Below are 55,122 nucleotides of genomic sequence, written 5' to 3'. Positions count from 1 at the left end.
TCCTCGTCGCCGGTCGCCGCGAAGCCGGACAGGTCGACCGCCTTGCCGTTGGTGTCGACGACCTCGACCTTGCCCAGGACGATTGCGAGCGCCTTGTTGCGGGCGACGTCCCCGACCACGGCCTGCAGCTGGTTGCCCTGCTGGAGCGCCTCGATGAACTGCTGCGGAGCCATGCCGTACTGGCCGGACATCTGCACCAGGTACTGCGTGAACTCGTCCTGCGAGACCTGCACCTCGAGCTTCTCGGCGATGGCGTCGAGGAGCATCTGCGTGCGGAACTGCTTCTCGCTCGCCTCGGCCACCTCGGCGCGGTGCTCGTCGTCCTCGAGCCGGTTCTCCTGCTCGAGGTGGCTGTGCACCTCGTCCTCGATGAGCTGCGCCGGGACGTCGATCTCGACCTGCTCGAGCAGCGTCTCGATCAGCTTGTCGCGAGCGGCGGACCCCTGCGAGAACGCCCCGCGGGACTCGACCTGCTCGCGGAGGCTGTCGCGCAGCTCGGCGATCGTGTCGAACTCGCTCGCCATCTGCGCGAAGTCGTCGTCCGCCTCGGGCAGCTCGCGCTCCTTGACGGCCTTGACCGTGACGGCCACCTCGGCCTCCTCGCCGGCGTGGTCTCCGCCGACCAGCGTGGAACGGAACGTGGTGTCCTCGTCCGCGGTGAGCGACTCGATGGCCTCGTCGATGCCCTGGAGCAGCTCGCCCGAGCCGACCTCGTAGGAGACGCCCTCGGCGCGGTCGATCACGTCGCCGTCGATCGTGGCGATGAGGTCGAGCTCGACGAAGTCGCCCTTCGCGGCGGGGCGGTCGACGGGAACGAGCGTGCCGAAGCGGGCCCGCAGTCCGTCGAGCTCCTCGTCCAGGGCGGAGTCCTCGACCTCGGTCGCGTCGACCGTGATCGTCAGGTTCTCGTAGTCGGGAAGGTCGAACTCGGGGCGCACGTCGACCTCGACGTCGACGATCAGGTCGCCCGAGAAGTCCTTCTCGTTCGGCCACTCCACGATGTCCGCCGCCGGGCGGCCGAGCAGCTTCACGTCGTGCTCCGCGACAGCAGCGCGGAAGAAGCCGTCGAGGCCCTCGTTGACCGCGTGCTCGATGACCGCGCCGCGACCGATGCGCTGGTCGATGATGGGAGCCGGAACCTTGCCCTTGCGGAAGCCGGGGACCTGCACGTCCTGAGCGATGTGCTCGTAGGCGTGCTGGATGCTCGGCTTGAGCTCCTCCGGGCTGACCGTGATGTGCAGCTTCACCCGGGTCGGGCTGAGCTTCTCGACGGTGCTGTTGACCATAGGGGTTCGTTCTCCTCGTGACGGTTCCCGCCGCGCAGTCCGCACGACGGGATCTAGGTCTGGGTGGGCCGTTGTCGGGGCGACAGGATTTGAACCTGCGGCCTCCCGCTCCCAAAGCGGGCGCTCTACCAAGCTGAGCTACGCCCCGGGATGATCCGCGCGACAACGCGAAACGGCCCCGTGAAGTCTAGCCGACGATGTCGGAGGTGCCTCACGGGGCCGTTGGAGCGGAGGGGATGACGGGAATCGAACCCGCGTAATCAGTTTGGAAGACTGAGGCTCTACCATTGAGCTACATCCCCGTGATGACGGATCCTCGACGGAACCGGCAGCGCGATCGAGTCTAGCCGACTCCGCACCCCTTCCCCGACGCGGCTCCTCTCGCGGCCCCGGAGGCCCTCCGTCTGAGGCGTGCCCGTCGCAGGAAATAGGGCGATCTCCCGATGCCCAGGCACCGCCTCAGGGACGAGCGTGGACCCCGTCGCAGGAACGACGGAGGGAGCCGGCCATGTACATCGACCCGATGATCGGGATCGTCCGCTACGAGGAGCACGTCAGGGAAGCCGAGGAGCGCATCGCACGCCTCCGGGCGCTCGAGGAGCGCCGGAGATCCGATGCGGAGCCGCGCCCGGCGCGCCCCGCGCGCGGCCTGCGCCGCCTGCTGCCGCGTCACACATGGTGATCCGCGGCGCACGGCCAGGGCCGGCCGGGGATGTCGGCGCGCGGTGCCACGATGGAGACGTGACACCGCAGACGCCCGTGCTGATCGGCCGGGAGGCAGAGCTCGCGCAGCTGGCGGACGCCCTCGAGGACGCTGCAGCCGGCCGCCCCCGCACGATCGCCGTCGGCGGCGAGGCGGGCATCGGGAAGACACGACTGCTCACGGAGTTCGCCGAGCGCCACAGGGGCGAGGCCAGGGTGCTCGTCGGCCGCTGCATCGACCTCGGCGGCGCCGGAGCGGCCTACACGTCCATCGCATCGGCGCTGCGTCCTCTCGTCGCGGAGCTCGGCACCGACGAGGTGCGACGGGCGACGGGAGCGGGACACCGCGCTCTGCAGGCGCTGTTCCCGCAGCTCGACGACGCGTCGGACGGGCCCCAGGGCACGCCGGGCGGCCTCCATGAGGCGATCGCGCTGCTGCTCGAGCGCGCCGCAGAGGACGAGCCGATCGTCCTCGTGATCGAGGACCTCCACTGGGTCGACCCCGCGAGCCTCGCCGTGCTGCGCTTCCTCACCCGCGCCCTCACCGATGCGCGCATCCTGATCGTCGCCTCCTACCGTTCGGAGGACGTGGGGCGGGGACACATCGCGCGCCAGTTCCTGGCCGAGCTCACACGCGACCGCGGCTCGGTGCGCATCGACCTCCCGCGCCTCGACCGCGAGGGGACCCGCCGGCTGATGGGCGAGCTGCTGGGCGCGCCGCCGGAGGAGTCCTCCGTCGACGCCCTCCTCGTCCGCAGCGACGGCGTGCCGTTCTACATCGAGGAGCTGGTCGACCTCGACGGCTGCCGCGAGGACTCCGCACCCCTGCCCGACGGACTGCGCGGGCTGCTGCTGGTCCGCTACGAGCGGCTCTCCGACAGCGCGCAGCGCGCCGCCCGCCATCTCGCCGTCGGCGGCGTCGAGGTGGAGCACGATCTGCTCGCCACGACCCTCGGCGGCGGGACCGAGGAGCTCGACGCGGCGATCAGGGAGGCCGTCGGGTCGGGGGTCATCCTGACGACCGAGACCGGGTACTGCTTCCGTCACGCCCTGGTTCGCGAGGCGATCCTCGACGACGTCCTTCCGGGCGAGCGCGAGCGCCTGCACGAGCGCTATGCGAGCGAGTACGAGGCGCGCGCCGAGGCCGGCCGGCCGGTCGCCGCCTCGGTGGCACACCACTGGTCGCACGCTCGCAACGTCGAGCGCGCGTTCCCCGCCTGGCTGCGTGCGATGCGCGAGGCGCGCGCGGCCATGGGCTACGCCTCCGCCGCGCAGCACGCCGAGCGCGCTCTCGCGCTGTGGGACGTCGTCGCCGACGCGGAGGGCGTCGCCGGGATGCCCCGCCGCGAGCTGATGGGACGTACCGCCACCTATCTCCGTAACGCGGGTGACGTCGAGCGCAGTCTGGCCGTCCTCAGGTCGGCGCTCGCCGACTGCCCGCCCGGCACCCTCGAGCACGCGCTGCTGCTCAACAACCAGGCCCGGGGTCTCGCCATGCTGGCTCGACCGGGTGCGATCGAGTCGTACCGCGAGGCGCTCGCCACCCTCGACGCGCTCGGCGACGGCGCCGATCACGAACTGCTGCGCGCCGACGTGATGGTGTCGCTCGCGGGTCGACTGCTGCTCGGCGGCGAGGAGCGCGAGGCGCTCGAGCTCGCCAGGGCGGGGGCGGCGATCGCCCACGCCCAGGGCGCCGCCCGGCTCGAGTCGGTGGGGGTCAACATCGGTGCGCTGTCCGAGGGCCACCTCGGACGCGTCGCCCTCGCCGTCGAACGCCTGGAGGACGCGCGCCGGATCGCCGGCGACGACGGACCCGCGCTGCTGCGGTACTGGGTGAACGCATCGGACTTCGCCCAGCACACCGGCGACTTCGCCCGCGCCCTCGAGATCGCCCGCGAGGGCATGGCGGCCGCACCCGGCTTCGGGGCCGACCGCACCTCCGGCGTCATCCTGGCCTCCAACGCCGTGGATCCCCTGACGTCCCTGGGCCGGTGGAGCGAGGCGGAGGAGCTCATCGACCGGTCCCTCGTGCTGTCGCCGCCCGGCACGTACCGCTCGTACCTGATCCGCGGCCGGGCCTGGCTGCTGCTCTGGCGCGGTGACGCGGCCGGCGCGCAGGAGACGCTGGTCGGCGCTCGGGCGCAGTTCGCCTCGACGGCGCGATTCGAGGTGCAGTCGCGCCTGACCGTCGGCCACGTCGCGACGGAGGCGGCCCTGGCGCTCGGTGACCTGGAGACGGCCTGGCGCGAGGCGCAGACCCTGCTCGCTCCCGATCCCGAACGACTCCACCCGGGCCACGTGCAGCCGTTCGCGTGGACGGTGGCTCGCCTGATCTCGCGCCTCCGCGCGCTCGAAGAGGACGGCCCGGGTGCCGCGGCCGTCGAGGCGGCGGCGCTCACCCTGCGCGATGTGGCCGACCGTTACGCCTGGTGGCCCACCCACGCCGTCTGGCGCCCGATGATCGAGGCGGAGCTCTCTCCGACGCCCGAGTCGTGGGAGACGGCGCTCGAGGCGGCCTCGGGCGAACGCGCTCCGGTCCAGCTGCGGCCCGCGGCGCTGCTGCGGCTGGCCGAGGCGCTCGTCGCCGCGGGAGATCGCGGCGCGGCGCGCGAAAGGCTGGACGATGCGCTGCGGGAGTCCGACCAGCGCGGCGTGATCTCGATCCGTGCGGAGGCGGCGGCCTTCGGTCGCGCCTCGGGTCTTCTCCGCGGGCGCGACCGCCGGCCCGCCGAGGACCTGACCGATCGGGAGCGACAGGTCCTCGAGCTGATCTCGGCGGGCCTGAGCAACCGGCAGATCGGCGAACGTCTCTTCATCAGCGGGAAGACGGCCAGCGTGCACGTCTCGGCCATCCTGCGGAAGCTCGGAGCGGCCAACCGCGCGGAGGCCGCGCATCTGGCTCGCGATCTCGTCTCCGGCTGACCTCGGGATCAGGCGCCGCGCAGCGCCGCCGCGTGCCGCTCGGCGTTCGAGAGGTAGCGCTCTCCGTTGTCGCGCAGCCCGGCGACCTCGTCGTCGGTCAGTTCGCGCCGGACCTTCGCGGGAACTCCCGCGACGAGCGAGCGGGGCGGCACCTGCGTGCCCTCCAGCACGACCGCGCCGGCGGCGACCAGGCTCCCGGCGCCGATGACGGCCCCCGACAGCACCACGCTGCCCATGCCGATCAGTGCGCCGTCGCCGATCGTGCACCCGTGCACGACGGCGTTGTGCCCCACCGAGACGAGGGAGCCGATCTCCACGGGATGGCTCGCGTCCACGTGCACCGACACGTTGTCCTGGATGTTGCTGCCCGGACCGATCGAGATGGCCGCGACATCGGCTCGCACGACGGCGTTGTACCAGACGCTCGCGCGCTCCCCGAGCGAGACGGCGCCGACGATGCGGGCGCCGTCCGCGACGAACGCGTCGGGGTGCACGGCCGGCACGTCGTCGAGGAGGGGCAGGACCGAGGCGTGCGGCGAGACCGGCATGACGCCGAGCCTACGGGTTGTCAACCCCTGTCACCGTGGAAGGGGTATGGATAGCCTTTCTTTCCCCAGGTCGGAGGCGATTTAGCAGAGCCTTCACTTGCTTGCGGAATGCTGCGGGACGAGTAGCGTTATCTCCATAGACGGCAGAAGCGCCGTCAGACTTCGGAGGGAAATATGAGCAGCAACCAGACCATCGCCACCACTGCCGCCGACCCGACGGTCGCCGCCGGCGTCTCGCAGTTCCTCTCCCCCGTCGTGCTCGGCCTGCAGGCGCTGACCGTGAACGGCAAGCAGGCGCACTGGCACGTGCGCGGCGCGAACTTCATCGGCGTGCACGAGTTCCTCGACACGCTCGTCGAGCACGCGGGCGCCTCGGCCGACGAGGCCGCGGAGCGCATCGTCGCCCTGGGCCTGCCCATCGACGCCCGTCTCGAGGCCGTCGCCCAGAAGGCCGCCGGCACGCCGGTCTCCGCCGGCTTCTCGCAGTCGGCCGACACGATCCGCGCGATCGTCGCCGACATCGACAAGGTGATCGCCGACCTGGACGCCGCGATCGAGGGGCTCGACGAGATCGACCTGACCAGCCAGGACGTCGCGATCGGCATCAAGGCCGGCCTCGAGAAGGACCGCTGGTTCCTCGTGGCGCACATCGCCGAGTAAGCACTCCCGCGAGTCGCACCGGCTCGTCCGACGAAGGGCCCCGGATCTTTCCGGGGCCCTTCGTCGTGTGCGCTCCGTCTGCTCCGAGCGCGGCCTTCAGGCGAGGTGCGTCAGGCGGCCGGCGATCATCGTGGCGTGCACGGGCATGGTGCGCAGTCCCGGCTCGTCGGCAGCGAGCGGATCGTGGGAGACCAGCGCGAGGTCGGACGGTGCGCCCGGCTCGATGCGCGCGCCGTGCAGGGAGCCTCCCCAGGTGGACGCCGCCAGCGCGGTCGCGGCGTCGATGCTCTCCTCCGCGTGCCAGGGAGCCCGGTCATCCGCGGTGCGGAACACCGCCGCCGCCATGGACGCCCAGGGGTCGAGCGGGGCGACGGGGGCGTCGGACCCCAGGAGGATGTTCGCTCCCGCATCGCGCAGCGAGCGAAGCGGGTACGCCAGAGCGGTCTGCGCGGCCCACAGCTCGTCGGTGAGATCGCGGTCGTCGAGGGCGTGCCGAGGCTGCACGCTGGCCCCGACGCCGAGACGCGCGAACCGGGCGAGATCGGCGTGCCGCACCAGCTGGGCGTGCTCGATGCGCCCCACGGCGCCCGAGGCCGCGAACGCATCGAGTGCGTGCGCGTTCGCGACGTCGCCGATCGCGTGGATCGCGCAGCCGAGTCCTCCGGCCGTCGCCTCGGTCATGAGCGCCACGAGTTCGTCCGGCGCGACGGTCAGCAGACCGTGGTTGTGGGGATCGTCCGCGTAGCCGTGCGCGCACGCGGCGGTCCGCGTGCCGAGCGAGCCGTCGGTGATGACCTTGAGTGGCCCGACGCGCACGAGTCCGGCTCCCGCGGCCGACGCGTCCACTCCGGTCAGCGGGTCGCCGGACCGGAGGCCCAGCGCCACAGCGCGGGCCAGGTGTTGCGGGTACACGCCGAAGTCGACGCGGAGCGCGTCGAACCCGCCCGCGACGCGCCTCCGCCAGGACTCCTCGTTCCAGTCCATGTCGAGATCGACGTATCCGACGAGCCCGCGGGCCGCCGCGGCCTGTGCCGTACGCGCGACAGCGGCATCGGCGTCCGCGTCGGGCACGTCGTTCAGCACGCGCGTGATGTCGAAGGCGGCCTCCTCCCGCACGACGCCGCTCAGGTCGGCCTCCACTCCCTCTCGGCGCAGCGCGGCGGTGTTCAGCCAGAGCGCGTGAAGGTCGAGACTCAGCAGGTAGGTGGGCACGTCACCCGTCGCGGCATCGAGCTCGGCGACGCTCGCGGGCTCTGCCCACAGGGCGTCGCGCAGCTCCACCGCGATGCGGCGGCCGTCTGAACGGATCGGCGCGCGGGCCGCCAGCGCGGCGGCCTCGGCGGCCGAGCCCGCCGCGCGCACCGACGTACGGGTCGCACCGAGTGCCCACTGCAGCGCGTGGACGTGGTGGTCCCAGAGGCCGGGCACGAGCCAGGAGCCGGCTCCGTCGAGCACGGTGCCGCGCCGGGCAAGACCACGGGCGGGGGCGATGTCCGCGATCTCTCCGCCGGCGAGGTGCACGTCGTACAGCGCCGCGGGGTCGACGGCGGCCAGCGGCATGAGGTCTCTGCCCTCGCCCCCGATCCGCACGTCGGCGATGACGTCGACGTGCTCGCCCCGGCCGACGCTCATCGCGCGCCCCCCGCGCGTCCGCGCGCTGCGTCGCGCGCGTCCTGGGAGCGGCGCATCTCCGCGGCGAGCCCCGGGTTGCGGTGCGGGCCGTCGCCCGAGAGCTCGCCGATGATGGTCTCGATCACCTCGTCAGGCCGGTTCTGGCTGAGCTTGCGCTTGGCGGTCACCCGCGTCGGCGTGAGCCGGAAGCCGACGGTGCCGCGCTCGAGGCGCTCGATGAACTGGGCGTCGTTGGGGCGTTCCCACATCAGTCGCGGCGAGGGCATCGGACGCTCGAACCGGGCGACGAGCCTGTCCAGCACCGCGAGGTTCTCTTCGGCGGTGAGGATCTCGGGCACGCCGGCCAGATGAGCGGAGACGAAGTTCCACGTCGGGACGGCCGCGCCCTCGCCGTACCAGCCGGGTGAGACGTAGCCGTGCGGCCCCTGCACGACCACGAGCAGCTCCCCGTCGCCCAGACCGTGGACGGCGTCGTCGGGCCGACCGACGTGCCCGACGATGGTGAGGTCGTCCCGTCCTTCGTCGAGCAGCACCGCGTAGTGCGATGCGACGAGCCCCTCGGCCGCATGGCTGACCAGGGTGACCCACGGGTTCCGGTCGATCAGGCGTCGCAGCTCGGCGACGTCGGTGAACGCGAAGCTCGGGTTCTGGCGCATGGATCCGATCGTACGTGGGCGCGTCAGCGGCCCGTCGACCGACGACCGGCCCGGACCGACTCGAGAGTCTCGGTCCTCCGTGGCTGCCCTCGACTCAGCCCCGGAGCACCACGAGCTGCGCGGGCGTGACGTCGCGGTCCGTGTAGATCAGGCGCACCGCTCCGGGGTCGGGGTTGCCGTCGTCCGGCCCCCGCCAGACGAGCCGAAGTCCGAGGCGCTCGGCGACCGCCTTCGACGCGAGGTTGTGCTCGAGCAGGATGGCGGAGACGGGAAGCTCGGGCCGCACCGCTGCCGCGCGTTCCGCGCCCGCCCGAGCGATGCGCGTCGCGAAGCCGCGCCCCTGGAAGGCGGGGTCGAGCCGGTAGTAGACGTTCCAGGCGGCGTCCTCGCGCACACGGCAGCCACCGATGCCCACATAGGCGCCGGTGTCGCGCAGGCGGGCCGTCCAGTAGCCGAGTCCGTGATCCCAGTCGGCGATGTAGTGCTCGATCATCTCCCGGGTGCGTGCGAGAGACGTGTGCCGCCCCGACGGCAGATGGGTCCAGACAGCCGGGTCGGCATGCAGCCGATGCGTCTCGGGCAGATCGCCGACGTCCACGGGCGTCAGCACCAGGTCGCCGAGGACGACGGGATCGGTGGCGGCGTGCGCCCCCCTCATCGGATCACCGCTCTCACCGCTGGCAGGACGGGCACCAGTACAGCTTGCGGGCCTGCATCTCCTCCACGACGACCTCCGTGCCGCACACGCGACACGGCAGCCCCGCACGGTGATACACCCAGTGCCGGTCGTCCCTGCTCGCCATCGCGCGGCGCCAGTCGTCGGGGCTCAGGTCGTCCATCGTCATCATCTGACCGGTCTCGACCCCGACGCGCAGCAGGCCGACCCAGTCGTCCCAGAGAGCGCGCACCAGCTCCTCCGGGATCGCCTTGCCGGGGGTGTGCGGATCGAGCCTCGCCCGGAAGAGCATCTCGGCGCGGTACACGTTGCCGATGCCGCTGACCACCGCCTGGTCCATGAGGAGCTGCCCGATGGCGACGTTACGACGGCGGACCGCCGCCACGAACCGCTCCTCGTTCTCGACGGGGTCGCCGACGAGGGGGTCGGGGCCGAGACGCGCGATGACGGCGTCGACCTGCTCGGGCGTCTCGACCGCGCAGGCGGTCGGGCCCCGGAGGTCGGCGGCGGTCACGTCCGTCATCAGGCGCAGGCGCACCTGTCCGACCACGGGAGGCGGCCACTCGGCGGTGCCCGGCTCCTCCGTGTCCGCCGTCCCGTCGGCGCCCAGCGTGCGTGTCTGCTCGGACATCCGCACGTGCACGCGCGTGCGGCGCGGGGCGCCGATCGACGCCAGCGAGTTCTCCCCGTCCTCGTCGAAGACGGGCGCGTCGCCCGGCGCCGCGAGGTCGGTGCCACGCTGGTTGGTCTGCCCCATGCGGCCGTTCGCCGACGCGATCGTCGGATCGACGAGGATCTCCCCCGCGAAGTCCCACGCGCCGTAGAGGCCGAGGTGCACGCGCAGCCACACCTGTTCGTCGAACTCGAGGAACATCTGCTTGCCGACGGCCTGCGCCCTCGTCGGCGTGCGTCCGTCGAGCTCTGCGGCGCCCTGAGCGAAGCGTCCTTGCGGGCTCGACGCGCTGATCGGCCGGCCGACGAAGTTGCGGGCGAACTGTCGCGCGATCCGGTGGACGGAATGACCCTCGGGCATCAGTTCGCGCGGGGGTCGGGCTCGAGCGAGCCGTCGGCCTCGTAGGCGGCGATCTGCGCGATGCGTCGCACGTGACGCTCGTCGCCTGAGAACGGCGTCTGGACGAAGCGGTCGATGAAGCTCACCACGTCGCCGAAGGCGTGCTGCCGTGCGCCGATCGCGATGACGTTGGCGTCGTTGTGCTCGCGTGCCAGCTCGGCGGTCGCGATGCTCCAGACGAGGGCGGCGCGCACCCCGGCGACCTTGTTCGCGGCGATCTGCTCGCCGTTCCCCGACCCGCCGAACACCACGCCGAGTGCGTCGACGCCCCTCGCCCGGTCGTCCACGACCGCCTGCGCGGCGCGGATGCAGAACGACGGATAGTCGTCGACGGGGTCGTACTCGACCGGTCCGTGGTCGACCACCTCGTGGCCCTGCCCGGCGAGGTGGTGCTGCAGCTGCGTGGAGAACTCGAGGCCGGCGTGGTCGGTCGCGATGTGGATGCGCATGGCACTCATCCTAATTTCATCGCGCGCGGCGGCATCGCGCCCCTCAGGGCAGGATGCCCGCCGCCGCCGGGCGGAAGCCGAGGCGGGCGTTCTCGCTGTCGCCCGGACGCGAGACGTCGAACCACGGCCCGAGCGGGGTCAGCGCCGGACGCTCGGCCGCGGGCGTGCCGCGCAGGCGCTCCTCGACGAGGTCGATCAGGCCGGCGACGAACGCGGGATGAGAGCCGGGCGTCCGGGTGCGCACGGAGCTCATTCCGGCCTCGGCGGCGGAGGCCATGGCCTCGTTGTCGAGGTCCCAGAGCACCTCCATGTGGTCGCTGACGAAGCCGAGCGGCACGATGACGACGGCGCGCACGCCCTGCGCGGGCAGCTCGGCGATCTCGTCGTTGATGTCCGGTTCGAGCCACGGCTGCGACGCGGGGCCGGACCGGGACTGGTAGACGAGCTTCCAGCCGGAGGCGCCGGCCTGGGGAAGCTCCTCGGCGAGCCGCGACATGATGTGCTCGGCGACCGCGCGATGCTGCGCCACGTACGCGCCGCCCTCGGGCCACTCGACGTCGCGGGGACCGGAGCGGTCGGCGTCGGCGGTGGGGATGCTGTGGGTGGAGAACAGCACCCGGATCTCGGGAGCGGAGAGCCCGTCGGCGAGGTACGCCGCCACGGCGTCTCGGACGCCCTCGTAGAAGGGCTCGACGAATCCGGGGTGATCGAAGAACAGCCTCACCTTGTCGATGGTCACAGGGGCGTCGCCGCCGCCCTCCGAGGGGGCGCCGAGGCCGGTGTCCGTCAGGATGCGTGCGAAGTCCTCGCGGTACTGGCGGTCGCTCGAGTAGGAGCTGTACGCGCTCGTCGCGACGGCGAGGAGGGTGCGGTGACCGTCGTCGTACGCCTGGCGCACGGCGTCCTCGAGGAGGGGAGCCCAGTTGCGGTTGCCCCAGTAGATCGGAAGGTCCAGACCGCGTCGCGCGACCTCGTCCTCGAGCGCGGCCTTGAGCTCGCGGTTCTGCGCGTTGATCGGGCTGACGCCTTCGAAGTGGCGGTAATGGTGGGCGACCTCCTCCAGCCGCTCGTCGGGGATGCCGCGGCCGCGGGTGACGTTGCGCAGGAACGGGATGACGTCGTCCTGTCCTTCCGGGCCGCCGAAGCTCGCCAGCAGGATGGCGTCGTACGCGACCGGGGTCTCGACGAACGGCGCCCCGCTCGACGCGGCGGCGGAGGCGAACAGCGGTCCCCTCTGCTCGAGGGTCGAGGTGGCGGCCGGGGACGGTGTCTGATCGCGCTGCTCGTTCACCCCTCCATTTTCGCACCTCTGTAGAAGTCGCGCGTCATGGCCGTCGCGTGTCCCCGCGAGAGCCGATCGCAGCCCGCGTGGAACGATGCGTCTCACGATATGATGAATCCATCATGCCGATGATCGACAGCCATCGCCCCCTGTACGAGGTCAAGGCCAACCTCTTCAAGGGGCTCGCCCACCCTCTGCGGATCCGCATCCTCGAGCTTCTGAGCGCGTCCGACGAGGTCAGCGTCGCCGATCTGCAGTCCGAGACCGGCCTCGAGCCCTCGCACCTCTCGCAGCACCTCGCCGTGCTGCGCCGTCATCGTCTCGTCACCTCGGAAAGACGAGCGAGCCACGTCTTCTACCGCCTCGCCGACCCGCGCGCCGCCGACCTGCTGCGCGTCGCCCGCGCGCTTCTGCTCGGCATCCTCGAGGCCGACCGGGAGCGCCTCGACGAGGCGCGCGACCTGCCGGCCCTCGCCCGATGAGCGCGAACGCACGGCTCGCCCGCCTGCGGTCTCTTCTGCCCTCCGCCGCCGACTACCGGGGCGCGTCCCGCACCTGGCGACGAGACGTGCTCGCCGGCGTCACCGTCGGCGTCGTCGCCCTCCCCCTCGCCCTCGGCTTCGGGGTCAGCTCCGGTCTCACCGCAGAGCAGGGACTCGTGACCGCCATCGTCGCGGGCCTGCTGGCGGCCGTCTTCGGAGGGTCGTCGGTCCAGGTGTCCGGCCCCACCGGCGCCATGGTCGTCGTGCTCGTGCCGATCGTGGCGACGCACGGACCCAGCGCGGTCGCGGCCGTCACCCTCATGGCCGGCGCCCTCGTGCTGGTCGCCGGCGTCGCCCGCCTCGGCAGGGTGGTGTCGTTCATCCCCTGGCCCGTCATCGAGGGCTTCACGGTGGGCATAGCGGTGATCATCTTCCTCCAGCAGGTGCCGCTCATCACCTCGCCCCATCAATCCGCGGCGGGCGAGCACAGCTCCAACGCGCTCGTCGCCGCGGTGCAGGCGGTGGCCGCCGCGGACCCCGCCTATCTCGCGTGGGGAGCAGGCGCCGCCCTGCTGGTCGCCCTCGTGATGGTGGTCGCCCCGCGCATCCACCCCGCGCTTCCCGGCTCGCTCATCGGCATCGCGATCGTCACCGCGCTCTCGGTGCTGCTGCCGACGCCTCTCGCGGCGATCGGCGAGATCCCCTCGGCCCTGCCCGCGCCCGCGCTGCCCGCGCTCGATCCCGGGACGCTGCCGGGCCTGCTGCCCGCCGCGCTCACGGTGGCCGCGCTCGCCGCCATCGAGTCGCTGCTGTCGGCGCGCGTGGCGGCGTCGATGGCGGACACCGGGCCGTACGATCCCGACCGCGAGCTCGTAGGCCAGGGGCTGGCCTCCCTCGGCGCCGCCTTCTTCGGCGGGATGCCCGCCACCGGCGCGATCGCCCGCACGTCGGTCAACGTCCGCTCCGGCGCCCGCACGCGCATCGCCGCGGTGGTCCACGCGGCCGTGCTTCTGCTCATCGTCCTCGCCGCCTCCGGTCCCGTCGGGGCGATCCCGCTGGCGGCACTCGCCGGCGTGCTCTTCGTCACCGCGGTGCGGATGGTGCACGTCGCCACGGCACGCGCGATCCTCACGTCCACCCGCGCCGACGCCGCGGGGTTCGTCGTGACCGCGGCGGTGACGCTCGCGTTCGACCTCATCGTCGCGGTGGGCATCGGCGTGGCCCTCGCGGGGCTGGTGGCCCTGCGCAACCTCTCGCGCGCCACCGGCGTCGTCCGAGAGCCCGTACCGGGAGACCCCGAGCCGGGCGACGAACGGATCGCGATCGTGCGGCTCGACGGGCCGCTCTTCTTCGCCGCGGCCGACCGCGTGTTCGACGCCGCCACCGCCATCGAGGGCGTCGAGGTCGTGATCCTGCGCATGTCGCGCCTCGAGCTGGTCGACGCCACAGGCGCACGGATCCTCAGCGACGTGGTCCGCACCCTCGAACGGCGCGGCATCACCGTGCTCGTCAAGGGAGTGCGGCAGGCGCACGACGAGCTGTTCCGCTCCGTCGGCGTCCTGTCGGCCCTGCGCGATCACCGGCATCTGTTCACGGAGCTCGCGCCCGCGGTCGCCCATGCGCGCAGTCACGTGCTCCGCGCCGCCGGATCCTCTTCCTCGCCGGGATCCATCGGCCCGAGCGCCTGACGACGTAGTCTTGTCCAGTCGCCGCCCGCGTCCGCACACCAGTGACGCCCGGTCGGCACACCATCGCCCCTCACCCCCATGGGAGCTCAGCAGTGCCTGGAGAGAACCTCACCCGCATCGAAGCGCAGGAGCGCCGCGCCGTCGTCGACACCCGCTCGTACGAGGTCTCGCTCGACCTCACGAAGGGCGCCGAGATCTTCGGCTCGCGGAGCGTCGTGCGGTTCGCCGCCACGCCCGGCGCGGCCACCTTCATCGACCTGATCGCTCGCGAGGTCCGCGAGATCACGCTCAACGGGCGCGAGCTCGACCCCGCCCTCGTCTTCGCCGACTCCCGCATCCAGCTCGACGACCTCGAGGCCGAGAACGAGCTGGTCGTCGACGCCGACTGCCTGTACACGAACACCGGCGAGGGCCTGCACCGCTTCGTCGACCCCGTCGACGGCGAGGTCTACCTCTACTCGCAGTTCGAGGTGCCCGACTCGCGCCGGATGTTCGCGGTGTTCGAGCAGCCCGACCTGAAGGCGACGTTCCAGTTCACCGTCACCGCTCCCACGAGCTGGAAGGTCGTCTCCAACTCGCCGACGCCGGAACCGATCACGCACGACGACGCGCGGCAGGCGACCTGGGGCTTCGCTCCCACCCAGCGCATCTCCTCCTACATCACGGCCCTCATCGCCGGCCCCTATGAGGAGACCCGCTCGGAGCTCACGAGCTCGGACGGCCGGGTCATCCCGCTCGGCGTCTTCGCCCGCAGGAGCCTGTGGCAGGACGTCGACGCCGACTACATCTTCGAGAAGACCCGCCAGGGGTTCGCCTATTACGAGGACAAGTTCGGCTACCCCTACCCGTTCGAGAAGTACGACCAGCTCTTCGTCCCCGAGTTCAACGCGGGCGCCATGGAGAACGCCGGGGCCGTGACGTTCACGGAGACCTACGTCTTCCGCTCGAAGGTCACCGACGCGGTCAAGGAGCGCCGCGTCGTGACGATCCTGCACGAGCTCGCGCACATGTGGTTCGGCGACCTGGTCACGATGAAGTGGTGGAACGACCTCTGGCTGAACGAGTCGTTCGCCGAGTGGGCCTCCACCATCGCCACGGCCGAGGCCACCGAGTGGACCGAGGCGTGGACCACGTTCAACGCCATGGAGAAGACCTGGGCCTACCGTCAGGACCAGCTGCCCTCGACGCACCCCGTGGTCGCCGAGATCTCCGACCTCCAGGACGTGCAGGTCAACTTCGACGGCATCACCTACGCCAAGGGCGGCTCCGTCCTCAAGCAGCTGGCGGCCTGGGTGGGCATCGACGCCTTCTTCTCCGGCGTGGGCGCCTACTTCGCCAAGCACAGGTTCGCGAACACCGAGCTGAGCGACCTGCTCGTGGAGCTCGAGCGCACGAGCGGGCGCGACCTGTCGGGCTGGTCCAGGAAGTGGCTCGAGACGGCCGGGGTCAACACCCTCTCCCCCGTCATCGACGAGGCGGGCGACGGCACGATCTCGCGGTTCGCCATCACTCAGACCGCTCCCGCCGACTACCCGACGATCCGACCGCACCGCCTCGGCGTGGGCTTCTACGAGCTCGCCGCCGGCACGCTGCGGCGCACGCACCACATCGAGCTCGACGTGGACGGCGACCTCACCGAGGTGCCGCAGCTCAAGGGCGTGCGTCGCCCCGACCTCGTGCTGCTGAACGACGACGACCTCGCGTACGCGAAGATCCGGCTCGACGACCGCTCGCTCGCGACGGCGATCGACCATCTGGCGGACATCGCCGACCCGCTCGCGCGGTCGCTGGTCTGGGGCGCCGCCTGGGATCAGACCCGCGACGCCGAGTCGGCGGCGAGCGACTACGTCGACCTCGTGCTGCGGAACATCGGTCGCGAGACCGAGTCGACGACGATCCGCACGACGCTCGCGCAGCTGCAGCTCGCGGCGAACGCGTATGTGACGCCGGAGACCCGCGAGTCGACCCGCGCCCGGGTGGCGGACGGCCTGTGGCGACTCGCCCGGTCCGCCGACGCCGGCGGGGACGCGCAGCTGCAGTTCACGACCGCCTTCGCCTCCGCCGCGTCGACCCCGGAGCAGTGGGAGATCGTCCGGCAGCTGCGCGACGGCGAGGTCGTGCTGGACGGCCTGACGATCGACACCGACCTGTCGTGGCAGCTGCTGGTGTCGCTCGCCGCGGGCGGTGTCGCCGACGACGCGCAGATCGACGCCGCCCTGGAGGCCGACAACACCGCCAAGGGCGGGGAGTTCGCGGCCCAGGCGCGAGCGGCGCTGCCGACCGCGGAGGCCAAGGCGGCGGCGTGGTCGTCGCTGATCGACCGGGACACGCTGCCGAACACCGTCGTGCGGGCGGCCTCCGCCGGCTTCGTCCACCCCGCCTCGCGCCCCCTGCTGGACGCGTACGTCGAGAAGTACTTCGAGATGCTGCTGCCCATCTGGGAGGCACGCTCGTTCACGATCGCCGAGTACCTGTGCCAGCTGCTGTACCCGGCCCCGCTGGCCGACGCGCGGCTGCTGGAGGCGACGCGCTCCTGGCTCGGCGCGAACCCGGAGGCCCCTGCGGCCCTCCGGCGCATCGTGCTCGAGAGCCTCGCAGGCGTCGAGCGGGCGCTGGCCGCGCAGGCCCGCGACGCGGAGTGAGCCGCCCGCCGCACGTCGTGTGATTCCCAGCGAGCCCCGGCGCCGCGCACAGCGCGCGCCGGGGCTCGCGGCATACCCTGGACGGGATGACTCCCACGAACACGGATAACGCCGTCGACCAGGCGCTCACCTTCGGAGAGCAGATCCTGAAGTGGCTCGGATCGGCCGGCCTGATCGCCCTCAACGTCGCGATCATCATCGTCGTCTGCGCGCTGATCGCATGGATCCTGCGGTTCGTCGTGCGGCGCGTGGTCGATCGCATCGTGCGCGGCGCGAAGAGCAAGGCGAAGGTCGACGACACGCGGGCGCTCGAACGCTCGCCCCTGGCTTCGGTGCGACTCGTCCAGCGCACCCGGACGCTGGGCTCGATCCTGACCAACATCATCAACACGTCGATCGTCGTGGTGGCGATCATCCTGATCATCGGCGCCATCAACGAGGGCATCCTCGGCTCGTTCGCGCTGATCAGCGCGGCGATCGGCGCCGGCCTCGGCTTCGGTGCGCAGAACATCGTCAAGGACGTGCTGAACGGCATCCTCATCGTCGCGGAGGACCAGGTCGGCATCGGCGACGTCGTGGACCTCGGGCTCGCCACGGGCGTGGTGGAGTTCGTGAGCGTCCGCATCACCCACGTCCGGGATGTCAACGGCACGCTCTGGTATGTCCGCAACGGCGAGATCCTGCGCATCGGCAACATGTCGCAGGGGTGGTCGCGCGTGGTGGTCGATCTCGGCCTGCCGGCCGACGTGGACGTCGATCAGGTCGAGCGCGCTCTGCTGGAGGCCGCCGAGGCCTTCACCAAGGAGCCCCGCTGGCGCTCCCGCATCTTCGACTCGCCCGAGGTCTGGGGACTCGAGTCGGTCGACGGCGACACGCTGAGCATCCGCCTGGTGCTGCGTGCCAAGCCGAGCGCGAAGGACGATGTCGCCCGCGAGCTGCGGATGCGTCTGCGCGACGCCGTCCACGCGCTCGGTCTGGAGCTGCCGTCGCTCGCCTCGGTCACGCTCGAGGGAGCGGACGGGGCGCTGCGGGTGCGCGGCGCGAACCCGCCCCGCACCGAGCCTCAGCCCTTGCCGGAGCGCCCCTCGTGGCGTCCGCGCGGCAAGAGGACGACACCGCAGACCGACGCCCCGATCACGACGCCTCCCGCTCCCGCGACGCAGGACGACGAGCCCGTAGCGGACGGCGCGGTCGACGGTTCGGCTCCCTCCGCGGACGCGCCCGACCTCGCACCCGGTGACGAGCCGCCCCACGGAAAGGGCACCGCGCTGTGACGCTCGGCATCCGGCCCGAGGGGCACGGCCCCTCCCCCGAGGGCACGGGCTCGGACGGCGCCTCCCCGACCCAGGCCCCGCCGTCGATCACGTTCTACGAGGCCGTGGGCGGCCACGACACGTTCGTGCGGCTCGTGGACGCGTTCTACCGCGGCGTCGCCGCCGACCCGGTGCTGAAGCCGATGTACCCGGAAGAGGACCTAGGCCCCGCCAAGGACCGCCTGACGCTCTTCCTCGAGCAGTACTGGGGCGGTCCGACGACGTACAGCGAGAGGCGCGGGCACCCGCGCCTGCGGATGCGCCACATGCCCTTCCACGTCAACCCCGACGCCCGGGACCGCTGGCTGGCGCACATGCGGGCGGCGGTCGACGAGCTCGGCCTGGCTCCTCTGCACGAGGAGACGCTGTGGGACTACCTGCAGCGGGCCGCCCACGCCATGGTCAACACGTTCGAGCCCACGCCCGGCGTCGCCGAGGGCCCCCGAGCGGAGGCCTGACGCGTCAGGCGGGCGCGCCCGTCTCCCGCACCGGCGTCAGCCCCGTCGCCGCGGGGCCCCGGGAGAGGACGTGCCCGCGCTGCAGGCTCACCCGCATCCAGCGGCCCGAGGCCGTCACCCGCGCGGCCTCCTCCCCGCCGATGAAGCCGAGCGAGAACGCCGCGAACGCCACGCCCAGCGGCAGACCGAGCAGCGCGTCGTCCGGCGCGCCCCACACATCGCCGCGGATCGCCCGGACGACGTCCTCGCCGGCGTCGGTCGGCACCCGCTCGGCCACCGCGGCGATCCCCCACTGCGCTCTCGAGGCGAGCGTCGCGGCCGGGATCTCGCCGCGCGCCTGCCAGCCACCCCGTGGCGGGGCCATGCCGGCCCAGGCGGGCGCGAGGGCGGAGTCCGGCAGCGTGAGCGCGGTGTCGTCGTCGCTCTCCGAGAGCTCGCCGACGACCAGGTCGCACTGCAGCTCGGGGTCGGCGGCGACCACGCGCATCGCCAGCACCGTCGGCGTGCGATCCAGCAGCCCGCGCGGCGCGAGGGCGGCCGTGGTCATCGCCAGCACTCCCCCCGCCGCCTGCAGCCTGACGCCCTCGTCGCCGATCCGGGCGGCTCGACGCGCGAAGGTCAACGCGTCCTGGGCGGTCGGGGCATCGGCGAGCACGAGTCGGGCGGTCACCGATCAAGCGTACGCGTCCGGTTCCCTAGACTGGGCGCGTGACTGACCCGACGCCCTCCGCAGACCCGGTCGACGTGCTGCTGGACGTGCTCGCGCTGGGCGAGACCGGCGCCCGCACCAGCGAGGACATCTTCACGGCCTCGTCGCACCCCATGCCCGGCGGCCGGATCTTCGGCGGCCAGGTGCTCGGGCAGGCCGTCGTCGCGTCGGCACGCACCCTCCCGCCCGATCGCTCCCCGCATTCGCTCCACGGCTACTTCCTCCGCCCCGGCGACGTGCACAAGCCCCTCACCTTCGCGGTCGACCGGATCCACGACGGCCGTTCCTTCTCGCGTCGCCGCATCCAGGCGTTCCAGGAAGGCGAACCGATCTTCTCGGGCATCGCCTCCTTTCAGGACGACGACCCCGGCCTCGAGCATCAGCTGACGATGCCGGAGGTGCCGGGCCCCGAGGGGCTGCCCGGCCCGTCCGACCGCGTGCACGGGCGCCCCGAGGCGTCGCTGCTGCTGCGCGCCAACCCGATCGAGGTCCGGCACGTCGACTCGGACATCTATCTGTCGGTCGACAGGCCGCAGCCGCGCCAGGCCGTGTGGACCCGCCTTCGCCGCCCGATCGGCGACGACCCCATGCTCCACCGCGCCGCGATCGCGTACATCACCGACTTCACGATCCAGGAGTCGGTGATGCGCGCGCACGGCGTGCCGTGGGCGACGCCCGGCATCAGGACGGCGAGCCTCGACCACGCGATCTGGTGGCACCGTCCCGGCCGCGCCGACGAGTGGATGCTCTACGTGCAGGAGTCGCCGAGCTCGCGTGGCGGGCGCGGCCTGGCACAGGGCCAGCTCTACTCGAGGGACGGCGCGCTGCTCGCCACGGTCGCTCAGGAGATCATGCTGCGCGTCCCGGAGACCGGCGCGTCCCGGACGCCCTGAACCCGGTCAGAACGCCGCGAGGTTCGCGCGCAGTCCCCCCGGGACGTACTCGGTGCGCAGGATGCCGCGACGCCGAAGGATCGGCACCAGCTCGTCGAGCGTGCGGTGCAGCGTGACCGGGTGCAGATCGCCCCAGAGCAGCACTCCGTCGTTGCCCCATTCGCCGAGCTCCTCGATGTAGTCGGCGAACTCGTCCGCGGTGCCCACGAAGCCCGTGCGATCCGTCAGCCTCCCCAGCCGTGCCAGATCGCTCAAGAGCACACGCAACGGCGTCGTCTCGATGTCCCGATCTCCCACGAGGCGCCGGATGCTGCCCTGCGAGACGTGCGCTCCGAAGACCGAGCTCCCGAGCGGCTTGTCGAGGTCGAACGACGTGAGGTCGGTCTCGAGGTCGCTGGACTGCTTGTCGGCGATCCGTCGCAGCGCGTCGTCGTCGGGGTCCCTCGAGCCCGCCACGATCCGCTCTGCCTCCTCGGCGCTGGCGACGATCACGGGCTCCAACGCGAACAGGATCCGCACGTCGTCCGGGCGCCGTCCGCCCTCGATCGCGGCCGTGTGGACGCGCTCGCGGTAGGCGCGCACGCTGCGCTCGTCCATCGGCGACAGCGCGAGCTGCACATCCGAGTTCGCGCCCGCGAAGGCCAATCCCCTGCCCGATCCACCGGGGGACGCGATCACCGGCTCTCCGCCCGTGCCGAAGGGCAGCGCGTTGAGGGGGCCGTCGAAGGCGAAGTGCTCTCCCCGGTGACGCGTCGGGCGCAGCCGTGACCCGTCCGCGTACCGGCCACGCGCAGGGTCAGCGATCAAAGCGCCGTCGTCCCAGCTGCCCCACAGCTGTCGCAGACCGGCCAGCCACTCCTCTGCCCGGTCGTAGGCGGCGTCGTGCCCCAGCTGCGGAGCGTCACCGAAATGGCGCGCGCTTCCGGTGTCGGTGACGACGTTGAGACCGAGTCGGTGCCCGCTGAGATGCTGCAGCGTGGCGAACTGCCTCGCGGCGGTGTACGGCAGCGAGGCGGCCGGGTTCACGGTGGGGACCACGCCCAGGTGGCGGGTGACCTCGAACAGATAGGGCGCGAGCAGCAACGGGTCGTGCTTCGGGCCGCCGAACGCCTGCCGAACCCGCAGGTCGATCGTGTCGGGCGAACCGAGCGAAGGCGCGTCCTCGATCAGCAGGAGGTCGAATCCGGCCTGCTCGAGCACACGAGCGGACTCCTGGTAGAGCCGTGGCTCCGTCCAGCGATAGTTCCAATCGAGCGCCGGCGTCCCCCAGCCGTGCGGGCCGAAGCCCCGCGCGAGGAACCAGCCGAAGTGCTGTGCTCTGGTCATGCGCCCGCCTCCCGCGCCGCCGCGAGGCCGCGGGCCAGGTCCTCCCGCAGGTCGGCGGCGTCCTCGATGCCGACCGACAGGCGCAGCGTGCCCGGCCTGACGCCCACCTCGAGGCGCTCGGCCGGCGTGCGATTGACGTGGCTGGTGCTCGCCGGGTGCAGGACGAGCGACCGCACGTCGCCGATGTGCGTCATGTGGGTGAGCAGCTGCAACGCCTCGACGAACGCCCTGGCGGCGGCCGCCCCTCCCCGCAGCGTGAAGGTGAACACGGCACCATGCCCGTCCGGCAGATAGCGCTCCGCGAGGTCGGGGCGCGGGTGCGAGGCGAGGCCCGCATAGTCCACCGACTCGACCTCGTCCCGCCCCTCGAGCCAACGGGCGATGAGAAGCGCGCTGTCGGACTGGCGCCCGACGCGCAGGCTCAACGTCTCGATGCCCTGTCCGATCAGGAACGCGTTGAAGGGCGACAACGTCGATCCGAAACGCGGCGCGACGGTCTCCCGTGCGTAAGCGATGCGCGCCCGCCCTGCCGCGCGCTCCGCCACGCTCGGCCCGCCGAGACGATGCCGCTCGACCAGGTGCGGGAAGAGCGAGCCCGAACGATCGATGTCGAAACGCCCGTCGTCGACGATCACGCCGCCGATGACGGCGCCCTGACCGGCGAGGAACTTGCTCGCCGAGTGGATCACGATGTCCGCCCCGTGCTCCAACGGACGCAGCAAGTACGGCGTCGCCATCGTGTTGTCCACCACCAACGGTATGCCGTGCTCGTGAGCGACCTCGGCGATGGCGGCGATGTCGAGCACGTCGTTGCGCGCGTTGGAGAGCGACTCCGCGACGAGCGCCCGGGTCTGTGGACGGATGGCGGCGCGCCACGCGTCGGGATCGCCGATGTCCGTCACGAAGTCGCTGGACACGCCGAACCGGCCGAGGTTGTCGGCGAGAAGACCACGCGTGCCCTCGTAGATGTGCGTCGACGCCACGACGTGGCCGCCGGCGGAGACGAGACTCAGCAAGGCCACCGCCAGCGCGGCCTGACCGCTCGCGACGAGCAGCGCCTCCGCACCGCCCTCCAGCTCCGCGATCCGCGACTCGACGGTGTCGATGGTGGGATTCGCGATGCGCGTGTACGCGTAGCCCGCGCCATCGCGGAAGTGCGCCTCGGCCGCGTCGTACTCGTCGAAGCTGAACCCCGCCGTGAGATAGATCGGCGTCGTGCGCGGCGTCGCCGCGGCGGCGCGCACGCCCGCGTGGACCTGTCGGGTGCTGAACCCCTGGCGCGGCGCCGTGTCGTGCGCCCGTTCGCCGACGGACGTGCTGTCAAGGATCACGGTCATGGGCCCCTCCTTCGGGGCGACCGTCAGAGTGCGCCCCGGCGAGCCATGTTGGCATTCCCGGAGCGCGAGCGGCGCATCAGGAGACGCCTTGTTACGCCGCTCCCGCCTGGTTCAGGCACGCCTCCAGGGCGACCCAGCCCAGCATCGCGCACTTGACGCGCATCACGTACTTCGCGACCCCCTGGAACGCGGCCGCGTCCTCGAGGCTCTCCGGCGGCTCCGTGGTCCCTCGCGAGCGCAGCATGGCCCGGAACTCCTCGACGCGCGCCAGCGCGTCGAGCCTCGAGGCGCCCGTCAGCATGTCCGACATCACCGAGGCCGACGCCATCGAGATGCTGCAGCCCTGGCCCTCCCAGACGAGCCGCGAGATGCTGCCGTCGTCGTCGACCGTGACGCCCATCGTGATCTCGTCGCCGCACGACGGGTTCAGCTCGTGATGGGTGTGCTCCGCGGTGGCCGGGTCGCCCTTCCCCACCGGATGGCGCGAGTGATCCAGGATCAGCTCGCGGTAGAGCTCCTCCAGCTCGGCGCTCATCGGTCGGCTCCGAAGAAGGCGCGCACCTCGGCCAGCGCGGCGCCGAGGCGCGCGACGTCGTCGGCGTTCGTGTAGACGTAGGCGCTCGCGCGGGTGGTGGCGGCGACGCCGAGCGCACGGTGGAGCGGCTGCGCGCAGTGATGCCCCGTGCGCACGGTGATGCCGCGGTCGTCGAGGAACTGGCCCACGTCGTGCGCGTGCACGCCGTCCACGACGAAGCTGACGAGCCCCGCGCGTTCCGCTCCGGCGCCCGGGCCGAAGAGCCGCACGCTGGGGACGGACAGCACCGCGTCGACCAGCAGGCCCGCCAGCTCCGCCTCGTGCGCCCGGACGCGGTCCATGCCGATGCCCGACAGGTAGTCGGCGGCGGCGCCGAACCCCACGGCCTGGGTGACCGGCTGGGTCCCCGCCTCGAAGCGCTGGGGCGCCGGGAGGAACTCGGCGCCCTCGAGCGTGACGGTCGTGATCGTCGACCCTCCCGTGCGGGCCGGCGGCAGGCTGTCGAGCAGCTCGGCGCGGCCGAACAGGGCGCCGACGCCCGTCGGGCCTAGCATCTTGTGGGAGGAGAAAGCCGCGAAGTCGACGCCGAGCGCCCCGAGGTCGAGGGGCAGGTGCGGAGCCGACTGGCACGCGTCGAGCACCGTCAGGGCGCCCACCGACCTCGCCAGCTGCACGACCTCGGCGACCGGGGCGATGAGCCCGGTCACGTTGGACACGTGGGCGAACGCGATGAGCCGGGTGCGAGGACCCACGACCGCGGCGAGGTCGTCGATGGTCCACAGCCCCTGCGCGTCCACGTGGACGGCGCGCAACGCGGCTCCCGCGCGGCGTGCCAGCCTCTGCCACGGGATGAGGTTCGCGTGGTGCTCGGCGGCCGTCACGACGATCTCGTCGCCGGCTCCGATCGCGAGCTCGGGCGCGCCGAACAGCGCAGCGTCGGAGAGCCCGAGGGCGACGACGTTGAGCGAATCGGTGGCGTTCTCGGTGAAGACGATCTCGCGCTCACCCGCGCCGACGAACCGGGCGATGCTCTCCCGGGCGCCCTCGAAGGCCCACGTGGCCTCTCCGGTCGCCATGCTCGAGCCGCGGTGCACGGCGGCGTACTCTGTGCGCGCGAACGTGTCCTCCGCCTCCAGCACCGCGTCGGGGCGCTGAGACGTGGCGGCCGAGTCGAGGTACGCGCGGTCGGCGTGGGTGCGCAGGTACGGGTACGCGCCGCGAGCGAAGGCGGCGGCGGGCGAGGTCGTGGTCATGGGTCTCCCTGGTCGGCGAGAAGGCCGTCTTCCAGTGTCCCGCAAAACGCGGCGACTCGGGTCGGCCGAGAGCCTTCGATGGACGGACCGCGGGCGTCCGACGCCGTCGCGCCTGCGGGCTCCGTCAGGTCAGCGGCGCGCGAAGGCGATCGGCTCGCCGACGTACGGCGCCCACACCTCGCGCACGTCGGCGGGGAGCCGGGTGGGACGACCCGACGCCGTGTCGACCAGGACGACCACCGACGACGCACGCGCGTAGAGCGGCGGCGGCTCGTCCCCGGCCGGGGCGGCGGACGCGGGACCGAACACCTCGTAGCAGACCTCGACGCTCGAGCCGCCGAGGCGCCCGATCCACAGCTGGACGTCCAACGGCTTGTGGCCGTACGGCACCGGCCGCAGGTACTCGATCTCCTGCCGCGCGATCAGCGTCGCGACGGCCCCGTCACCCTCCAGCACGTCCGCGCCGAAGACGGCCGTGGGCGCCTGGTCCGCGGGATCCTCGGAGCGCCAGAAGGCGCGCAGGCGCGCCTCCTCGAGGAGCTTCAGCATCGAGGTGTTGTTGACGTGCCCGAGGGCGTCGAGATCGCCCCAGCGGCGGTGGATCGGGATGTGGACGCGCGTCATGAGGTCCATTCTGTCGTTCGGCGGCGCTGACGGCGGCCCTGGCGACCGCGACGTCACGATAAGGTAACGATGGCCGTCGCGCCGATGACGCCGCCGAATCGCTCCAGGGCCGCGAGATCATGCGGATCTCAGGGGTGGGAGTGGCCGACGGAGGGCGCGACCGGGCCGCACGGCCGGTTGTTAGCGTGGTGGAGGCCTCACCACTGCGCTCCTTCGCGCGCCGTGGGACCGCGGAGCCGGCCGACGCGTCCGACACGATCCGGCTCCATCCATCCAGGCCCGCGCGTGCCGGTTCCGACCGGCATTCGTATGGCCGACGATCACCGCCGCACCCTCGGCGGCCTGTGCGCGACGCCGCTGCGTCGCACTCATCGTCTGCCCGGACCGCTACCGATCACCGAGCGCGCGACGCGCGCCCGGCAGAGGAGAACGTGACCGACAACGAGAACGCCCCCGCCCTGCGCGCCCGCAATCTGTTCAAGATCTTCGGCAAGCGCACCCAGGACGCCGTCGAGAGACTCCGCTCGGGAACCCCGCGCGACGAGCTCGACCCCGGGACCACCGCCGCCGTGATCGACGCCTCCTTCGAGGTGCGACGCGGCGAGATCTTCGTGGTCATGGGGCTGTCCGGGTCGGGCAAGTCGACGCTGATCCGCATGCTCAACGGCCTGCTGGAGACGACCTCGGGCGAGATCGAGGTCGGCGGCGACGAGATCACGGGCGTCACGCCGTCGCGGCTGCGCGCGATCCGGCGCGATCGCGTCTCGATGGTGTTCCAGCACTTCGCGCTGCTGCCCCACCGCACGGTCGTCGCCAACGTGGCGTACCCCCTGGAGCTGAGGGGCACGAGCAGTGCCGAGCGCATGGCGAAGGCCGAAGAGGTGCTCGACATGGTCGGCCTCGCCGGCTGGGGTGACAAGCTCCCGTCCGAGCTTTCCGGAGGTATGCAGCAGCGCGTCGGGATCGCGCGCGCTCTCGCCGCAGACACCGACATCCTGCTGATGGACGAGGCGTTCAGCGCCCTTGATCCGCTCATCCGCCGTGAGATGCAGGAACAGCTGCTGGAGTTGCAGCGGAAGCTGAGGAAGACCATCGTCTTCATCACCCACGACCTCAACGAGGCCATGTTCCTCGGCGACCGGATCGCGGTCATGCGCGACGGCCGCATCGTGCAGATCGGCACGCCCGAGGACATCCTCACCGACCCCGCCAACGACTATGTCGAGCAGTTCGTTCAGGACGTCGACCGCGCCCGCGTGCTCACCGCCGGCAACGTCATGGAGCGGCCCCGCCCCGTCGTCACCGAGAGCGGCGGCCCACGACGCGCACTTCGCGAAATGCGTGACGCCTACTCGTCCGCTGCCTATGTGGTCGACCGCGATCGCCGTCTTCTCGGGATCGTCAACGATCGCGACGCCATGAAGCAGATCCGTAAGGGAGACAACACCCTCACCCCCATTCTCAAGCCCGTCCCGCAGAGCGTGAGCAGGGACGACGTGCTCATGGATCTCTTCGTACCGTCCGTCGAATCTCAGCTCCCCCTCGCCGTGACGGATGAGCAAGGTCACCTCGTCGGCATCATCCCGCGCATCACTCTGCTGGCGGCCCTCGGCCCCGGCCCCAGCGCCACCGAGGAGATGACCCTCCCGGTGCCGCCCCTGTCCTCGGCCGAGATCGACGAAGTGCTCGGTGAGACCGCCACCGCGGCGGGCGACGCGCACGCCGCGGTCTTGAACGATGCAACCGAAGGCGAGGTGCGCTGATGGATGGACTCCGCATCCCGGTCGGCCTGTGGGTCGAGACGGCCGTCGACTGGGTCAAGGACAATCTCGACGGCCTGCTGGATGTCATCAGGTTCGTCGTCAGGTTCCTCGTCGACGGTCTGACGGACGTCCTGCTGGGCACGCCGATCATCGGTGTCATTGTCGTAGCCGCTCTCCTCGCCTGGCTGGTGCGCTCCGTGTGGATGGCCGCGGGGACGGCTGTATCGTTCCTGCTGATCCTCAGCATGAACCTCTGGGTGGCTGCGATGCAGACCCTCGCACTCGTGCTCGTGTCGGCCCTCATCGCGGTCGTCGTCGCGATTCCGCTCGGAATCTGGTCGGCGCGCAGCGCCGCCGTGCGTGCGGTCGTCAAGCCAGTGCTCGACTTCATGCAGACGATGCCGGCGTTCGTGTACCTCATTCCCGCGATCGTGTTCTTCAGCATCGGCGTTGTACCCGGCCTGGTCGCTACCGTGATCTTCGCGCTGCCGCCCGGCGTGCGCATGACCGAGCTCGGCATCCGCGGGGTCGATTCCGAGACTGTCGAGGCAGGACGCGCGTTCGGTGCGACGCCGGGACAGATCCTGAGGGGCATTCAGCTGCCGCTCGCGATGCCGACCATCATGGCGGGGGTCAACCAGGTCATCATGCTCGCCCTGTCAATGGCGGTCATCGCAGGCATGGCGGGTGCAGACGGCCTCGGAAAGCTCGTCGTCGAGGCCATCTCAACGGTCAATATCGCCAAAGGCGTGGAAGCGGGCCTCGGCGTGGTGCTGATCGCGGTGTACCTCGACCGGGTCACCGCCGCTCTCGGCGCGCCAAGCGACTTCCGTTCGTCGCTCCTGGGCGTCGCCCTGCGCCACCGGGGCAAGGACGCTGCCGCGCCGACAGAGGACGCCACCGCCAAGCCAGATGAGCGCGTCGCCGCCGGTTCACGCAGGGACGCTCCCTGATTTCGTCTGAAGCCCTTCGCAACACAGCAGGAACAACGAAAGGAAAAGCACCATGAAGAAGTACCGCCACATCACGTCCGCCGTCGCCCTCGGGGCCGTGGCGTCCCTCGCACTCGCCGGCTGCGCCACCGGCAACGACACCGCGGGCGGCGGCAGCTCCGACAACGGCGACGGCGGCGACAAGGGCACCATCACGCTCGGCTTCCTTCCCTCCTGGTCCGACGGGCTGAGCATGTCCTACCTGCTTCAGGACCAGCTCGAGAAGCTCGGCTACACGGTCGAGCTGGAGACGCTGACGGAGGCCGGGCCGCTGTACACCGGTCTCGCCCAGGGCGACGTCGACATGTACCCGTCGGCGTGGCCGGAGGTGACGCACGTCGAGTACATGAACGAGTACGGCGACGACCTCGAGGACCTCGGCGCCTACTACGAGAACGCGAAACTGACGATCGCTGTACCCAGCTACATGGACATCGACTCGATCGAGGACCTCAAGGGCAACGCCGACCGCTTCGGCGGCAGAATCATCGGCATCGAGCCCGGCGCCGGCCTGACCCGTCAGACGCAAGAGGAGATGATGCCCGCGTACGAGCTCCAGGACGAGTACACCCTGGAGACCTCCTCCACCGCCGCGATGCTCACCGTGCTCGGCGAGGCCATCGAGAACGAGGAAGACGTGGTCGTCACGCTGTGGCGTCCGTTCTGGGCCAACAGCACATACGACGTGAAGGATCTCGAAGACCCGAAGGGCGCTATGGGCGAGGCTGAGACGCTGAACTTCATGGGCCACAGCGGCTTCACCGAGGAGTTCCCGGAGGCCGCCGAGCTCGTCGGCAAGATCAAGCTCGACGACGACCAGTACGGCTCGCTCGAGGACCTCGTGGTCAACGAGTTCGGCGAGGGTAGGGAAGCCGAAGCTGTCGACGCATGGCTCGACGAGAACGGCGACCAGTTCGACTGGGTCGTCGCCGAGTAAGACCCGCTCCGCACGAAGAGGCGGGGGGGGGGCGGGGGGGGGGGGGGGGGGCGGGGGGGGGGGGGGGGGGGGCGGGGGGGCGGGGGGGGGGGGGGGGTTCGGGGGGCCCCCCGGGCCGGGCGGGGGGCCCCCCCCCCCCCCCCCGCCGCTACGCGCGTCGGGAGGTCGAGTGCCTCCGCCGCAGCGCGAGCGCGCCGCCGGCCGCCAGCAGCAGGAGGGCCGCCCACACGGCGGTGACGCCTGTGCTCGCACCGGTCGCCGCGAGGGGCGCCGGAGCCGCTCGCACGACGAGCGGCAGCTCGACCGTCGTCCCGTCGTCGCGGACGACCACGAGGGTGTGGGCGCCTTCCTCCGTCTCCGCGGGGATCGTGAGCGTGGCCCGGAGTGCGCCGTCGCCGTCCGCCCGCGCCGAGCCGAGACGGACCGGCGTGGAGTGCAGGTCGAACGCCACCGCCTCCTCACCACGGAGCCCCGCGCCGTGCACGATGAGCTCGCCGCCGGCGGTGACCGTGTCCGTGCTCAGCGTCAGCCGGACGTCCGTCGACGCGTCGGGCGCGGCCGGGTCGCCCTCACCGGCCGGGACCTGAGGAGCGGCGGGGGTCGCCGGATCGACCGTCTCCTCGGCGGGCTCGCTCGGAGCCGTCGGGTCGGCGGGCTCCGTCGGCTCGGAGGGTTCCGTCGGGTCGGCGGGCTCCGTCGGGTCGCTTGGCTCGCCGGGTCGGGTCGGTTCCGTGGGATCTGACGGGGACGTGGGTTCCGCGAGGTCGCCGGGCTCTGTCGGCTCGCTCGGCTCGGAGGGCCCCGTCGGGTCGGCGGGCTCGCTCGGCTCCGTCGGCTCGCTCGGCTCCGTGGGCTCGCCAGGCTCGCTCGGCTCCGTCGGCTCGCCAGGCTCTGTGGGCTCCGCGGGCTCGCCAGGCTCGGTGGGTTCGGTCGGCTCGGTCGGCTCTGTCGGCTCGGTGGGCCGGGGGACATCCACGTGCTGCAGCTCGGTGCCGCCGGTGGCGGAGAACGAGTAGACCGTCACGCGCACGCGGTCCTCGTAGAGCTCGGCGCGCAGGCCCACCGGATCGGCGCCGCCGATCGCGGTCTCGTTCCAATCGCCGCTCGGACCGTACATGGTGGTCACGGCGCCGGTGTTGACGATCGTCGGGGCGTCCGCGAGCGTCGGATCGGTGCGCTGCTCCACCGACCAGTCGTTCAGGGTGGGCGACCAGTGCGTGTGTCCGTTGAACATGATGACGTTGGGGTTGGCGTCGAGCAGCGACTGGAAGCGCGCCTGCTCCTCGTCGTAGTCGTTCCGATAGAAGTTCGCGTAGGAGCCCGACACCGAGTGGGGCAGGAGATGGTGCGAGAAGAGCAGCACGGGCTGGTTCTGCTCTCGCCAGTGCGCCAGCCGCGACTGGAGCCACGTGAACTGCTCGTCCGAGAGGCTCACGAACGGACCGGAGCCGGTCTTGGCGCCGTAGTCGTAATGCTCGCTGCCGATCCAGAGCAGCGGCAGCTGGTCGTCGACGACGATCTCGCCCCACAGGCCGCCCTCGCCGCCGATCTCGCGCATGCCGGTGCGGTCGAGGAACCGGTCCTGGAACTCCTGGGAGGTGCTTCCGGTGCCGTAGTACTCGTGGTTGCCGATGGTGGAGACGACCGTGCCGTAGTCGTCGCCCCCGCCGGCCGCGAGCGCGGCCAGATAGCCGTCGTACTGCGCCGCATATCCCTGGCTGACGAGATCGCCGTTGGACACCAGGACGTCCGCGGCCGGCGTCATGCCCGCCAGACCGGGGAGCACCTGGTCCCGCAGCCGTGCGTTCGCTCCCTGGACGTCGCTGAAGATGTCCACGGCGCTCGCTGCGACCGCATCCTCCGCCAGGGCGGGAAGCGGCCGGACGAGCTTCACGTCGTCGAGCATCCACGAGCCCGCGGCCGCCTCCGCCTCGAAGGCGAAGCGGAGCGCGAGCCGCTGTGCGCCGGCGGGGACGCTGACCGGCATCCGCAGCTGGGCCGACTCCTGGTCCTCCGACAGGGTGTGCAGCACCGCCTCCTCGCCGTTGTCGAAGACGGCCGTCACGGTTGCCTCCTGCGCCGCACCGCGTTCGCGATGGTGGCTGTCGACGCGCAGCTCCAGGTCGTCGCCGCCGGTCACGGGGATCATCGCGGACGTCAGCGTGCCGGCGAACGCACCGTCCGCCTCGGCGGCCGCGATTGTGCCCGACGCGCGCGTGAACGCGTGACGACGATCGGTGCCTCGACCCTCCACGACCTCGTCCAGGGTGGTCAGCTCCCATCCGCCGTCCGCGGTCCACGCGGACGGATCCTCGAAGCCGTCGAACCACACGATGTCCTCGGATGTCGCAAGGGGGACGGGCGACTCGACCACGGTGAGCCCGAACACCGTCTCGGTGACGCCTTCCCCACGCACGCGGAGCGTGTGCACGCCGGGCGCCGTCTCGGCGGGCACGGCGACGACGAAGTCGCTCTTCCCCTCGGCGTCGGCGGCCGGCACGCCCGGCACCTCCGTGCCCTGCTCGCCGAGCAGCACGGAGATCCGCTGGCCTTCGCGCAGGCCGCCGACGGACAGCGCTGCGCTCGAGCCGGTTCGCACCACGGGCTTCGTGCCGGAGAGGAGGACGGGAACCGCGTCGGCCGGCTCCGCCTCGACGATCTCGACGTCGTCGATCATCCAGTACCAGTTGTTGCTGCTGTCGCGATAGGACCAGCCGACCTCGATCTGCTGTGCGGCCGCGGGGACGTCGAAGACGGCCTCGACCTCCTCGTCGAGGCGATCGGCGGAGAAGCGCTCGACGGTGAAGGGCTCACCGCCGTCGACGCGTGCGACGAGAGCGGCGGTCTGGGGGCTCTGGCCCTGTCGATAGTGACTGTCGAACGTCACCGAGACGGCGGCCGTGCCCTCGTCGATGGCGCGCGGCGGCGACCAGAGCACGGAGCTGAAGCGCCCCGAGGCGGGGCGGTTCTGGTCGGAGTGGACGACGGCCACGATGCCCTCGGAGCGGCTGAAGCCGCCGCGCTGGCCGCTCGAGCCCCAGGTGGAGACGACGTCGGATGCGGCGTGGAACGACCAGCCCCGCCAGCCGTCGCGCATTCCGTCGACGTTGGCGTTCTCGATCGTCCAGCCCGCGGGCGGCTCCGACGGCGAGGCATCCGAGAAGCCCTCACGCGCGGGCTCGGCGGCCTGCGCGGAGACGGCGCCGGTGAACAGGAGCGCGAGCGCCGCGGTGGTGGCGGTGACGGCTCGGGGGAGTCTGGGTCTCATCTGCTTTCCTTCGGGAGCAAGGGCCTCCGACGACGACTGCGGTCGCCGTCTCTGCGACGAGCCTCGTCGCCGACAAGTAGTCATGACAACTTGGGCTGACTTCATTTCACGCGACGTTCACCGTCCGGACGTGTGCGACGCTGGATGGCGGATTCGAGAGAGCAGGTGTCATGACAAGCGCGACGCAACAGACCAGGGGTCCGCTCCACGAGCAGGTGTACGAGGAACTGCGGCGACGGATCGACGACGGCCGATGGTCAGAGGGCGAGAAGGTCCCCAGCGAGCACGCCCTGATGGCCGAGTTCCGCGTGTCTCGCGCGCCCGTGCGTCAGGCCCTGACCCGGCTCAGGGCGGAGGGGTCTCTGGAGGGCGGACGGGGGACCCCGCCGCGCGTGCGCCGGGTGGTCCCGACACAGCCCTTCCACACGTTCATGTCCTTCACCGAGTGGGCGCACACCGTCGGCCGCGAGCCTGGGCAGCGCGTCGTCTCCGCGACGCGACGACCCGCCGACGCGCCGGCGGCGGCCGATCTGGGCATCGACGAGGGGGAGCACGTCGTCGAGATGCTCCGCCTGCGGCTGCTCGACGGCGCACCGGCGATGCTCGAGCGCTCCGTCTTCCCGCTCGACGTCGGCCTGTTGCTGCTCGGCGTCGACCTCGATGCGGGCAGCATCTACGGGGCGATGCGAGCGCACGGCCTCGCGCCGGCTCGCGCCCGGCACGTGATCGATGCGATCGGGGCGGACGGCCCCGATGTCGCCGAGCTGGGCGTGGTGCGGGGCGCGCCGCTGCTCCGCGTGCGGCGGGCGTCCTGGACGGCATCCGGGAAGATCCTCGAGGCGGCCGATGACCGCTACCTGCCGACGATGGCGAACTTCGTCATCGAGAACTCCTCCGCCGACGAGTCGCGTCTCCGGCGGTCGACCGCCGAGGCTCCCCGGGCGACGTCCCCCGGAGCGGGCGGCCGCTAGCGGCGCGACGGCGCGATGTCGAGGCCCTTGCCCGGCGGTCGGCGGTCGGGCTGCAATGGACTCTCATTCACTCACGACGAGAGGAGCCGTCATGGCCGTTTCCGGGAAGAGGGTCGCGTTCCTGCTGACCAAGGGCGTCGAGCAGGTGGAGCTCACGAGCCCGCGGGAAGCCCTGGAGGGCGCCGGGGCGACGACCGTGATCGTCTCGCCCTCGGAGGGCACGCTCCAGGCGATGCAGGGCGACTGGGACCACGGCGACGTCTTCGACGTCGACGTGCCGCTGGGCGAGGCCGGCGCGGGGGACTACGACCTGCTGGTGCTGCCGGGAGGCACCCTGAACGCTGACGCGCTGCGCCAGGACGACCGCGCCGTCGAGCTCGTCAAGGACTTCTTCGCCGCGGGCATCCCCGTCGCCGCGATCTGCCATGCGCCGTGGATCCTGGCGGACGCCGGGCTCGCGGAGGGGCGCACTCTCACGTCGTACGCGTCGCTCGAGACGGATCTGCGCAACGCGGGCGCCGACTGGCGAGACGAGGAGGTCGTCATCGACGGGAACCTCATCACCTCCCGCAACCCCGGCGACCTCGATGCGTTCAACGCGGCGATCGTCCAGGCGCTGCAGGACACGGAGGCCTGATCACGCTCCGGCGTCGATGAGGGCGTCTTCCTCCTCGGCGTCGCGGTCGCGACGCCCGGTGCGCCTCGGGCGCCCGGGTCGCGGCCGTCGAGCCGCCGCGGAGGGGGTGCGCTCGTGGTCCGGCTCGTCCTCGCCGGGGACCTCATCGTCCAGGTCGTCGTCGGGCTCGAGCTCCTCGCGGCGGGCCCGGATCTCGGTCCGGATCATGTAGGCGATGAAGGCGAAGCCCATGATGGCGAACAGGATCCATTGGATCGCGTACGACAGGTGCGGACCCGGGTCCTCCGTGGGCGGAGACAGCTCCTGCGGGCGCTCCGCCGGCGCCGGGTCCTCCGACACCATCAGCCCGTAGAACGCCGTCTCGGTGCTCGGGCCGGTGGCCGATGCGATGGTCGGCAGGTGGATCGTCGGCACCTGGCCGTCGGGAGCGGTCCGGCCGGAGGCGGGCAGCGACTCGCCGGGGCGCACCCGGGCGATCACCTCGACCTCGCCGTCCGGCGCCGCGGGCACCGCGTCCGGGGTCGTCTGCTCGCCGGGAGGCACCCAACCCCGGTCGATGACGACGATGCGACCGTCGACGAGCTGGAAGGGGACGAGCACCTCGAAGGCGCTCGTGCCGCCCTGGGCGCGGTTGCGCACCAGCAGCTGGTCGTCGTCGAGATACCGGCCCGTCAGGGTCACGGGATGCCACTCGTCCGAGGGCGCGTACCCACGGTCGAGGACGTCCTCCACGGGCGTGGGCGGCGCGTCGTAGTTGCGCTCGACGAGCGCGAGGGTCTCGGCGCGCGCCTCGTTCCGCTCGAACTGCCAGTGCGACAGGAAGCCGCAGGCGATCGCGAACAGCACGGCGACCAGCGCGTAGCCGGCCCAGCGTCTCGCCGCCTGGCGCACGAACGGCGAGGCGCTCATCGGCGTTCCTCCGCGCGACCGGCGTCGGCGACGACCCCGGGTGCGACCTCGAGAGGGAAGTCGCGGGCGGCGAGGAAGTCCCGGAGGTAGTCGACGTGGTCGTCGCAGGCGAGCCACACCTTGCGCCGTTCGGCGGAATGGATGCGGGGGTTGCGCCACCGGATCGACCATGCGGCGGCGGCGGGGCAGCCGGCGCGCGAGCAGGTCGGCGCGACGGGATCCAGACCGATCATGCCGCGTCCGGGCCGTCGACTCGTCGGCCCGCGTCTCCCGGCGTCGCGGGCGGCGCATCGGGCTTGCCATGCCCGTCCCCTCCCGCAGCCGGCGTGTCGGCCTGGGGAGAGCGGGTCGGGGTCGTGGCCGAGGTCTCGGCGATGCGGATCACGGAGTGCGGTTCTGCTCGATGCTGCTCCGGCTCCGCCGGGCGGTCCTCGATCGCGGTCTCGGGACTCTGGGCGACGGAGACCGTGCGGCCGCTCGCGGCGTTCGCGCCGACCACCGCGAAGTAGGGGAGGAAGACTGCGCCGACGGCGAAGACGATGCTGTACCAGCCGTACGGCTGGATGCAGACCATCAGGACCAGGCAGGCGATGCGGATGCCCATCGTGAGCAGGTAGTTGCGCACGCGGTCGCCCGCGTCGTCGGCCGGTGCGATCGGCAGCGACGTCGCCGACTGCGCGGCGGGTGCGTCTTTCCTGGGCGTCTTCACGGTGCCTCCAGCCTACGCCGCCGGGGTCGTCGCGGCTGCCCCGCCGGGTGTCCCCGGCGCGGGGCGCGGGCCGGCTTGGCAGTGCTCCACAGCGCGCGCGGGCGGTCGTTGTGCATGGCGCGACCAGGAGGGGCGTGGAGCGGCTCAGTAGGCTTGCGAGGATCGTCGGCCTAGGCAGGCCGGCCCTGGACAGGAGAGAGCAGCATCGTGAGCACCAGCACCGGAGTCAGCACGGCAGGACGCGTGGCCCTGGTCACCGGCGGCAACCGCGGCATCGGGCGCGCGATCGCCGAGCGCCTGGTGCGGGACGGATACCGCGTGGCCGTGACGGCGCGCAGCGGCGACGGGCCGGAGGGCACGCTGACGGTGCGCGCCGACGTCACCGATGCGGCGTCGCTCGACGCCGCCTTCACGGAGGTCGAGCAGAATCTCGGGGCCGTGGAGATCGTGGTCGCAAACGCCGGCATCACCAAGGACACCCTGCTCATGCGCATGAGCGAGGACGACTTCGACAGTGTCGTCGCCACGAACCTCGGAGGCGCCTTCCGGGTGGTCAAGCGTGCGTCGAAGGGCATGCTCAAGGCTCGCTTCGGCCGCGTCGTCCTCATCTCGAGCGTCGTCGGACTGTACGGGTCCGCGGGTCAGGTGAACTACGCCGCGTCGAAGAGCGCGCTCGTGGGCTTCGCACGGTCGCTGACGCGCGAGCTCGGCGCGCGGGGGATCACGGCGAACGTCGTCGCACCCGGCTTCATCGAGACCGACATGACGGCGGAGCTGCCCGAGGGCACCCAGGCGGAGTACCGCAAGGCGATCCCCGCCGGCCGATACGGCAGCGCGGCGGAGGTCGCCGGAGCCGTCGCGTGGCTCGCCTCGGACGACGCCGCGTACATCTCGGGTGCCGTCATCCCCGTCGACGGCGGGCTCGGCATGGGTCACTGACCCTCGACGACCCTCCGCAGGACCGCGGACAGCGACTCGGGGCTGCTGAACTGCGGCCAGTGGCCCGTGCCGAGCCGGACGACGTCGAAGGAGCGGATCCGCTCCACGTTCTCGTGCCACGTCGGCCACTGGGCGAGCATCGCCCTCACCCCTGCCTCGTCCTGGGCGCCGGAGAGCATCGTCGCCGGGATGTCGAAACGGCGCTCGTCGCGGAGCCGGAGGGGATCCGTGGGCACGCGCAGGGGGACGGTTTGCGCGCCCCGGGCGACGCGCTCGCGCGTGTCGGCGTCGATGTCGAAGACGTCCTCCTCGTCGAAGAAGTCCCAGCCGGGGAAAGGCACGACGCCGTCGACCGACGGGAACTCCGAGATGCCCCGCCCGTCCGGCGGCGGCACGGTGTCGACGTACACGAGCCGCGCGACGCGGTCGGGTCGCCTGTCGGCGGCGCCGAAGGCGACGTTCCCGCCGCCCGAGTGGCCGACGAGCACGACCGGTGCGTCGATGTCGTCGATGCGCTCGACCACGGCGTCGACCCAGTCGTCGATGCCGATGTCGGCCGATGCCGACGCGGGAGCGCCGACGCCGGGCATCGTCAGCGGATGGACGCGGTGCCCCGCCGCCGTGAGCGCGGGGGTCACCTCGTCCCAGGACCCGGCATCCAGCCAGAGTCCCGGGACGAGGACGATCTCGGATCCTGTGTCGACCATGTCGCTCCTGCTCCTTCGGCGGTGGAGGGCTCCGCGTTGTTCGCAGGCTACGGCGGACCGCCGACATCCGACATGGGCCGTGTTGCCGACCTACCTCTAGGTATGCCATGCTCGGCGGCATGACCACCGATACGAGCGTGCCGCCCGGCGCACGAGAGGCGGTGCTGCGCGCGGCGCAGGACCTGTACGCCGAGAACGGCGTGGCCGCCACCACACCCCGGCAGGTGCTGGCACGCAGCGGGATCGGGCAGGGCAGCCTGTACCACCACTTCCCCTCCAAGCGGGAGCTCGCGGTCGCGGCGGTCGCGCGCACGGTCGCGCAGACGCTGGCATCGGCGGCGGGCGATCTCGAGGCGGAGGGTGCGGCGGACGAGCGGCTCGAGGCGTATCTCTCGCGTCCTCGCGACGCGGTCGCGGGATGCCGTGTCGGCAGGCTGACGGCGGATCCCTTCGTGATGGCGGACGACGAGCTGCGGGGGCAGGTCGCCGGCTACTTCTCCTCGCTCATCGATCTGGTGGCCGCCGCGTTCCGCGAGCAGGGGTCTTCGGGCGAGCAGGCCCGGGACCGAGCGATCGCCGCCGTGGCCGTGCTGCAGGGCGGTTACGTGCTGTCGCGTGCCCTCGGCGACCCGTCGACGATGCAGTCCGCCGTGCGGGGCTTCCTCGCGCTCCTCGGGCCGCGGCGATGACCCGCCCGGGCGGGGAGAGGGCGGCCTGGCTGCGAGCCCTGCCGTCCTTGACGGGCACTGCTCCCGCCGGAGGCGCGGAGGCGCCGCCCCGTGAACCCGAGCCGCTGTTCGTGCGGTGGCTGGAGGCCGCGGTCGGCGCGGGTGTCGCGGAGCCGCACGCCGCGACCCTCGCGACGGTGGGCGAGGACGGGGTCCCCGACGCTCGCACGCTCATCCTGAAGGATGTCGGGCGCCGTGGCTGGGCCGTCGCCGGCCGCCGTTCGTCGCGGAAGGGCCTGCAGCTCGCCGCCGACCCGGTCGCCGCCCTGAACTTCTGGTGGCCGTCGCAGATGCGAGCCGTGCGGGTGCGCGGGGCGGTGACGGAAGCGACCGCGGAGGACAGCGCAGCCGACTTCGCCTCGCGCGCCTCTGGCGCCCGGGAGGGCGTGGCCGACGCGGACTGGGTGCTGTGGCGCATCGCGCCCAGCAGGGTGGAGTTCTGGCAGGGGGCGCGTGACCGCCGGCACGTCCGCATGGTCTACGAGCGGGGGAGCGGCGGCTGGAACCCGCCGGTGCTCGAGGAGGAGGCGCGCTGATGGGCGACTACGAGATCGTCCAGATCGGCGGCGCCGACGAGTGGCGCCGGCATCACGGCGGCTTCGACGCCGCGCGGGCGCGGGACGGACGTCGCATCGTCGATCACGAGCTCGCGATGCAGTACATCGGTCTGTCGGCGAACGCGTTGGAGCCAGGCGAGGAGGCCGGCTACTGGCACGCCCATTCGCGGATCGAGGAGCTCTACGTGTTCCTGGCGGGCGAGGGGCAGATGGGGCTCGACGGCGACGTGGTCGACGTCCGTGCCGGAAGCGTCGTGCGGGTCGGGCAGGGCGTGTGGCGCACGTGGCGGGCACTGCCGGAGAGCGACGGACAGCTGCGGTGGCTCTGCGTGCGCGCGGGCGGCGAGCCGCTTCCCCCCGCGCCGGACGACAGCCGGAGGGACCCGGCGCGCACGATGCCCTGGTGAGCGCGCCTCGGTCTTCGTCGGGGTCGCGGAGGACGCCCCTCAGCGGGGGAGCAGCGGGACGACCTGCGCGAGGTCGACCGGACCGACCACGAGCGGAGCCGACGCCCGCACGGCGGGCTTGGCGTTGAAGGCGAGGCCGAGGCCGGCGGCCCGGAGCATGAGCAGATCGTTGGCGCCGTCGCCGATCGCGATCGTGCGGGACATCGGCACCCCGCGCTCGGTCGCCCAACGGGTGAGCCAGTCACGCTTGGCCGCGGCGTCCACGATCGGTCCGTCGACCTCGCCCGTCAGCTCGCCGTCGACGGCGACGAGCCGGTTCGCGCGCCACAGGTCGACGCCGAGGGCCGGGGCGAGCTCGTCCAGGATCTCGTGGAAGCCGCCCGAGACCACGCCGACGACGCCGCCTCGAGAGTGGGCCGCATCGATCAGGTCGGTGACGCCGGGCGTCGGCTCGATGCGGGACCGGACGCGTTCGAACGAGGTGACGGGGACGCCCGCCAGCTCCCTGACGCGCGAGCGGAGGCTCTCGGCGAAGTCGACCTCGCCGCGCATGGCGGCCTCGGTCGCCGCGGCCACCTCGGCGCCGCGGCCCGCCTCGTCGGCGATCAGCTCGATCACCTCGTTGCGGATGAGGGTGGAATCGGCGTCGAGCACGATCAGGAAGCGCGCGGTCACGAGTCACGAGCGTAGCGCGCGGACTGCGCCGTCCCCGTCGCGGTCGGGCCGAGCGCGGGCTGGCACCGCCGATCGAGTGGGTAGGCTGGCGACATGCCCACAGTGCTCTCCTTCGAAGACGTCGTGGTCCGCCGAGATGGCCGGAACATCGTGGACGGACTCAGCTGGGCGGTGAACGACGACGAGCGCTGGGTGGTGCTCGGGCCGAACGGGGCGGGCAAGACCACGGTCCTGCAGCTCGCGGACACGCTGCTGCACCCGACGTCGGGCACGGTCGAGATCCTCGACGAGCGCCTGGGGCGCACCGACGTGTTCGAGCTGCGCCCGCGGATCGGCTTCGCGTCGCAGGCGCTCGCACGGCGGATCCCCGCCGACGAGACGGTGCTGAACGCCGTGCTGACCGCCGCCTACTCCGTGCTGGGCAGGTGGAACGAGCAGTACGAGAACGTCGACGAGCGGCGCGCCCTCCGTGTGCTGCGCGAGTGGCGACTGGAGCACCTCGCCGATCGCACGTTCGGCACGCTCAGCGATGGCGAGCAGAAGCGCGTGCAGGTGGCGCGGGCCATCATGACCGATCCCGAGCTGCTGCTGCTCGACGAGCCCACGGCCAGCCTCGACCTCGGCTCACGCGAGGTGCTGGTCGGGCTGCTGAGCGAGTACGCGCAGTCCCCGGTGACGCCAGCGCTGGTGATGGTCACGCACCATGTTGAGGAGATCCCGCCGGGCTTCACGCACGTGCTGCTGCTGCGGGACGGCAGGTCGGTCGCTCAGGGCACGCTCGCGGAGACTCTGACCGCGCAGAACCTCTCGGAGACGTTCGGCCTGGAGGTCGCGCTGAACGAGGAGGGCGGCCGCTACGCGGCACGCGCCCTCTGACCCGCCGGAAGATGGCGTCCACGGCGCGGCTCTGAAGCTGGTAGACTCTTTCGTTGGTGCCCAAGCACCGGAAGACTTTCGAAACCTCTTGGCAAGGACCCCATGAAGACTGACATCCACCCCGCGTACAACGCCGTCGTGTTCCGCGACCTCGGCTCGGGCGAGACCTTCCTCACCCGTTCGACCGTGACCAGCGACAAGACCATCGAGCTCGACGGCGTCGAGTACCCGGTCATCGATGTCGAGATCTCGTCGGCCTCGCACCCGTTCTACACGGGCAAGCAGCGCATCATGGACTCGGCCGGCCGCATCGAGAAGTTCAACGCGCGCTTCAAGAACTTCGGCTCGAAGTAGTCCCCGAGACGACGAAGGCCCCGCTCAGGCGGGGCCTTCGTCGTTCTCCCGTTCCTCGGCGACGCGGATCTCGATGCGACCCGCGTCGAAGTCGATGACCCCGGGCCCCTTGTCCGGGCTCGGCGCGGGGACCGGCACGATCTTCAGGGACTGCCACTCCAGGTCCGCGTCGTGCGCCGTCGGCCGGAACACCGCGTCGAAGGCGCTTCCGCCGCCCTGCAGCGGGTACTTCTTCTCGAGGTCCGTCGTGCGCATCATGCTCCACACCACGTAGCTCGCGCCTCCCACGGCGCCCAGCGCCAGCAGCGCGATCCACACGGCGATCACGATGCCCTCCCAATCGAGGTCCATGGCTCGATGGTAGGCAGCCCGCCGAGATCGGACCTCCTCCGCGCGGCGGAGATCAGCGCACGGGCCAGCTGCCGTCGAGGGCCTCGCTGGGCTCCAGTCGGCCGATCTTGACGAAGTACTCGGTGAGGCTCTCCGCCTGCTCGCGCGCCCAGCCGATCTGCCGGGTGTGCAGCTCGAGGACGTCCTCGGGAAGGCGGTCCGCGTAGCGCTCGGCCAGAGCGAGGGCCACGCGGCCCGCTGCGATCGCGTCGGCAGAGGCCTCGTGCGCCGCGTCGAGCGGCACCGAGTAGTGCGCGGCCACCACGTCGAGCGTGCGCTTGCCCTTGCGGTACTTGTCGAGGGTCTTGTCGATGACATACGGATCGACGACGGGCGCGGGCGAGGCCAGCGGCTCGACGCCGTGCCGCTCGCACTCGTGCTTCAGGAGCGACAGGTCGTAGGCCGCGTTGTAGGCCACGATCGGGATGCCGCCTGACATCAGCGTCCGCAGCGCCGCCGCGATCTCCGAGACGACGTCGGAGGCGGGTCGTCCCTCGGCGCGGGCCCGCTCGGTGGTGATGCCGTGCACGGCCGTCGCGCCCTCGGGGATCTCCACGCCGGGGTCCGCCAGCCAGTGCTCGTCGTGCACCACCGCGCCGGTGCCGTCGAGGAGCCCCACGTACGCGGTGACGATGCGGTCGGACGTCACGTCGATGCCCGTGGTCTCGAGGTCGAACACGGCGATCCGCTGCGTCCAGGGCTCCGGCTCCGGCGGTGCGGGTGCTGCGAGGGGAGCCGTCTCGACGAGGGCGCCGCGGGGAGTCCAGCTCGGCGTCTCTCCCGGGTGCTCGAGGTCGTCCAGGTCGAACAGCGGGGGAGGATCCGGCCACTTCCTCGTCATACCTCTAGAAAATAGGGCGACACGCCGACATTGCCGTCGCGCCACACCGGGCAGGGGCAGGACGGCCCTCCAGGGGCATCTCCGTAGACTCGTTCTGTGCCCGTCGCCTCGCCCTACGCCGCCCAGCTCGCCGAGATCCCCGTCGCCCGGCGTGAGGTGGAGGTGCTCGGGGGGCGCACGGCCTACTGGGTGTACGGCCCCGAGGACGCCGAGACCACGATCCTCGTGGTGCACGGGTTCCGCGGGGAGCATCACGGTCTGGAGCCCGTGGTGGCGTTCCTCGGCGGCTTCCGCATCGTGATGCCCGACCTGCCCGGTTTCGGGCAGACTCCGCCGCTGCCGGACCGTCGCCACGACATCGACGCGTACGCCGATTGGCTCGAGGCCTTCGCGGCCGCCGTGGCGCGCCCCGGTGAAGACGGCGCCCAGGTGGTGCTGGGGCACTCCTTCGGGTCGATCGTCGCCTCCTCCGCGGTCGCGCGAGGGCTGCGGACCCCGCGCCTGATCCTGGTGAACCCGATCGGCGCCCCGGCGCTCCAGGGCCCGCGCGGCATCCTCACCCGGCTCGCGATCCTGTACTACTGGGCCGGTGCGCGGCTGCCGCGCCGTCTCGGGACGTGGCTGCTGCGCACGCGGATCGTCGTGCGGGTCATGTCGCTCGCGATGGTGAAGACCCGCGATCCCGCCTTGCGGGCCTTCGTGCACGACCAGCACGACCGGTACTTCTCGTCGTTCGCCGATCGGGACGTGCTGCACGACGCGTTCGTGACCAGCGTGTCGCACGACGTGGGGGAGTACGCGTCGCGCCTGGCGGTGCCGACGCTGCTCGTGGCCGCGGACCGGGACGACATCACGTCGATCGAGGTCGAGCGGGTGCTGGCGAGCCGCATCCCGGATGCGACGCTCGTCGAGATCGCGGACGTCGGGCACCTGATCCACTACGAGAGGCCGGCGGAGGCGGCCGCCGCCATCCGCGACTGGCTGGCGTGAGGTCGGTCGGACGGCGGCACGACCCGACGCGGAGATGTGCCCGTGGCGGCATGTGCCCGGTGTCAGCATGGAGAGAACCGTCCCGGAGGAGAGCACGTGACATCGACCGGCACCTGGCCCGCGCGACCCTGGACGACGGCGTACGCGCCCGGCGTCCCGACGGACATCCCCGAGGTCACGGAGAGTCTCGTCGACATGGTGGACCTGAGCGTGCGTGCCCACCGTCGGAAGACGGCGCTGGTCTTCTTCGGCGCCCGCACGACCTACGGCGAGCTCGGCGACCGCATCGCGCGTGCGGCCGAGGGCCTGCGCCGGCTGGGGGTCTCCGCCGGCGACCGCGTGGCCCTCGTCCTGCCCAACTCCCCGCAGCACGTGGTCGCGTTCTACGCGATCCTCCGCCTCGGAGCCATCGTCGTCGAGCACAACCCGCTGTACACGCCGCGCGAGCTGCGGCACCAGTTCGAGGACCACGGTGCGCAGGTCGCGATCGTCTGGGACAAGACGGCCGACGTCGTCGCCGAGCTGCCGAGCGATGCGCGCCCGCACCACGTCGTCGCCGTCGATCTGACGGACGAGCTGCCGCTCGGCAAGCGCATCGCGCTGCGGCTTCCGCTGCGCGCTGCGCGCGAGTCGCGCTCGAAGCTGACGGCGCGCCCGCGCTCGCGTCGGATCCTTTCGTGGCGGAAGGTCGTCGACGGACGCCGTCTGGCGCGCCGGCACCCTCGGCCGAAGGTCTCCGACATCGCCCTGCTGCAGTACACGAGCGGCACGACCGGAGACCCGAAGGGCGCGATCCTGACCCACGGCAACCTGCGTGCGAACGCGCTGCAGGGGCGAGCGTGGGTGCCCGGCCTGCAGGAGGGCGAGGAGACCTTCTACGGCGTCCTGCCCCTCTTCCACGCCTACGGGCTCACGCTCTGCCTGACCTTCGCGATGAGCATCGGAGCGAAGCTCGTGCTGTTCCCGACCTTCGACGTGGATCTCGTCGTCGCCGCCGCGAGGTCCGATCCGCCGACGTTCCTGCCCGCCGTGCCGCCGGTCTACGACGCGCTGGCCCGCAGCGCGGCGCAGGGCGCCATCGACCTGTCCACGATCCGCTTCGCGATATCCGGTGCGATGAGCCTGCCGCTCTCGACCGTGCGCCGCTGGGAGGAGACGACGGGAGGACTTCTCGTCGAGGGGTACGGCATGACCGAGACGTCCCCCGTCGCGCTCGGCAACCCGATCGGCCCGGCACGCCGCCCCGGGACGGTGGGAGTGCCCTTCCCCGGCACGGACATCCGCGTCGTCCGCCTCGACGACCCGTCCGCCGAGGTCGAGCCGGGTGAGCGGGGAGAGCTCCTGATCCGTGGACCGCAGGTGTTCGCGGGCTACTGGCGGCGTCCTGAGGAGACCGCGGGCACGCTGCTGCCGGGCGGCTGGCTGCGCACCGGCGACGTCGTGACCGTCTCGGACGACGGCTTCGTCACGATCGTCGACCGCATCAAGGAGCTCATCATCACGGGCGGCTACAACGTCGCGCCCCACGAGGTCGAGGAGACGCTCGAGGCGCATCCCGACGTGCGAGCCGCGGCGGTCGTCGGCCTGCGACGGCCCGATGGCAGCGAGCAGGTGGCCGCGGCGATCGAGGTGGCGGAGGGGCGCGTCTTCGACGCCGCAGCGCTGCGGGACTTCTGCCGCGCTCACCTGGCCGACTACAAGATCCCCCGCCGCATCGTGCAGATGGACGAGCTGCCGCGGTCTCTCGTCGGGAAGATCCTGCGCCGGGAGGTGCGCGACCGGATGGCCGCCGCTCGGGGCGGCGCATCGAGCTGACGCAGGGCGTGGCGTCGGCCGCGGAGGCGACGCCGGAGGCGTCCTAGCGCTCCCGGCGGGCGAGCTGCATGAGGCCGCTCACGCGGTACGACACAGCCTCGCTCATCACCAGCGACGTCTCCGTGCGCTCGACGCCCTCGATGCCGAGGATGCGCGCGTCGACGTCGAACAGATGCCGCGCGTCGCGGCAGGCCACCAGGGCCAGCAGATCGGTCTGACCGGACATGCCGTGCACCTGAACGACCTCGGGCACCCCGGCGAGCTCGTTCGTGATGCGGGGCAGGTCGACCTGGCGGACGCCGATGGACAGGAAGGCCTCGAGCGGGAAGCCGAGCGCGGCCGTCGAGATGGAGCGCTCGAAGGAACGGAAGACTCCGGCCTTGTCGAGCCGGGACATGCGCGCCTGCACGGTGTTGCGGGACAGGCGCAGACGCTCGGCGAGGGCGACGACGGTGGCGCGCGGGTCCTCGCTGAGCGCAGCGAGCAGCTCGAGGTCGACGTGATCCAGGGAAGCCATAGAGCGAGACATTAGCAGGATCTACGAGGCGATCCTGCGCATCCTGCTCACTCGTTATCGTATCGAGTGCGCGTGCTGGCCGATTTGCTCAGTCATGGCGCTTGGCGATACCGTCATCGGTCGTCCGTCTCGCGCAGCAGCCGCCGTGTGGCGCGCTCCAGCCCGGCCTGGCGCTCCTCGTCCGAGGCGTACGAGCGGCGCACGGCCCGTGAGATGGTGCGCCCCTCCTCGTAGGCCGACACCACGCGCGGGTCGACGTACGACGTCCGTGCCATGGTCGGGGTGTTGCCCAGGAACGCCGCCACCTCGCGCATCGCGTCGGTCACGATGCGTCGACGCCGGGTCGTTCCCCCGCGGCCCTCGCGCTCGAGCTCGTCCGCGCCGGCGGCGATCTCGGCGGCGGCGAGCACGGTGGCGTGCCAGGTGCGGAAGTCCTTGGCGGTCGCGTCGACCCCGGTGATCTCCCGGACGTACTCGTTGACCGTGGCGGGCATGAGCGAGTGCCACCGGTCGTCGCGGAGCGCGAGGAGGGTCTCATCGTCGTCCCGCCGGCGTCGCAGCGTCTCGACGGCTCTCGTCACGGGCTCGTCGTCGATCTCGATGCGATGGTCGACGCCCGACTTCCCGGTGAAGGCGAAGACCAGCGTGTCGCCGGTGCGGGTCACGTGATCGCGACGCAGCGTGGTGAGCCCGAAGCTGCCGTTGGCGTCGGCGTACACGTCGTTCCCGATCCGGAAGCAGCCGAGGTCGAGCAGCCTCACCGCGAGCGCGCAGGCTCGTTCGCGCGGCATGCCGTCACGCGCGAGGTCCTCGGCCACCCGCGGGCGCGCGGCGCCGAGGGCGCGGCCGAAGTCCAGCACGCGGTCGAACTTCGCGGCGTCTCGGCGAACCCGCCACTGCGGGTGGTACAGGTACTGGCGGCGTCCGGCGGCGTCGGTGCCGACGGCCTGGAGGTGGCCGTTCTCGAACGGCGTGATCCAGACGTCCTTCCAGGCGGGCGGGATCGCGAGGGCCCGGATGCGCTCGGCGTCTAGAGCGGGCAACCGCGCGCCGTGCTCGTCGAGATACGCGAAGCCGCGACCGGCGCCGCGGCGCGTCCAGCCGGGCTGATCCGGCGATGTGCGCCGCAGGCGGACCATGTCCTAGGCCGATGCCGTCGTGTACTGGACGAGCTCGAGTCCCGAGTCCTCCAGCGCGAACAGCGTGACGGAGGCGTTCTCGAGGCGCTCACCGGGCGCCGGCAGCCGCCCGTCGGTCGCGAGGCCGATCAGCGACCGGATCAGGCCGCCGTGCGCGACGACGATCGTGGGCTCCGCCGGAGCGACCGCGGCGACCTCGGCGATCGCGTCGTGCGCTCGCGTCGCCAGCTCGTCCAGCGTCTCCGCTCCCGGCACGGGGCCGTCGCCCCAGCGCGCGAAGAAGTCGGCGACGAGCACGCCCTCGCCCTGACCGTAGTCGCGCTCTACCAGACCGGCGTGCGTGGAGGGGGCGTCCAGCTCCAGCACGGACGCGATGATCTCGGCGGTCTCCTCCGCGCGGCGCAGCGGACTGGCGACGATCCGGGTCCAGTCGCCGCCGCGCAGCGTGTCCGCCGCGACCAGCGCCTGCGCGCGGCCCGTGTCGTTGAGCGGGATGTCGGTGCGTCCCTGGACGCGTCGCTCGAAGTTCCAGTCGGTCTGTCCGTGGCGCAAGAGAGCAAGGAGGGTCACACCCGTGAGCCTACGGCGTCCGACCGGTGCCGAGGCTGGGTGCGCTCAGCGGCTCGCGGGGAGGGCGCGGGCGAGCTCGGCGAGGACCTCCGTCGTGCCGGCATCGATCTTCACGGTGACGCGGTCGTCGGCGCGGGTCTCGCCGCGGTTGACGATCACGACCGGCATGCGGCGGCGTCGGGCGCGCTCGACGAAGCGGATGCCCGAGTTCACCACGAGGGAGGACCCGGCGATGAGCAGCGCCTGGCTGCCGTGCAGCAGCTGCTCCGCCTCGCGGAACCTCTCGCCCGGGATGAACTCGCCGAAGAAGACGACGTCGGGCTTGAGCATGCCGCCGCACACCGTGCAGTCCGGCACGACGAAACCCTCCGCGGTCTCCGGCCGGACATCGCCGTCGGGTCCGAGCTCGACGTTCTCCGGGACCGTGATCCAGGGGTTCTCGCTCTCGAGCCGCTGCGCGATGTCGCGGCGGTCGAACACCTGGCCGCAGTGCGTGCAGAACACCCGCCGCATGGTGCCGTGCAGCTCCACCACGCGGTGGCTCCCGGCGCGCAGGTGGAGGCCGTCGACGTTCTGCGTGATGACGCCGCTGACGACGCCGTCGCGTTCGAGCTCGGCGAGCGCCGTGTGGCCGGGGTTCGGGGCAGCCGCCGAGAACGCGTGCCAGCCCAGGTGCGAGCCGATCCAGTACCGACGCCGCGCGTCCTCGTCGCCGAGGAACGTCTGGGCGGTCATGGGAGACCGGCGGGGCGCGCCCTTGCCGCGGTAGTCGGGTATGCCCGAGTCCGTGGACACTCCCGCGCCGGTCAGCACGGCGACGCGCAGCCCCGCGAGCACGGCTGTCGCGCGCGCGACACCGGCGGCGGTGGCGTCGTCGAGGTCGGAGGCGAGGGGCACGGAGCGATTCTATGGGCCGTTCGAGGGGCGGGATCGGCGTGAGGGATGCTGGAGGCATGGAGATCCTGAGCGTGGACGACCCGTCCGATCCGCGGCTGGCCGACTACCGAGACCTCACGGACGTGGCCCTGCGGCGAGTGCTCGAGCCGGCCGGCGGCCTCTACATGGCGGAGTCGTCGAAGGTGCTGGCGCGGGCTCTGGCGGCGGGCCACCGGCCACGATCCGTGCTCACGCAGGAGCGGTGGCTGCCGGAGCTCGAGGGCGTGCTCGCGGGCCACGACGCGACGGTCTACGTGGTGCCCGCCGACGTCGCCGAGGGGGTGACGGGCTATGCGGTGCACCGGGGCGTCCTCGCCGCGATGCACCGGCCCGCGCTCGCGCCCGTGTCGGACGTCCTGGCAGGCGCGCGACTCGCGGTGGTGCTGGAGGACATCGTCGACCACACGAACGTCGGCGCGGCCTTCCGTGCGGCCGCGGGTCTGGGCGCCGACGCCGTGCTGGTCACTCCGCGCTGCGCCGACCCGCTGTACCGGCGCAGCGTGCGCGTCAGCATGGGGACGGTGTTCCAGGTGCCGTGGACCCGCCTTCCCGAATGGGACGGCGAGAGCGGGGCCCGTGCGCAGCTGAGCGGCGCCGGCTTCCACGTCGCGGCGCTCGCCCTGGCCGAAGGCGCCGTCTCGTTGGACGACTTCGCGGCCGCGCCGCCGGAACGGGTCGCGCTGCTGATGGGCGCCGAGGGCGACGGTCTCTCGCGACACGCGCTGGCGGCGGCGGACTCCGTCGTCACGATCCCCATGTCGGGCGGCGTCGACTCGCTGAACGTCGCCTCCGCGAGCGCCGTCGCGCTGTGGGCCGTCGGCCGCGGTCAGCGGGCGTCGGATGCGTTCCGGGAGGCGTCTCCGCGCTGACGCCGCGCCGTCAGTCGCCGGACGGTGCGGCGTCGGCGTCGGGCTCCGCGCCGAAGCGAGTGGCCGCCGGCCGCTTCGCCGAGACGTTGTCGCCCGACGACTGATGCCGCACCCGCCGCAGCACCCAGGGCACGAGGTGCGTGCGCGCCCACACCAGGTCGCCGCGGCGCGCCTCGCGCCACGTCGTCTCCGGCAACGGGTCGGGCTGCATGGGCTGCAGGTCGTTGGGCACGTTCAGCGCGCGCAGCACCATCCGCGCCACCTCGTGGTGGCCGAGCGGGTTCATGTGCAGCCGGTCGTCGTCGAAGAACCGCGGGTCCTGGATGGTCTTCAGCGCCCACTGGTCGGCGACGATGCAGTCGTACTTGTCGGCGATCGCGCGGAGGTTCTCGTTGTAGATGGCGACGCGGCCGCGCAGCGCACGGAACACGGGCGTGAAGGCGGTGTCGACGCCCGTGAACACCACGACGGTCGCCCCCTCGGCGCTCAGGCGCGCGACGGCACCCTCGAACTGGATCGCCACGGCGTCGGGGTCTCCGCCCGGCCGGATCACGTCGTTGCCGCCCGCGCAGAACGTGACGAGGTCGGGCTGCAGGGCGAGGGCGGGCTCGATCTGCTCGTCGATGATCTGCCCGATCAGGCGGCCGCGGACGGCGAGGTTCGCATACGCGAAGTCGTCGACCTGCTGCGAGAGCACCTCGGCGACACGATCGGCCCAGCCGCGATGCCCGCCGGGCGAGTTGGGCTCGGGATCGCCGATGCCCTCGGTGAACGAGTCGCCGAGGGCCACCAGACGTCGCCAGGGGTGCGGGCCCTCGTTGGCGACGAGGGGGCTGCGGTCGTCGTTCGGCATGGTTCCTCCTGATGCGGGCGGGCGTCGGGCGACCAGAAGACTACGCCTCGTCGGCCGCCGCCGGATCCGCCGCGCGACGGAGTCGCGGCACTCCGGCGCCTCCCGGCCGAACGTCGGCGACGCCCATTACCCTGGAACCCCATGCTGTCACCGTCCTACCCGCAGAGAGCCCCGTGGGGCACCGCGGGAAAGCTCCGCGCCTGGCAGCAGGAGGCGCTGGAGGCGTACTTCGAAGCGGACCGCCGAGACTTCCTCGTCGCCGCGACGCCGGGCGCGGGCAAGACGACCTTCGCGCTCACGCTGGCGGGGGAGCTGCTGCGCACACGCGAGGTCGACCGGATCATCGTCGTCGCCCCGACGGAGCATCTGAAGACGCAGTGGGCGGACGCCGCCGCCCGGGCGCACATCCGCCTCGACCCCGCCTTCCGCAACAGCCACACGACGTTCTCACGTCAGTACCACGGCGTCGTCGTCACCTACGCCCAGGTGGCGGTCAAGGCCTCCGTCCACCGGGCGCTCACCGAGGGCGGGCGCACCCTGGTGATCCTCGACGAGGTGCACCACGGCGGAGAGGCGCTGAGCTGGGGCGACGCGCTGCGCGAGGCCTACGGCCCGGCAAGACGCCGGCTGCTCCTGAGCGGGACGCCCTTCCGCAGCGACGACTCGCCGATCCCGTTCGTCGAGTACGCGCCCGACGCGCAGGGGCTGCGAACCTCCATCACCGACTACTCCTACGGCTACGGCCGCGCCCTCGCCGACGGCGTCGTCCGCCCCGTGCTGTTCCACGTCTACTCCGGGCACATGAAGTGGCGAACGCGTGTCGGCGACGAGCTCGAGGCGCACCTCGGTCAGGACAACATCAAGGACGTCACGTCGCAGGCGTGGCGCACCGCGCTCGACCCTCAGGGCGAGTGGATGTCGGTCGTGCTCCGGTCTGCGGACCTGCGGCTCACCGAGATCCGTCATCACGTGCCGGACGCGGGCGGGCTGGTGCTGGCCACCGATCAGACGTCCGCGCGGGCGTACGCGAAGCTGCTGCACTCGATCACCGGGCAGCGGGCGACGATCGTCCTCTCCGACGACGCCGAGGCCTCGCAGCGCATCGAGCGGTTCTCCGTGAGCGGCGACCGCTGGATGGTCGCGGTGCGCATGGTCTCCGAGGGCGTGGACGTCCCGCGCCTGGCGGTCGGCGTCTACGCGACCTCGTCGTCCACGCCGCTGTTCTTCGCGCAGGCCATCGGGCGTTTCGTCCGCGCTCGACGGCGGGGCGAGGCGGCCAGCGTGTTCCTGCCGCACGTGCCGGTGCTGATGGGGCTCGCGAACGAGATGGAGCGCCAGCGCGATCACGTGCTCGATCGTCTCGAGAAGGACGAGGACGGGCTCGACGACAGCCTGCTCGAGGCCGCCGAGCGCGAGGACAAGGCGTCGGACGCGCTGACGGAGGAGGGCACGTTCGAGGCGCTCGGCTCGGTCGCGCACTTCGACCGGGTGGTGTTCGACGGACAGGAGTTCGGCCAGCTGGCGGTGCCCGGCACAGAGGAGGAGCAGGAGTTCATCGGCCTCCCGGGCCTGCTCGAGCCCGAGCACGTGCACGAGCTGCTGATGCAGCGCGTCGCGCGGCAGTCCCGTCACCGGCAGGTGCGCGAGGCACGCGAAGCCGACGGCGGCGGCGAAGCGGTGTCCACGCTGCCTGCGCCGTTGCACCGCACCCTGAAAGAGCAGCGGCAGCTGCTCAACAGCCTCGTCGGGGTCTACGCCCGCCAGACCGGCGAGCCCCACGGCGTCGTCCACGCCGAGCTGCGGCGCCGCTGCGGCGGACCGGAGGTCGCCAAGGCCACGGTGGCGCAGCTGCAGGCGCGAATCGACCTGCTGCGCAAGCGGGTGCGCTCCTGAGCGCGCGTCCGTAGTCTCGCCGCATGGCCGCCCCGTACTCGTTCCGCACCGTGTGGCGGGTGGACGCGCTGCCCGATCGGGTCTGGCGGGCGCTCACCGCGGCGGTGACGGGTCGGTCGGCGTCGTGGTGGCGTGCGATGCGTGTGGTGTCGCCCGCCCGCCGGATCGACCGGGGCGAGCAGATGAGAGCGGAGGTGCACGCGCCGCTCGGCTATCGCCTGCGTCTCGTTCTCACCCTCACACGTGTCCGCCCCGGGCACGCGATCTCGGCCGAGAGCTCCGGCGACCTCGAGGGGCGCGGCAGCGTCGAGGTGCGGCGCGAAGGGGCAGGAAGCGAGGTGCGCTTCGCCTGGGACGTCGAGGTGCGGCGGAGGTGGATGCGCCTGCTCGACCCCGTCCTGCGCCCCGTGTTCGCGGTCGCGCACCGGATGGTGATGCGCGCCGGCGAGCGGGGCCTGCGCGAGGCCCTCCACGGGGCGCCTCGTTCGGCGCGGCGAAAACCTGCCAATCCCGTTCCCCGGGGCGGCGGGCGGCGACACGCTGAGTAGCGTGGAGGGACATCCCGCCCACCCCTCTCAGGAGGTCCCTTGAGCACGCCCGCTCCCGAAGCATGGGCCGCCGACCGTCGCCGATGGGCCCAGTACCTCGCCGACGAGCGCGCCGAGGCCCACGTCTACCGCCGTCTCGCAGCGACGAAGGAGGGCGAGACGCGCGCGATCCTCGAGCAGCTGGCGATCGCGGAGGGGCGACATGAGGCGCACTGGCTCGCCCTCCTGGGCGGCGAGCCGACGCGCATGCCGCGCGCGAGCCTGCGCACGCGCATGCTCGGCTGGATGGCGGGGCGATTCGGCACGATCTTCGTGCTGGCTCTGGCGCAGAACGCCGAAGCGCGTTCGCCTTACGACGGCGAGCGCTTCGCGACCCCGGCGATGCGGGCGGACGAGAAGGTGCATCACGAGGTCGTGCGCGGTCTCGCGGCCCGCGGGCGCCGGCGTCTGTCCGGGACGTTCCGCGCCGCGGTGTTCGGCGCGAACGACGGCCTCGTCTCCAACCTCGCGCTCGTTCTCGGCATCGGCGCCACCGGCGTGGCCCCTCAGGTGGTGCTGTTCAGCGGCGTGGCGGGCCTGCTCGCGGGAGCGCTGTCGATGGGTGCGGGGGAGTTCGTCTCCGTGCGGTCGCAGCGCGAGATGCTGGACGCGACGGAGCCGGGGACGTACGGGGATCAGGCGCTCCCGGACCTGGACATCGACTCGAACGAGCTCGCACTGGTGTACCGGGCGCGGGGGATGGACGAGGCCACGGCGGACGCCCGCGCGCGCAAGGCGATCGCCGAGGCGCATGCCGGACGCGAGCCGGTGCACACGGGCGCCATCGACACGCACGAGGTCGTCGGCGGTGCGTGGCGTGCCGCGGGCTCGAGCTTCCTCTTCTTCGCCAGCGGCGCGGTCATCCCGGTCCTGCCGTGGCTGCTCGGCCTCACGGGGGTGGCGGCGGTGCTCGTCGCCCTCGTCCTGGTGGGGCTGGCGCTCCTCGGCACCGGCGCGACGGTGGGCCTGCTGTCCGGCGCCCCGCCGCTGAAGCGCGCGTTGCGGCAGCTGGCGATCGGCTTCGGCGCCGCCGCGGTGACGTACGTCCTCGGGCTGCTGTTCGGCGTCTCGGCGGGCTGACGTCAGGACGCGCCCGGCTCCCGGTGCGATTCGTCGCGGTCCAGGTGGCGTGGTAGTGTTTCTCCTCGGTCGCGAAAGCGGTCGAGGCTCCGGTCGAAAGGCCGGACACCCAGTTGCGCGGGTGGCGGAATAGGTAGACGCGCTAGCTTGAGGTGCTAGTGCCCGTATAGGGCGTGGGGGTTCAAGTCCCCCCTCGCGCACACAGAGATCGAAGGCCCCGGAGAGATCCGGGGCCTTCGTCGTCGTCTCGCTCGGCAGCGCCGCCATCCCCGCGGATCGGTGCGATCGCGCCTCTACGGCGCTGCATAAGGGCGCTTCGGCACCGATCCCCGTGATGCGGGCGAGTACCCGGGCCGTGCCCGTCGGTCGGACGCATGTCGATACGGTGGATCCATGTCGACGCCTGCCACCCCTCACGACGATCGGCGCCCCGGCGGCGCCGACACGCCGCTGCCCGAGGTCGTGCGGATGGCCCGCGAGCTGATCCGCATCGACACGACGAACTGGGGCGGGGGACGATCGCGCGGCGAGCGGGAGGCCGCGGAGTACGTCGCCGCTCACCTGGAGTCGCTCGGCCTGACGCCGGAGGTGTACGAGCCGGTGGAACGACGCGCCAACGTGGCCGCCCGGGTCCCGGGGCGCGATCCGAGGAAGCCGGCCCTGGTGCTGCACGGTCACCTCGACGTGGTGCCCGCGGTGGCCGACGACTGGTCGGTGGACCCGTTCGCCGGCGAGATCCGCGACGGCATGCTCTGGGGACGGGGCGCGGTCGACATGAAGAACATGGACGCGATGATCCTCGCGGCCGTCGGCGACCTGCTGCGCGCGGGGGAGCAGCCGGAACGCGACCTCGTGCTGGCCTTCTTCGCCGACGAGGAGAACGGCGGCGTCGAGGGCTCCCAGCTCGTCGTCCGCGACCGGCCGCACTGGTTCGCGGGCGCGACCGAGGCGATCAGCGAGGTCGGCGGGTACTCGATCCCCGTCGGCGACCGCAGCGCGTACCTGCTGCAGGTGGGCGAGAAGGCCCTGATGTGGGTCACCCTCGTCGCGCGGGGCCGTGCCGGGCACGGCAGCCGGGTGCACCCCGAGAACGCCGTCACGCGCCTGGCCTCCGCCGTCGCTCGGCTCGGCGCCGCCGAGTGGCCGGTCGAGATGACGGCGACGACCGAGCGTCTGCTTGCCGGCATCGCCGAGATCGCGGGGGTCGACCCCGCGGCCGACCCGGACTCGCTCGCCGCCTGCACCGGCCCGGCGGCGGCGTTCGTCGCGTCCACCTTCCGCACCATCACCAACCCGACCGGCCTGACCGCCGGCTACAAGCACAACGTCATCCCGGACGAGGCCTCCGCGACCGTCGACATCCGGGTGCTGCCGGGGGCGGAGGACGCCGTGCTCGCCGAGGTGCAGCGCATCGTCGGCGACGACATCGAGATCCGCATGTTCCATCGGGACATCGGACTCGAGATCCCCTTCGAGGGGGCGCTGGTGGACGCGATGGTGGGCGCGCTGGGGCGGCACGACCCCGGCGTGCCGGTGCTGCCCTACCTGCTGGGCGCCGGCACCGACAACAAGGCGCTGTCGACGATCGGCATCGACGGCTACGGCTTCGCGCCGCTCAAGCTGCCCGCCGACCTGGACTTCACCGGCATGTTCCACGGGGTCGACGAACGGGTGCCGCTCGACGCGCTGGTGTTCGGGCAGCGCGTCCTGGCCGACCTCCTCCGCACCTATTGAGCGGCGGCACGGCGAGCGGACGGCGGGGAGTCTGACGCGACGTCCCGCGCTCGTGACCTAGAGTCGACTCTCGTGCCGTTCATCGAAGCGATCATCCTCGGCCTCGTGCAGGGCCTCACCGAGTTCCTGCCGATCTCGTCGAGCGCCCACATCCGCATCCTCGGCGAGTTCCTGCCGTCGGCGACGGATCCCGGCGCGACGTTCACCGCCATCACGCAGATCGGCACCGAGGCGGCCGTGCTCGTGTACTTCTGGGGCAAGATCGTGCGCGTCATCTCGCGATGGGCGCAGTCGCTGGCGGGACGCGTGCCGCGCGACGACCCGGACGCGCGGA

General features: G+C 72.1%; 55 protein-coding genes and 3 tRNA genes (2 of these 58 cut by a window edge). 29 read left to right on the top strand and 29 right to left on the bottom strand.

Annotation, left to right across the window (positions count from 1 at the left end; all coding sequences use genetic code 11):
* The 3 genes from tig to K5S26_RS08275 form a co-directional block, all read right to left on the bottom strand.
* Positions 1-1,286, bottom strand: the 5' portion of a protein-coding gene (gene tig, locus K5S26_RS08285; protein WP_221857513.1) for a trigger factor. Its footprint begins 148 nt before the window's first position; the window shows 1,286 of its 1,434 coding nt (coding positions 1-1,286); its start codon is at positions 1,284-1,286; its stop codon lies beyond the left edge, outside the window.
* Positions 1,287-1,360: 74 nt separating this feature from the next.
* Positions 1,361-1,434 (bottom strand) — tRNA-Pro (locus K5S26_RS08280).
* Between the two features lie 83 nt (positions 1,435-1,517).
* Positions 1,518-1,588 (bottom strand) — tRNA-Gly (locus K5S26_RS08275).
* A gap of 206 nt (positions 1,589-1,794) precedes the next feature.
* Between K5S26_RS08275 and K5S26_RS08270 the strand changes: the two genes are divergently transcribed.
* Complete coding sequence (locus K5S26_RS08270) at positions 1,795-1,968, top strand: hypothetical protein (protein WP_221857512.1); 174 nt, start codon at positions 1,795-1,797, stop codon at positions 1,966-1,968.
* A 59-nt stretch (positions 1,969-2,027) separates the two neighbouring features.
* On the top strand, positions 2,028-4,910 hold the full coding sequence (locus tag K5S26_RS18965; RefSeq protein WP_221857511.1) for an ATP-binding protein: 2,883 nt from the start codon (positions 2,028-2,030) through the stop codon (positions 4,908-4,910).
* A gap of 8 nt (positions 4,911-4,918) precedes the next feature.
* On the opposite strand, the gene K5S26_RS08260 is transcribed toward K5S26_RS18965, so the two are convergent.
* Entirely contained in the window at positions 4,919-5,458 is a 540-nt protein-coding gene (locus K5S26_RS08260; RefSeq protein WP_221857510.1) for a gamma carbonic anhydrase family protein, read from the bottom strand.
* Between the two features lie 174 nt (positions 5,459-5,632).
* Here K5S26_RS08260 and K5S26_RS08255 point away from each other — a divergent pair, with 174 nt between their 5' ends.
* On the top strand, positions 5,633-6,118 hold the full coding sequence (locus K5S26_RS08255) for a Dps family protein (protein ID WP_221857509.1): 486 nt from the start codon (positions 5,633-5,635) through the stop codon (positions 6,116-6,118).
* Between the two features lie 96 nt (positions 6,119-6,214).
* Here the strand turns inward: K5S26_RS08255 and K5S26_RS08250 are convergent, their stop codons facing one another.
* The 6 genes from K5S26_RS08250 to K5S26_RS08225 form a co-directional block, all read right to left on the bottom strand.
* The gene (locus K5S26_RS08250; RefSeq protein WP_221857508.1) at positions 6,215-7,750 is read right to left on the bottom strand and encodes an amidohydrolase; all 1,536 of its coding nucleotides are present in this window, start codon (positions 7,748-7,750) and stop codon (positions 6,215-6,217) included.
* On the bottom strand, positions 7,747-8,406 hold the full coding sequence (locus K5S26_RS08245; protein WP_221857507.1) for an FMN-binding negative transcriptional regulator: 660 nt from the start codon (positions 8,404-8,406) through the stop codon (positions 7,747-7,749). The genes K5S26_RS08250 and K5S26_RS08245 overlap by 4 nt, the downstream gene beginning before the upstream one ends.
* A 94-nt stretch (positions 8,407-8,500) precedes the next feature.
* Entirely contained in the window at positions 8,501-9,064 is a 564-nt protein-coding gene (locus K5S26_RS08240; RefSeq protein ID WP_221857506.1) for a GNAT family N-acetyltransferase, read from the bottom strand.
* Between the two features lie 13 nt (positions 9,065-9,077).
* A complete protein-coding gene (locus K5S26_RS08235) occupies positions 9,078-10,115 on the bottom strand; it encodes an Fpg/Nei family DNA glycosylase (protein WP_221857505.1) in 1,038 nt (345 codons plus the stop codon).
* The gene (locus K5S26_RS08230; protein ID WP_221857504.1) at positions 10,115-10,603 is read right to left on the bottom strand and encodes a ribose-5-phosphate isomerase; all 489 of its coding nucleotides are present in this window, start codon (positions 10,601-10,603) and stop codon (positions 10,115-10,117) included. The genes K5S26_RS08235 and K5S26_RS08230 overlap by 1 nt, the downstream gene beginning before the upstream one ends.
* 43 nt (positions 10,604-10,646) lie before the next feature.
* The gene (locus K5S26_RS08225) at positions 10,647-11,828 is read right to left on the bottom strand and encodes a ferrochelatase (protein WP_221857747.1); all 1,182 of its coding nucleotides are present in this window, start codon (positions 11,826-11,828) and stop codon (positions 10,647-10,649) included.
* A gap of 179 nt (positions 11,829-12,007) precedes the next feature.
* Between K5S26_RS08225 and K5S26_RS08220 the strand changes: the two genes are divergently transcribed.
* The 5 genes from K5S26_RS08220 to K5S26_RS08200 all read left to right on the top strand — a co-directional run bounded on the left by K5S26_RS08220 (position 12,008) and on the right by K5S26_RS08200 (position 18,468).
* Positions 12,008-12,367, top strand: coding sequence for an ArsR/SmtB family transcription factor (locus K5S26_RS08220; RefSeq protein ID WP_221857503.1), 360 nt, complete (start codon positions 12,008-12,010; stop codon positions 12,365-12,367).
* On the top strand, positions 12,364-14,055 hold the full coding sequence (locus tag K5S26_RS08215; protein WP_221857502.1) for a SulP family inorganic anion transporter: 1,692 nt from the start codon (positions 12,364-12,366) through the stop codon (positions 14,053-14,055). Before K5S26_RS08220 ends, K5S26_RS08215 begins: the two co-directional genes overlap by 4 nt.
* A gap of 92 nt (positions 14,056-14,147) precedes the next feature.
* A complete protein-coding gene (gene pepN / locus K5S26_RS08210; protein ID WP_221857501.1) occupies positions 14,148-16,697 on the top strand; it encodes an aminopeptidase N in 2,550 nt (849 codons plus the stop codon).
* 86 nt (positions 16,698-16,783) lie between these two features.
* Positions 16,784-17,971, top strand: a complete 1,188-nt coding sequence (locus K5S26_RS08205) for a mechanosensitive ion channel family protein (RefSeq protein WP_221857500.1) — start codon at positions 16,784-16,786, stop codon at positions 17,969-17,971.
* 86 nt (positions 17,972-18,057) lie between these two features.
* Positions 18,058-18,468 (top strand): globin, encoded by a 411-nt coding sequence (locus K5S26_RS08200; RefSeq protein ID WP_221857746.1) that lies wholly within the window; start codon positions 18,058-18,060, stop codon positions 18,466-18,468.
* A 4-nt stretch (positions 18,469-18,472) separates the two neighbouring features.
* Here the strand turns inward: K5S26_RS08200 and K5S26_RS08195 are convergent, their stop codons facing one another.
* On the bottom strand, positions 18,473-19,138 hold the full coding sequence (locus K5S26_RS08195) for a DUF8185 domain-containing protein (RefSeq protein ID WP_221857499.1): 666 nt from the start codon (positions 19,136-19,138) through the stop codon (positions 18,473-18,475).
* Positions 19,139-19,176: 38 nt separating this feature from the next.
* Between K5S26_RS08195 and K5S26_RS08190 the strand changes: the two genes are divergently transcribed.
* Positions 19,177-20,070, top strand: a complete 894-nt coding sequence (locus tag K5S26_RS08190) for an acyl-CoA thioesterase (protein ID WP_308122843.1) — start codon at positions 19,177-19,179, stop codon at positions 20,068-20,070.
* A 6-nt stretch (positions 20,071-20,076) separates the two neighbouring features.
* Here the strand turns inward: K5S26_RS08190 and K5S26_RS08185 are convergent, their stop codons facing one another.
* The 5 genes from K5S26_RS08185 to K5S26_RS08165 all read right to left on the bottom strand — a co-directional run bounded on the left by K5S26_RS08185 (position 20,077) and on the right by K5S26_RS08165 (position 25,145).
* Positions 20,077-21,396 carry an LLM class flavin-dependent oxidoreductase gene (locus tag K5S26_RS08185; protein ID WP_221857498.1) on the bottom strand — a complete coding sequence of 440 codons (1,320 nt, stop codon included), beginning with the start codon at positions 21,394-21,396 and terminating at the stop codon, positions 20,077-20,079.
* Positions 21,393-22,733, bottom strand: coding sequence for an O-acetylhomoserine aminocarboxypropyltransferase/cysteine synthase family protein (locus K5S26_RS08180; RefSeq protein ID WP_221857497.1), 1,341 nt, complete (start codon positions 22,731-22,733; stop codon positions 21,393-21,395). The genes K5S26_RS08185 and K5S26_RS08180 overlap by 4 nt, the downstream gene beginning before the upstream one ends.
* Before the next feature lie 91 nt (positions 22,734-22,824).
* Complete coding sequence (gene sufU, locus K5S26_RS08175) at positions 22,825-23,268, bottom strand: Fe-S cluster assembly sulfur transfer protein SufU (RefSeq protein WP_221857496.1); 444 nt, start codon at positions 23,266-23,268, stop codon at positions 22,825-22,827.
* A complete protein-coding gene (locus tag K5S26_RS08170) occupies positions 23,265-24,521 on the bottom strand; it encodes an aminotransferase class V-fold PLP-dependent enzyme (RefSeq protein ID WP_221857495.1) in 1,257 nt (418 codons plus the stop codon). Before K5S26_RS08170 ends, sufU begins: the two co-directional genes overlap by 4 nt.
* A 129-nt stretch (positions 24,522-24,650) precedes the next feature.
* A complete protein-coding gene (locus K5S26_RS08165) occupies positions 24,651-25,145 on the bottom strand; it encodes an acyl-CoA thioesterase (protein WP_221857494.1) in 495 nt (164 codons plus the stop codon).
* A gap of 431 nt (positions 25,146-25,576) precedes the next feature.
* On the opposite strand from K5S26_RS08165, the gene K5S26_RS08160 reads away from it, so the two are divergent.
* Genes K5S26_RS08160 through K5S26_RS08150 form a run of 3 tightly spaced genes read left to right on the top strand, consistent with a single transcriptional unit; the run spans position 25,577 to position 28,837 of the window.
* Positions 25,577-26,908, top strand: coding sequence for a quaternary amine ABC transporter ATP-binding protein (locus K5S26_RS08160; RefSeq protein ID WP_308122842.1), 1,332 nt, complete (start codon positions 25,577-25,579; stop codon positions 26,906-26,908).
* A complete protein-coding gene (locus K5S26_RS08155; protein ID WP_221857492.1) occupies positions 26,908-27,861 on the top strand; it encodes an ABC transporter permease in 954 nt (317 codons plus the stop codon). Before K5S26_RS08160 ends, K5S26_RS08155 begins: the two co-directional genes overlap by 1 nt.
* 52 nt (positions 27,862-27,913) lie before the next feature.
* Entirely contained in the window at positions 27,914-28,837 is a 924-nt protein-coding gene (locus K5S26_RS08150) for a glycine betaine ABC transporter substrate-binding protein (RefSeq protein ID WP_221857491.1), read from the top strand.
* 148 nt (positions 28,838-28,985) lie between these two features.
* Here the strand turns inward: K5S26_RS08150 and K5S26_RS08145 are convergent, their stop codons facing one another.
* Positions 28,986-32,105, bottom strand: coding sequence for a metallophosphoesterase family protein (locus tag K5S26_RS08145; RefSeq protein WP_221857490.1), 3,120 nt, complete (start codon positions 32,103-32,105; stop codon positions 28,986-28,988).
* Between the two features lie 170 nt (positions 32,106-32,275).
* Between K5S26_RS08145 and K5S26_RS08140 the strand changes: the two genes are divergently transcribed.
* Both K5S26_RS08140 and K5S26_RS08135 read left to right on the top strand, forming a co-directional pair.
* Positions 32,276-33,076 (top strand): GntR family transcriptional regulator, encoded by an 801-nt coding sequence (locus tag K5S26_RS08140; protein WP_221857489.1) that lies wholly within the window; start codon positions 32,276-32,278, stop codon positions 33,074-33,076.
* A 91-nt stretch (positions 33,077-33,167) separates the two neighbouring features.
* Entirely contained in the window at positions 33,168-33,713 is a 546-nt protein-coding gene (locus K5S26_RS08135) for a type 1 glutamine amidotransferase domain-containing protein (protein ID WP_221857488.1), read from the top strand.
* On the opposite strand, the gene K5S26_RS08130 is transcribed toward K5S26_RS08135, so the two are convergent.
* Genes K5S26_RS08130 through K5S26_RS08120 form a run of 3 tightly spaced genes read right to left on the bottom strand, consistent with a single transcriptional unit; the run spans position 33,714 to position 35,331 of the window.
* The gene (locus tag K5S26_RS08130) at positions 33,714-34,622 is read right to left on the bottom strand and encodes an SURF1 family cytochrome oxidase biogenesis protein (protein ID WP_221857487.1); all 909 of its coding nucleotides are present in this window, start codon (positions 34,620-34,622) and stop codon (positions 33,714-33,716) included.
* The gene (locus K5S26_RS08125; RefSeq protein WP_221857486.1) at positions 34,619-34,855 is read right to left on the bottom strand and encodes a hypothetical protein; all 237 of its coding nucleotides are present in this window, start codon (positions 34,853-34,855) and stop codon (positions 34,619-34,621) included. Before K5S26_RS08125 ends, K5S26_RS08130 begins: the two co-directional genes overlap by 4 nt.
* A complete protein-coding gene (locus tag K5S26_RS08120; RefSeq protein ID WP_221857485.1) occupies positions 34,852-35,331 on the bottom strand; it encodes a DUF3099 domain-containing protein in 480 nt (159 codons plus the stop codon). The genes K5S26_RS08125 and K5S26_RS08120 overlap by 4 nt, the downstream gene beginning before the upstream one ends.
* Positions 35,332-35,538: 207 nt before the next feature.
* Between K5S26_RS08120 and fabG the strand changes: the two genes are divergently transcribed.
* Positions 35,539-36,270, top strand: a complete 732-nt coding sequence (gene fabG / locus K5S26_RS08115) for a 3-oxoacyl-ACP reductase FabG (RefSeq protein WP_308122839.1) — start codon at positions 35,539-35,541, stop codon at positions 36,268-36,270.
* Here fabG and K5S26_RS08110 read toward each other — a convergent pair.
* Complete coding sequence (locus K5S26_RS08110) at positions 36,264-36,977, bottom strand: alpha/beta fold hydrolase (RefSeq protein ID WP_221857484.1); 714 nt, start codon at positions 36,975-36,977, stop codon at positions 36,264-36,266. The genes fabG and K5S26_RS08110 overlap by 7 nt on opposite strands.
* A 119-nt stretch (positions 36,978-37,096) precedes the next feature.
* On the opposite strand from K5S26_RS08110, the gene K5S26_RS08105 reads away from it, so the two are divergent.
* Genes K5S26_RS08105 through K5S26_RS08095 form a run of 3 tightly spaced genes read left to right on the top strand, consistent with a single transcriptional unit; the run spans position 37,097 to position 38,669 of the window.
* On the top strand, positions 37,097-37,666 hold the full coding sequence (locus K5S26_RS08105; protein WP_221857483.1) for a TetR/AcrR family transcriptional regulator: 570 nt from the start codon (positions 37,097-37,099) through the stop codon (positions 37,664-37,666).
* A complete protein-coding gene (locus tag K5S26_RS08100; RefSeq protein ID WP_221857482.1) occupies positions 37,663-38,241 on the top strand; it encodes a pyridoxine/pyridoxamine 5'-phosphate oxidase in 579 nt (192 codons plus the stop codon). The genes K5S26_RS08105 and K5S26_RS08100 overlap by 4 nt, the downstream gene beginning before the upstream one ends.
* Positions 38,241-38,669, top strand: a complete 429-nt coding sequence (locus tag K5S26_RS08095) for a cupin domain-containing protein (protein WP_221857481.1) — start codon at positions 38,241-38,243, stop codon at positions 38,667-38,669. The genes K5S26_RS08100 and K5S26_RS08095 overlap by 1 nt, the downstream gene beginning before the upstream one ends.
* A 39-nt stretch (positions 38,670-38,708) precedes the next feature.
* Here K5S26_RS08095 and serB read toward each other — a convergent pair whose 3' ends face one another.
* Positions 38,709-39,344: a phosphoserine phosphatase SerB gene (serB, locus tag K5S26_RS08090; protein ID WP_221857480.1), complete on the bottom strand. Its 636-nt coding sequence runs from the start codon at positions 39,342-39,344 to the stop codon at positions 38,709-38,711.
* Positions 39,345-39,437: 93 nt separating this feature from the next.
* Between serB and K5S26_RS08085 the strand changes: the two genes are divergently transcribed.
* Together K5S26_RS08085 and K5S26_RS08080 are read left to right on the top strand one after the other, a co-directional pair.
* Positions 39,438-40,220: an ABC transporter ATP-binding protein gene (locus K5S26_RS08085; protein WP_221857479.1), complete on the top strand. Its 783-nt coding sequence runs from the start codon at positions 39,438-39,440 to the stop codon at positions 40,218-40,220.
* Positions 40,221-40,322: 102 nt separating this feature from the next.
* A complete protein-coding gene (locus tag K5S26_RS08080; RefSeq protein ID WP_208500136.1) occupies positions 40,323-40,574 on the top strand; it encodes a type B 50S ribosomal protein L31 in 252 nt (83 codons plus the stop codon).
* 24 nt (positions 40,575-40,598) lie between these two features.
* Here the strand turns inward: K5S26_RS08080 and K5S26_RS08075 are convergent, their stop codons facing one another.
* Positions 40,599-40,925, bottom strand: coding sequence for a hypothetical protein (locus K5S26_RS08075; protein ID WP_221857478.1), 327 nt, complete (start codon positions 40,923-40,925; stop codon positions 40,599-40,601).
* 52 nt (positions 40,926-40,977) lie between these two features.
* Entirely contained in the window at positions 40,978-41,805 is an 828-nt protein-coding gene (locus K5S26_RS08070) for a 3'-5' exonuclease (RefSeq protein ID WP_221857477.1), read from the bottom strand.
* Positions 41,806-41,901: 96 nt separating this feature from the next.
* Here K5S26_RS08070 and K5S26_RS08065 point away from each other — a divergent pair, with 96 nt between their 5' ends.
* Both K5S26_RS08065 and K5S26_RS08060 read left to right on the top strand, forming a co-directional pair.
* Complete coding sequence (locus tag K5S26_RS08065) at positions 41,902-42,795, top strand: alpha/beta fold hydrolase (RefSeq protein WP_221857476.1); 894 nt, start codon at positions 41,902-41,904, stop codon at positions 42,793-42,795.
* 96 nt (positions 42,796-42,891) lie between these two features.
* Entirely contained in the window at positions 42,892-44,610 is a 1,719-nt protein-coding gene (locus tag K5S26_RS08060; protein ID WP_221857475.1) for a long-chain-fatty-acid--CoA ligase, read from the top strand.
* 43 nt (positions 44,611-44,653) lie between these two features.
* Here K5S26_RS08060 and K5S26_RS08055 read toward each other — a convergent pair whose 3' ends face one another.
* The 4 genes from K5S26_RS08055 to K5S26_RS08040 form a co-directional block, all read right to left on the bottom strand.
* Positions 44,654-45,127: an Lrp/AsnC family transcriptional regulator gene (locus K5S26_RS08055; protein WP_221857474.1), complete on the bottom strand. Its 474-nt coding sequence runs from the start codon at positions 45,125-45,127 to the stop codon at positions 44,654-44,656.
* A gap of 113 nt (positions 45,128-45,240) precedes the next feature.
* The gene (locus K5S26_RS08050; RefSeq protein WP_221857473.1) at positions 45,241-46,266 is read right to left on the bottom strand and encodes a DNA topoisomerase IB; all 1,026 of its coding nucleotides are present in this window, start codon (positions 46,264-46,266) and stop codon (positions 45,241-45,243) included.
* A 3-nt stretch (positions 46,267-46,269) separates the two neighbouring features.
* On the bottom strand, positions 46,270-46,836 hold the full coding sequence (locus tag K5S26_RS08045) for a histidine phosphatase family protein (protein ID WP_221857472.1): 567 nt from the start codon (positions 46,834-46,836) through the stop codon (positions 46,270-46,272).
* A gap of 45 nt (positions 46,837-46,881) precedes the next feature.
* Entirely contained in the window at positions 46,882-47,733 is an 852-nt protein-coding gene (locus tag K5S26_RS08040) for a Sir2 family NAD-dependent protein deacetylase (RefSeq protein WP_221857471.1), read from the bottom strand.
* A gap of 56 nt (positions 47,734-47,789) precedes the next feature.
* Here K5S26_RS08040 and K5S26_RS08035 point away from each other — a divergent pair, with 56 nt between their 5' ends.
* On the top strand, positions 47,790-48,641 hold the full coding sequence (locus K5S26_RS08035) for a TrmH family RNA methyltransferase (RefSeq protein ID WP_221857470.1): 852 nt from the start codon (positions 47,790-47,792) through the stop codon (positions 48,639-48,641).
* Positions 48,642-48,651: 10 nt separating this feature from the next.
* Here K5S26_RS08035 and K5S26_RS08030 read toward each other — a convergent pair whose 3' ends face one another.
* Positions 48,652-49,494, bottom strand: a complete 843-nt coding sequence (locus K5S26_RS08030) for an SGNH/GDSL hydrolase family protein (RefSeq protein WP_221857469.1) — start codon at positions 49,492-49,494, stop codon at positions 48,652-48,654.
* Positions 49,495-49,635: 141 nt separating this feature from the next.
* Here K5S26_RS08030 and K5S26_RS08025 point away from each other — a divergent pair, with 141 nt between their 5' ends.
* The 6 genes from K5S26_RS08025 to K5S26_RS08000 form a co-directional block, all read left to right on the top strand.
* Positions 49,636-51,387, top strand: coding sequence for a DEAD/DEAH box helicase (locus K5S26_RS08025; protein ID WP_221857468.1), 1,752 nt, complete (start codon positions 49,636-49,638; stop codon positions 51,385-51,387).
* Between the two features lie 23 nt (positions 51,388-51,410).
* Positions 51,411-51,935 (top strand): SRPBCC family protein, encoded by a 525-nt coding sequence (locus K5S26_RS08020; RefSeq protein ID WP_221857467.1) that lies wholly within the window; start codon positions 51,411-51,413, stop codon positions 51,933-51,935.
* Between the two features lie 39 nt (positions 51,936-51,974).
* Positions 51,975-53,054, top strand: a complete 1,080-nt coding sequence (locus K5S26_RS08015) for a VIT1/CCC1 transporter family protein (RefSeq protein ID WP_221857466.1) — start codon at positions 51,975-51,977, stop codon at positions 53,052-53,054.
* Between the two features lie 115 nt (positions 53,055-53,169).
* Positions 53,170-53,254, top strand: a tRNA-Leu gene (locus K5S26_RS08010).
* A 193-nt stretch (positions 53,255-53,447) separates the two neighbouring features.
* Positions 53,448-54,788, top strand: a complete 1,341-nt coding sequence (locus tag K5S26_RS08005; RefSeq protein ID WP_221857465.1) for a M20/M25/M40 family metallo-hydrolase — start codon at positions 53,448-53,450, stop codon at positions 54,786-54,788.
* A gap of 72 nt (positions 54,789-54,860) precedes the next feature.
* On the top strand, positions 54,861-55,122 hold the 5' end (the start) of the coding sequence (locus K5S26_RS08000; protein WP_221857464.1) for an undecaprenyl-diphosphate phosphatase. It continues 572 nt past the right edge of the window; 262 of the gene's 834 nt are visible here — the first part of the coding sequence; it begins with the start codon at positions 54,861-54,863; its stop codon lies off the right edge, out of view.

Origin of the sequence: Microbacterium marinilacus (genome assembly GCF_019753765.1) — a bacterium.
Taxonomy (GTDB): domain Bacteria; phylum Actinomycetota; class Actinomycetes; order Actinomycetales; family Microbacteriaceae; genus Microbacterium; species Microbacterium marinilacus.
This window is presented reverse-complemented; position numbering and strand designations above follow the sequence as displayed.

Coding starts and splice junctions, on each gene's coding strand:
- K5S26_RS08105 (WP_221857483.1), top strand. CDS start 37,097: ATGACCACCGATACGAGCGTGCCGCCCGGCGCACGAGAGGCGGTGCTG.
- K5S26_RS08230 (WP_221857504.1), bottom strand. CDS start 10,603: ATGCGCATCCACATCGCGACCGACCACGCCGGCCTCGAGTTCTCCACG.
- K5S26_RS08255 (WP_221857509.1), top strand. CDS start 5,633: ATGAGCAGCAACCAGACCATCGCCACCACTGCCGCCGACCCGACGGTC.
- K5S26_RS08245 (WP_221857507.1), bottom strand. CDS start 8,406: ATGCGCCAGAACCCGAGCTTCGCGTTCACCGACGTCGCCGAGCTGCGA.
- K5S26_RS08130 (WP_221857487.1), bottom strand. CDS start 34,622: ATGAGCGCCTCGCCGTTCGTGCGCCAGGCGGCGAGACGCTGGGCCGGC.
- K5S26_RS08150 (WP_221857491.1), top strand. CDS start 27,914: ATGAAGAAGTACCGCCACATCACGTCCGCCGTCGCCCTCGGGGCCGTG.
- K5S26_RS08140 (WP_221857489.1), top strand. CDS start 32,276: ATGACAAGCGCGACGCAACAGACCAGGGGTCCGCTCCACGAGCAGGTG.
- K5S26_RS08080 (WP_208500136.1), top strand. CDS start 40,323: ATGAAGACTGACATCCACCCCGCGTACAACGCCGTCGTGTTCCGCGAC.
- K5S26_RS08075 (WP_221857478.1), bottom strand. CDS start 40,925: ATGGACCTCGATTGGGAGGGCATCGTGATCGCCGTGTGGATCGCGCTG.
- sufU (WP_221857496.1), bottom strand. CDS start 23,268: ATGAGCGCCGAGCTGGAGGAGCTCTACCGCGAGCTGATCCTGGATCAC.
- K5S26_RS08220 (WP_221857503.1), top strand. CDS start 12,008: ATGCCGATGATCGACAGCCATCGCCCCCTGTACGAGGTCAAGGCCAAC.
- K5S26_RS08050 (WP_221857473.1), bottom strand. CDS start 46,266: ATGGTCCGCCTGCGGCGCACATCGCCGGATCAGCCCGGCTGGACGCGC.
- K5S26_RS08260 (WP_221857510.1), bottom strand. CDS start 5,458: ATGCCGGTCTCGCCGCACGCCTCGGTCCTGCCCCTCCTCGACGACGTG.
- K5S26_RS08020 (WP_221857467.1), top strand. CDS start 51,411: ATGGCCGCCCCGTACTCGTTCCGCACCGTGTGGCGGGTGGACGCGCTG.
- K5S26_RS08095 (WP_221857481.1), top strand. CDS start 38,241: ATGGGCGACTACGAGATCGTCCAGATCGGCGGCGCCGACGAGTGGCGC.
- K5S26_RS08240 (WP_221857506.1), bottom strand. CDS start 9,064: ATGAGGGGGGCGCACGCCGCCACCGATCCCGTCGTCCTCGGCGACCTG.
- K5S26_RS08055 (WP_221857474.1), bottom strand. CDS start 45,127: ATGGCTTCCCTGGATCACGTCGACCTCGAGCTGCTCGCTGCGCTCAGC.
- K5S26_RS08205 (WP_221857500.1), top strand. CDS start 16,784: ATGACTCCCACGAACACGGATAACGCCGTCGACCAGGCGCTCACCTTC.
- K5S26_RS08085 (WP_221857479.1), top strand. CDS start 39,438: ATGCCCACAGTGCTCTCCTTCGAAGACGTCGTGGTCCGCCGAGATGGC.
- K5S26_RS08250 (WP_221857508.1), bottom strand. CDS start 7,750: ATGAGCGTCGGCCGGGGCGAGCACGTCGACGTCATCGCCGACGTGCGG.
- K5S26_RS08035 (WP_221857470.1), top strand. CDS start 47,790: ATGGAGATCCTGAGCGTGGACGACCCGTCCGATCCGCGGCTGGCCGAC.
- K5S26_RS08135 (WP_221857488.1), top strand. CDS start 33,168: ATGGCCGTTTCCGGGAAGAGGGTCGCGTTCCTGCTGACCAAGGGCGTC.
- K5S26_RS08030 (WP_221857469.1), bottom strand. CDS start 49,494: ATGCCGAACGACGACCGCAGCCCCCTCGTCGCCAACGAGGGCCCGCAC.
- K5S26_RS08005 (WP_221857465.1), top strand. CDS start 53,448: ATGTCGACGCCTGCCACCCCTCACGACGATCGGCGCCCCGGCGGCGCC.
- K5S26_RS08025 (WP_221857468.1), top strand. CDS start 49,636: ATGCTGTCACCGTCCTACCCGCAGAGAGCCCCGTGGGGCACCGCGGGA.
- K5S26_RS08235 (WP_221857505.1), bottom strand. CDS start 10,115: ATGCCCGAGGGTCATTCCGTCCACCGGATCGCGCGACAGTTCGCCCGC.
- K5S26_RS08165 (WP_221857494.1), bottom strand. CDS start 25,145: ATGACGCGCGTCCACATCCCGATCCACCGCCGCTGGGGCGATCTCGAC.
- K5S26_RS08070 (WP_221857477.1), bottom strand. CDS start 41,805: ATGACGAGGAAGTGGCCGGATCCTCCCCCGCTGTTCGACCTGGACGAC.
- K5S26_RS08215 (WP_221857502.1), top strand. CDS start 12,364: ATGAGCGCGAACGCACGGCTCGCCCGCCTGCGGTCTCTTCTGCCCTCC.
- K5S26_RS08145 (WP_221857490.1), bottom strand. CDS start 32,105: ATGAGACCCAGACTCCCCCGAGCCGTCACCGCCACCACCGCGGCGCTC.
- K5S26_RS08180 (WP_221857497.1), bottom strand. CDS start 22,733: ATGACCGTGATCCTTGACAGCACGTCCGTCGGCGAACGGGCGCACGAC.
- K5S26_RS08270 (WP_221857512.1), top strand. CDS start 1,795: ATGTACATCGACCCGATGATCGGGATCGTCCGCTACGAGGAGCACGTC.
- K5S26_RS08155 (WP_221857492.1), top strand. CDS start 26,908: ATGGATGGACTCCGCATCCCGGTCGGCCTGTGGGTCGAGACGGCCGTC.
- K5S26_RS08110 (WP_221857484.1), bottom strand. CDS start 36,977: ATGGTCGACACAGGATCCGAGATCGTCCTCGTCCCGGGACTCTGGCTG.
- K5S26_RS08170 (WP_221857495.1), bottom strand. CDS start 24,521: ATGACCACGACCTCGCCCGCCGCCGCCTTCGCTCGCGGCGCGTACCCG.
- K5S26_RS08100 (WP_221857482.1), top strand. CDS start 37,663: ATGACCCGCCCGGGCGGGGAGAGGGCGGCCTGGCTGCGAGCCCTGCCG.
- K5S26_RS08125 (WP_221857486.1), bottom strand. CDS start 34,855: ATGATCGGTCTGGATCCCGTCGCGCCGACCTGCTCGCGCGCCGGCTGC.
- K5S26_RS08185 (WP_221857498.1), bottom strand. CDS start 21,396: ATGACCAGAGCACAGCACTTCGGCTGGTTCCTCGCGCGGGGCTTCGGC.